The 55,867-nt window shown below is 70.4% G+C and carries 53 protein-coding genes and 3 tRNA genes (2 of these 56 only partly in view); 24 read left to right on the forward strand and 32 right to left on the reverse strand.

The window, feature by feature from the left end:
- Positions 1-219, reverse strand: the 5' end (the start) of a protein-coding gene (locus AB0I38_RS21310) for a hypothetical protein (protein ID WP_358470471.1). It extends 741 nt beyond the left edge of the window; 219 of the gene's 960 nt are visible here — the first part of the coding sequence; the start codon lies at positions 217-219; its stop codon lies off the left edge, out of view.
- Between the two features lie 688 nt (positions 220-907).
- Between AB0I38_RS21310 and AB0I38_RS21315 the strand changes: the two genes are divergently transcribed.
- A complete protein-coding gene (locus AB0I38_RS21315; RefSeq protein ID WP_358470474.1) occupies positions 908-1,234 on the forward strand; it encodes a hypothetical protein in 327 nt (108 codons plus the stop codon).
- A 216-nt stretch (positions 1,235-1,450) separates the two neighbouring features.
- Here AB0I38_RS21315 and AB0I38_RS21320 read toward each other — a convergent pair whose 3' ends face one another.
- Positions 1,451-2,518, reverse strand: a complete 1,068-nt coding sequence (locus AB0I38_RS21320) for a thiamine-phosphate kinase (protein ID WP_358470477.1) — start codon at positions 2,516-2,518, stop codon at positions 1,451-1,453.
- A 47-nt stretch (positions 2,519-2,565) separates the two neighbouring features.
- Here AB0I38_RS21320 and AB0I38_RS21325 point away from each other — a divergent pair, with 47 nt between their 5' ends.
- Positions 2,566-2,799: an Lrp/AsnC family transcriptional regulator gene (locus AB0I38_RS21325; RefSeq protein ID WP_358470480.1), complete on the forward strand. Its 234-nt coding sequence runs from the start codon at positions 2,566-2,568 to the stop codon at positions 2,797-2,799.
- Positions 2,800-2,822: 23 nt separating this feature from the next.
- Positions 2,823-3,251, forward strand: a complete 429-nt coding sequence (locus tag AB0I38_RS21330) for a DUF3515 family protein (RefSeq protein WP_358470483.1) — start codon at positions 2,823-2,825, stop codon at positions 3,249-3,251.
- Here the strand turns inward: AB0I38_RS21330 and AB0I38_RS21335 are convergent.
- From AB0I38_RS21335 to AB0I38_RS21345, 3 genes are all read right to left on the reverse strand, one after another.
- Entirely contained in the window at positions 3,234-4,331 is a 1,098-nt protein-coding gene (locus tag AB0I38_RS21335; protein WP_358470486.1) for a D-alanine--D-alanine ligase family protein, read from the reverse strand. The genes AB0I38_RS21330 and AB0I38_RS21335 overlap by 18 nt on opposite strands.
- Positions 4,332-4,392: 61 nt before the next feature.
- Complete coding sequence (locus tag AB0I38_RS21340) at positions 4,393-5,403, reverse strand: NAD(P)H-dependent glycerol-3-phosphate dehydrogenase (protein WP_358470489.1); 1,011 nt, start codon at positions 5,401-5,403, stop codon at positions 4,393-4,395.
- Between the two features lie 4 nt (positions 5,404-5,407).
- Positions 5,408-6,118, reverse strand: coding sequence for a lysophospholipid acyltransferase family protein (locus AB0I38_RS21345; protein WP_358470492.1), 711 nt, complete (start codon positions 6,116-6,118; stop codon positions 5,408-5,410).
- 79 nt (positions 6,119-6,197) lie between these two features.
- On the opposite strand from AB0I38_RS21345, the gene cofC reads away from it, so the two are divergent.
- Both cofC and AB0I38_RS21355 read left to right on the forward strand, forming a co-directional pair.
- A complete protein-coding gene (gene cofC / locus AB0I38_RS21350) occupies positions 6,198-6,833 on the forward strand; it encodes a 2-phospho-L-lactate guanylyltransferase (RefSeq protein ID WP_358470495.1) in 636 nt (211 codons plus the stop codon).
- Between the two features lie 52 nt (positions 6,834-6,885).
- Positions 6,886-7,089: a hypothetical protein gene (locus AB0I38_RS21355; protein ID WP_358470498.1), complete on the forward strand. Its 204-nt coding sequence runs from the start codon at positions 6,886-6,888 to the stop codon at positions 7,087-7,089.
- A gap of 56 nt (positions 7,090-7,145) precedes the next feature.
- Here AB0I38_RS21355 and AB0I38_RS21360 read toward each other — a convergent pair whose 3' ends face one another.
- From AB0I38_RS21360 to leuC, 4 genes are all read right to left on the reverse strand, one after another.
- A complete protein-coding gene (locus tag AB0I38_RS21360; RefSeq protein WP_189123350.1) occupies positions 7,146-7,445 on the reverse strand; it encodes an HU family DNA-binding protein in 300 nt (99 codons plus the stop codon).
- A 100-nt stretch (positions 7,446-7,545) separates the two neighbouring features.
- Positions 7,546-7,785 carry a hypothetical protein gene (locus AB0I38_RS21365; RefSeq protein ID WP_358470501.1) on the reverse strand — a complete coding sequence of 80 codons (240 nt, stop codon included), beginning with the start codon at positions 7,783-7,785 and terminating at the stop codon, positions 7,546-7,548.
- A complete protein-coding gene (leuD, locus tag AB0I38_RS21370; RefSeq protein ID WP_358470845.1) occupies positions 7,764-8,351 on the reverse strand; it encodes a 3-isopropylmalate dehydratase small subunit in 588 nt (195 codons plus the stop codon). Before leuD ends, AB0I38_RS21365 begins: the two co-directional genes overlap by 22 nt.
- Before the next feature lie 12 nt (positions 8,352-8,363).
- The gene (gene leuC / locus AB0I38_RS21375; RefSeq protein ID WP_358470848.1) at positions 8,364-9,749 is read right to left on the reverse strand and encodes a 3-isopropylmalate dehydratase large subunit; all 1,386 of its coding nucleotides are present in this window, start codon (positions 9,747-9,749) and stop codon (positions 8,364-8,366) included.
- Between the two features lie 121 nt (positions 9,750-9,870).
- On the opposite strand from leuC, the gene AB0I38_RS21380 reads away from it, so the two are divergent.
- From AB0I38_RS21380 to AB0I38_RS21395, 4 genes are all read left to right on the forward strand, one after another.
- The gene (locus tag AB0I38_RS21380; protein WP_358470504.1) at positions 9,871-10,587 is read left to right on the forward strand and encodes an IclR family transcriptional regulator; all 717 of its coding nucleotides are present in this window, start codon (positions 9,871-9,873) and stop codon (positions 10,585-10,587) included.
- Between the two features lie 58 nt (positions 10,588-10,645).
- Complete coding sequence (locus tag AB0I38_RS21385; RefSeq protein ID WP_358470507.1) at positions 10,646-12,364, forward strand: hypothetical protein; 1,719 nt, start codon at positions 10,646-10,648, stop codon at positions 12,362-12,364.
- 157 nt (positions 12,365-12,521) lie between these two features.
- Positions 12,522-13,139, forward strand: coding sequence for a hypothetical protein (locus AB0I38_RS21390; RefSeq protein WP_358470510.1), 618 nt, complete (start codon positions 12,522-12,524; stop codon positions 13,137-13,139).
- Positions 13,139-13,378, forward strand: a complete 240-nt coding sequence (locus AB0I38_RS21395; protein WP_358470513.1) for a helix-turn-helix domain-containing protein — start codon at positions 13,139-13,141, stop codon at positions 13,376-13,378. The genes AB0I38_RS21390 and AB0I38_RS21395 overlap by 1 nt, the downstream gene beginning before the upstream one ends.
- Positions 13,379-13,467: 89 nt before the next feature.
- Here the strand turns inward: AB0I38_RS21395 and AB0I38_RS21400 are convergent.
- The 3 genes from AB0I38_RS21400 to AB0I38_RS21410 all read right to left on the reverse strand — a co-directional run bounded on the left by AB0I38_RS21400 (position 13,468) and on the right by AB0I38_RS21410 (position 13,963).
- Positions 13,468-13,540: transfer RNA gene (locus tag AB0I38_RS21400), tRNA-Glu, on the reverse strand.
- Between the two features lie 19 nt (positions 13,541-13,559).
- Positions 13,560-13,635: transfer RNA gene (locus AB0I38_RS21405), tRNA-Glu, on the reverse strand.
- Between the two features lie 256 nt (positions 13,636-13,891).
- Positions 13,892-13,963, reverse strand: a tRNA-Gln gene (locus tag AB0I38_RS21410).
- A gap of 152 nt (positions 13,964-14,115) precedes the next feature.
- Between AB0I38_RS21410 and AB0I38_RS21415 the strand changes: the two genes are divergently transcribed.
- A complete protein-coding gene (locus AB0I38_RS21415) occupies positions 14,116-16,083 on the forward strand; it encodes a M3 family metallopeptidase (protein ID WP_358470516.1) in 1,968 nt (655 codons plus the stop codon).
- A 63-nt stretch (positions 16,084-16,146) separates the two neighbouring features.
- Here AB0I38_RS21415 and gltX read toward each other — a convergent pair whose 3' ends face one another.
- Positions 16,147-17,520, reverse strand: coding sequence for a glutamate--tRNA ligase (gltX, locus tag AB0I38_RS21420; RefSeq protein WP_358470519.1), 1,374 nt, complete (start codon positions 17,518-17,520; stop codon positions 16,147-16,149).
- The gene (locus AB0I38_RS21425) at positions 17,513-18,289 is read right to left on the reverse strand and encodes a fumarylacetoacetate hydrolase family protein (protein WP_358470522.1); all 777 of its coding nucleotides are present in this window, start codon (positions 18,287-18,289) and stop codon (positions 17,513-17,515) included. Before AB0I38_RS21425 ends, gltX begins: the two co-directional genes overlap by 8 nt.
- A 115-nt stretch (positions 18,290-18,404) precedes the next feature.
- Here AB0I38_RS21425 and AB0I38_RS21430 point away from each other — a divergent pair, with 115 nt between their 5' ends.
- Positions 18,405-18,743 (forward strand): antibiotic biosynthesis monooxygenase family protein, encoded by a 339-nt coding sequence (locus AB0I38_RS21430; RefSeq protein WP_358470525.1) that lies wholly within the window; start codon positions 18,405-18,407, stop codon positions 18,741-18,743.
- Here the strand turns inward: AB0I38_RS21430 and AB0I38_RS21435 are convergent.
- The gene (locus AB0I38_RS21435) at positions 18,740-19,336 is read right to left on the reverse strand and encodes an HD domain-containing protein (protein WP_358470528.1); all 597 of its coding nucleotides are present in this window, start codon (positions 19,334-19,336) and stop codon (positions 18,740-18,742) included. The genes AB0I38_RS21430 and AB0I38_RS21435 overlap by 4 nt on opposite strands.
- Before the next feature lie 97 nt (positions 19,337-19,433).
- Positions 19,434-20,852 carry a hypothetical protein gene (locus tag AB0I38_RS21440; protein ID WP_358470531.1) on the reverse strand — a complete coding sequence of 473 codons (1,419 nt, stop codon included), beginning with the start codon at positions 20,850-20,852 and terminating at the stop codon, positions 19,434-19,436.
- A 154-nt stretch (positions 20,853-21,006) separates the two neighbouring features.
- Between AB0I38_RS21440 and AB0I38_RS21445 the strand changes: the two genes are divergently transcribed.
- Entirely contained in the window at positions 21,007-22,638 is a 1,632-nt protein-coding gene (locus AB0I38_RS21445) for a heparinase II/III family protein (RefSeq protein ID WP_358470534.1), read from the forward strand.
- Here the strand turns inward: AB0I38_RS21445 and cimA are convergent.
- Both cimA and AB0I38_RS21455 read right to left on the reverse strand, forming a co-directional pair.
- Complete coding sequence (gene cimA / locus AB0I38_RS21450; protein ID WP_358470537.1) at positions 22,635-24,212, reverse strand: citramalate synthase; 1,578 nt, start codon at positions 24,210-24,212, stop codon at positions 22,635-22,637. The genes AB0I38_RS21445 and cimA overlap by 4 nt on opposite strands.
- A gap of 187 nt (positions 24,213-24,399) precedes the next feature.
- Complete coding sequence (locus tag AB0I38_RS21455; RefSeq protein ID WP_358470540.1) at positions 24,400-25,041, reverse strand: DsbA family protein; 642 nt, start codon at positions 25,039-25,041, stop codon at positions 24,400-24,402.
- A gap of 123 nt (positions 25,042-25,164) precedes the next feature.
- On the opposite strand from AB0I38_RS21455, the gene AB0I38_RS21460 reads away from it, so the two are divergent.
- The gene (locus tag AB0I38_RS21460) at positions 25,165-25,581 is read left to right on the forward strand and encodes an O-methyltransferase (protein WP_358470543.1); all 417 of its coding nucleotides are present in this window, start codon (positions 25,165-25,167) and stop codon (positions 25,579-25,581) included.
- 6 nt (positions 25,582-25,587) lie between these two features.
- Here the strand turns inward: AB0I38_RS21460 and AB0I38_RS21465 are convergent, their stop codons facing one another.
- The 3 genes from AB0I38_RS21465 to serA all read right to left on the reverse strand — a co-directional run bounded on the left by AB0I38_RS21465 (position 25,588) and on the right by serA (position 30,155).
- Positions 25,588-26,685, reverse strand: coding sequence for a branched-chain amino acid aminotransferase (locus AB0I38_RS21465; protein WP_358470546.1), 1,098 nt, complete (start codon positions 26,683-26,685; stop codon positions 25,588-25,590).
- Positions 26,686-26,885: 200 nt separating this feature from the next.
- Positions 26,886-27,932 carry a 3-isopropylmalate dehydrogenase gene (locus AB0I38_RS21470; protein ID WP_358470549.1) on the reverse strand — a complete coding sequence of 349 codons (1,047 nt, stop codon included), beginning with the start codon at positions 27,930-27,932 and terminating at the stop codon, positions 26,886-26,888.
- 633 nt (positions 27,933-28,565) lie between these two features.
- Positions 28,566-30,155 carry a phosphoglycerate dehydrogenase gene (gene serA / locus AB0I38_RS21475; protein ID WP_358470552.1) on the reverse strand — a complete coding sequence of 530 codons (1,590 nt, stop codon included), beginning with the start codon at positions 30,153-30,155 and terminating at the stop codon, positions 28,566-28,568.
- A 335-nt stretch (positions 30,156-30,490) separates the two neighbouring features.
- Here serA and AB0I38_RS21480 point away from each other — a divergent pair, with 335 nt between their 5' ends.
- The 7 genes from AB0I38_RS21480 (at position 30,491) to AB0I38_RS21510 (ending at position 36,327) form a co-directional block, all read left to right on the forward strand.
- A complete protein-coding gene (locus tag AB0I38_RS21480) occupies positions 30,491-31,252 on the forward strand; it encodes a hypothetical protein (RefSeq protein ID WP_358470555.1) in 762 nt (253 codons plus the stop codon).
- Between the two features lie 43 nt (positions 31,253-31,295).
- Positions 31,296-32,660 (forward strand): MFS transporter, encoded by a 1,365-nt coding sequence (locus tag AB0I38_RS21485; protein WP_358470558.1) that lies wholly within the window; start codon positions 31,296-31,298, stop codon positions 32,658-32,660.
- Positions 32,661-32,771: 111 nt separating this feature from the next.
- The gene (locus AB0I38_RS21490; protein ID WP_358470561.1) at positions 32,772-33,323 is read left to right on the forward strand and encodes a DUF1707 and FHA domain-containing protein; all 552 of its coding nucleotides are present in this window, start codon (positions 32,772-32,774) and stop codon (positions 33,321-33,323) included.
- 112 nt (positions 33,324-33,435) lie between these two features.
- Complete coding sequence (dacB, locus tag AB0I38_RS21495) at positions 33,436-34,980, forward strand: D-alanyl-D-alanine carboxypeptidase/D-alanyl-D-alanine endopeptidase (RefSeq protein ID WP_358470564.1); 1,545 nt, start codon at positions 33,436-33,438, stop codon at positions 34,978-34,980.
- A 158-nt stretch (positions 34,981-35,138) separates the two neighbouring features.
- A complete protein-coding gene (locus AB0I38_RS21500; protein ID WP_358470567.1) occupies positions 35,139-35,567 on the forward strand; it encodes a CAP domain-containing protein in 429 nt (142 codons plus the stop codon).
- Positions 35,568-35,707: 140 nt separating this feature from the next.
- Positions 35,708-35,851 (forward strand): hypothetical protein, encoded by a 144-nt coding sequence (locus AB0I38_RS21505; RefSeq protein ID WP_358470570.1) that lies wholly within the window; start codon positions 35,708-35,710, stop codon positions 35,849-35,851.
- Between the two features lie 272 nt (positions 35,852-36,123).
- Complete coding sequence (locus tag AB0I38_RS21510) at positions 36,124-36,327, forward strand: hypothetical protein (RefSeq protein WP_358470573.1); 204 nt, start codon at positions 36,124-36,126, stop codon at positions 36,325-36,327.
- Positions 36,328-36,414: 87 nt separating this feature from the next.
- Here the strand turns inward: AB0I38_RS21510 and ilvC are convergent, their stop codons facing one another.
- From ilvC to AB0I38_RS21535, 5 genes are all read right to left on the reverse strand, one after another.
- Positions 36,415-37,398 (reverse strand): ketol-acid reductoisomerase, encoded by a 984-nt coding sequence (ilvC, locus tag AB0I38_RS21515; protein WP_358470851.1) that lies wholly within the window; start codon positions 37,396-37,398, stop codon positions 36,415-36,417.
- A 23-nt stretch (positions 37,399-37,421) separates the two neighbouring features.
- The gene (ilvN, locus tag AB0I38_RS21520; protein WP_358470576.1) at positions 37,422-37,946 is read right to left on the reverse strand and encodes an acetolactate synthase small subunit; all 525 of its coding nucleotides are present in this window, start codon (positions 37,944-37,946) and stop codon (positions 37,422-37,424) included.
- Positions 37,939-39,678 (reverse strand): acetolactate synthase large subunit, encoded by a 1,740-nt coding sequence (locus AB0I38_RS21525; RefSeq protein WP_358470579.1) that lies wholly within the window; start codon positions 39,676-39,678, stop codon positions 37,939-37,941. Before AB0I38_RS21525 ends, ilvN begins: the two co-directional genes overlap by 8 nt.
- 205 nt (positions 39,679-39,883) lie before the next feature.
- Positions 39,884-42,520, reverse strand: coding sequence for a putative bifunctional diguanylate cyclase/phosphodiesterase (locus AB0I38_RS21530; protein WP_358470582.1), 2,637 nt, complete (start codon positions 42,518-42,520; stop codon positions 39,884-39,886).
- A gap of 218 nt (positions 42,521-42,738) precedes the next feature.
- Positions 42,739-43,644: a 2-hydroxyacid dehydrogenase gene (locus AB0I38_RS21535; RefSeq protein WP_358470585.1), complete on the reverse strand. Its 906-nt coding sequence runs from the start codon at positions 43,642-43,644 to the stop codon at positions 42,739-42,741.
- A gap of 50 nt (positions 43,645-43,694) precedes the next feature.
- On the opposite strand from AB0I38_RS21535, the gene AB0I38_RS21540 reads away from it, so the two are divergent.
- Positions 43,695-44,735, forward strand: coding sequence for a PQQ-dependent sugar dehydrogenase (locus AB0I38_RS21540; protein WP_358470588.1), 1,041 nt, complete (start codon positions 43,695-43,697; stop codon positions 44,733-44,735).
- Positions 44,736-44,741: 6 nt separating this feature from the next.
- On the opposite strand, the gene AB0I38_RS21545 is transcribed toward AB0I38_RS21540, so the two are convergent.
- The 3 genes from AB0I38_RS21545 to AB0I38_RS21555 form a co-directional block, all read right to left on the reverse strand.
- A complete protein-coding gene (locus AB0I38_RS21545) occupies positions 44,742-46,742 on the reverse strand; it encodes a VanW family protein (RefSeq protein ID WP_358470591.1) in 2,001 nt (666 codons plus the stop codon).
- Positions 46,743-46,834: 92 nt separating this feature from the next.
- Entirely contained in the window at positions 46,835-47,497 is a 663-nt protein-coding gene (locus AB0I38_RS21550) for a response regulator (protein WP_358470594.1), read from the reverse strand.
- Positions 47,494-49,095: a sensor histidine kinase gene (locus AB0I38_RS21555; RefSeq protein ID WP_358470597.1), complete on the reverse strand. Its 1,602-nt coding sequence runs from the start codon at positions 49,093-49,095 to the stop codon at positions 47,494-47,496. The genes AB0I38_RS21550 and AB0I38_RS21555 overlap by 4 nt, the downstream gene beginning before the upstream one ends.
- A gap of 134 nt (positions 49,096-49,229) precedes the next feature.
- Between AB0I38_RS21555 and AB0I38_RS21560 the strand changes: the two genes are divergently transcribed.
- The 3 genes from AB0I38_RS21560 to AB0I38_RS21570 are packed head-to-tail and all read left to right on the forward strand — an operon-like array spanning position 49,230 to position 52,255.
- On the forward strand, positions 49,230-50,201 hold the full coding sequence (locus tag AB0I38_RS21560) for a tripartite tricarboxylate transporter substrate binding protein (protein WP_358470600.1): 972 nt from the start codon (positions 49,230-49,232) through the stop codon (positions 50,199-50,201).
- The gene (locus tag AB0I38_RS21565) at positions 50,201-50,728 is read left to right on the forward strand and encodes a tripartite tricarboxylate transporter TctB family protein (RefSeq protein WP_358470603.1); all 528 of its coding nucleotides are present in this window, start codon (positions 50,201-50,203) and stop codon (positions 50,726-50,728) included. The genes AB0I38_RS21560 and AB0I38_RS21565 overlap by 1 nt, the downstream gene beginning before the upstream one ends.
- Positions 50,729-52,255 carry a tripartite tricarboxylate transporter permease gene (locus AB0I38_RS21570; protein ID WP_358470606.1) on the forward strand — a complete coding sequence of 509 codons (1,527 nt, stop codon included), beginning with the start codon at positions 50,729-50,731 and terminating at the stop codon, positions 52,253-52,255.
- A 30-nt stretch (positions 52,256-52,285) separates the two neighbouring features.
- On the opposite strand, the gene AB0I38_RS21575 is transcribed toward AB0I38_RS21570, so the two are convergent.
- From AB0I38_RS21575 to AB0I38_RS21585, 3 genes are all read right to left on the reverse strand, one after another.
- On the reverse strand, positions 52,286-53,617 hold the full coding sequence (locus tag AB0I38_RS21575; RefSeq protein WP_358470609.1) for an MFS transporter: 1,332 nt from the start codon (positions 53,615-53,617) through the stop codon (positions 52,286-52,288).
- Positions 53,618-53,783: 166 nt separating this feature from the next.
- Complete coding sequence (gatB, locus tag AB0I38_RS21580) at positions 53,784-55,289, reverse strand: Asp-tRNA(Asn)/Glu-tRNA(Gln) amidotransferase subunit GatB (RefSeq protein ID WP_358470612.1); 1,506 nt, start codon at positions 55,287-55,289, stop codon at positions 53,784-53,786.
- 50 nt (positions 55,290-55,339) lie between these two features.
- On the reverse strand, positions 55,340-55,867 hold the 3' portion of the coding sequence (locus AB0I38_RS21585) for a DUF4276 family protein (protein WP_358470614.1). The gene runs 72 nt beyond the window's last position; only the last 528 of its 600 coding nucleotides appear in the window; its start codon lies beyond the right edge, outside the window; its stop codon occupies positions 55,340-55,342.

Raw genomic sequence — 55,867 nt, forward strand, 5'->3', positions numbered from 1 at the left:
GAGCACGACGGCCACGGCGGCCACGGAGAGCAGGGCCACCCTGGCCCTGCCGCCGCTCGGCGCCTCGTCCAGCAGCGCGTCACCCGGAGGCGCCTTGCGACGACCACGACGGCGGCGGGGCTCGGAGTCGTCCGACGACCAGCCGGAGTCCATGAAGCCGTCGCCGCTGTCCGCCCAGGCCGGGGCGGGCGTGTCGGCCATGGTCGGGCTGCCGGCCACCCTCACGTCCCCGGGCTCGGGCGGCTGGAGCGCCTGAGTACGGTCCGCCTCCTGGCTGAACGCCTGTGTGGCGTCCCCGGCGGGCCCGAAGGCGCGCGGGTCCGAGTCTCCCTGAGCGGCCCCGAACGGGCCGGTGGAAGACCCGTACGCCCGCGGATCGGCATCCCTCTGGGCAACTCCGAACGGATCGCTCGCGGGCCCGAACGGATCGCTCGCGGGCCCGTACGCCCGCGGCTCCGAATCCCCCGAGGCGGCCCCGAACGGGCCGGTGGACGACCCATAGGCCTGCGTATCGGCTCCTGGCGCGCCCGTCCCGAACGGATCCGAGCTCCCGAACGCGCGCGGATCCGACGCCCCAGGAGGGGGTCCGAACGGATCCTGCCCACCATGAGGACCGGGCACCCCCGGACCGAACGGATCCCGCCCGCCCTGGGGACCAGAAACCCTCGGACCGAACGGATCCTGCCCACCATGAGGGCCTGTGGTCCCGCGAGGGGACCCGAAGGGGTCCTGTCCACCGTGGGGACCGGACAGGCGGGGTGACCCCGGATCGCCATGCCGGTCCGGCATCCCCGGGTCGCGGAAGGCTGAGGCGCCGGGCTGCCCCGGGCCGAAGGACGAACCCCCGTGAGGTGGAGAGTCGGGACGGCTCGGGGGGCCGAACTCGTCGACGACCGAGAAGGCCTGGGTGTTCTCCCCCGGGGTGTCCCAGTGCGCGGGCCGGGTGAAGGCCCCGGTGGTCTCGTACGGCTGGTCCGGCATCGGCGCGGACCCGCCCGGGTGGCGCTGGGGCGGCGGCGGCGCGAAGGCTCCGGTCGTCTCGGGCGGGCTGGACGGCGGCGGGGGCGGCACCTGTCCGGGCTCACGCCTGGGCATCGGCGCCCACTGGCCCGTCACCTCGACCTGGTCGGGCAGCGACGGCCAGCCGGGCGGCTCGGCGGGCGGCTGCTCATCGGAGTCCCAGAAAGAGCTCTTGGCGGTCGGGTCCGGCGCGGCAGCCCACTTCGCGGCATGATCGGTGAACCTCAGGTCCTCCTGTGAGTCGTCAGACCTGCCGTCCCCCCATTCATCCGCGTCTTCGGATCCACCTGTGCCGTGGCGGCCCATGGCTGCCCTTTCTTGCCGGGTACGTGGCCGCCAATCTTCATAACACCTTTACTACGCCTTTGTCACAGTAATCACGGGAGTTCCCCGTCACACCCGGAGATTTTCCGCATTTCAGGACAGGTCCTCACCGAAAGTGATCCCAGCCGCCGTGTCCTGTCTCGCGCCCGTCGACGGACACCCCCTGACCCGCGACCACGCGGCCGACGACCCGCCACGACGGCCCGAGACGTACCTCTGCCGGGAAGACGGCGGCCAGGGCGTGGTCGTCACCGCCGGTGAGCACCCAGCCGAGCGGGTCGACCCCGAGCGCCTCGGCCGCGGCGGCGACCGGCGCGTCCACCGCGAACGCGGCGGAGTCCAGCTCCACGCGCACCCCGCTGGCCGCCGCGACGTGCCCGAGGTCCTGCAGCAGCCCGTCGCTGACGTCCAGCATCGCGCTCGCCCCGAGCCGCGCCGCCTCCGGCCCGCACGCGTAGGGCGGGCACGGCCGCCGATGCGCGGCCACGGCCTCGCCCAGCAACCGCTCCACGTCATCACCGCCCGCCCGGCCGGCCCGGCCACGCGGCCGATCCTCCGCCGGACGACCGGTCCGGTCCTCCTCACCAAGCGGTCGCTCCTCCGTCGGAGTGCCGGTCCTGCCCGCTTCCAGCAGGGCCAGTCCGGCCGCGGCGTGGCCGAGGCGGCCGGCCACGGCCACCACCTGCCCGGGACGCGCTCCCGACCTGGTCACGGGCGCCCGCCCGCCCAGGTCGCCCAGCGCGGTCACGCCGAGCACCACCAGGTCGCCCCGGGTGGTGTCACCCCCGGCCACGCTCGCGCCGACGACGGCGCACTCGTCACGGAACCCGTCGGTCAGCGCGTCGAGCCAGTCGACCGGCAGATCGGCCGGCATCCCGAGGCCGACCACGATGGCCGTGGGCACCGCGCCCATGGCGGCGATGTCGGCGAGGTTCTGGGCCGCCGCCTTGCGGCCGACGTCGTAGCCGCTGGACCAATCCCGGCGAAAGTGCCTACCCTCGACTAGGAGGTCCGTTGACACCACGACGCGCCCGTCCGGCGCGCTGACCATCGCGGCGTCGTCGCCTGGACCGAGGAGCACTGCCGCTCCTTGGGGCAGACGTCCTGAAATACGAGTAACTGCTCCGAATTCGCCGAGATCTCCGACTGTGATGACGCACCTCCTGACGCACACAGGGTACGGTGGCCCTTCGGCGTGATCGAATCGCCCGGGAGGACGTAATGGTGCAGGCCTACATCCTTATTCAGACCGAGGTCGGCAAGGCCGCGAGCGTGGCCCGCGAGATCGCCGGGATTCCGGGGGTCACTCAGGCCGAGGACGTGACGGGCCCGTACGACGTGATCGTGCGCGCCGAGGCGCGCAACGTCGACGAGCTCGGCAAACTGGTCGTGGCCCAGATCCAGGCCGTGGAAGGGATCACACGTACCCTTACATGCCCGATTGTCCACATTTAGCGTTTCTAAGGTAAACAGTCCTCATGCGTGCCGCTACCGTCCTGCTGGTCTTGTTCGCGCTCGCCGGATGCGGTGCCGTGCAGGTCGAGCCGCCGACTCCGCAGGGCGAGGCGGCGGCCGCGTGCGAGCGGCTGCACGGCCTGCTGCCCCAGCGGCTCGACGGCGTGGACCGTGGCACCTCCACTCCCGAATCCCCCTATGTCACCGTCTGGGGTGAGGGGGAGATCGCCGTGCGCTGCGGGGTGCCGCGGCCGGCCAGGATGGCGCCGACCGACCAGTTGCAGGAGATCAACGGGGTGGGCTGGTTCGCCGACCCGGAACGGCCGACGCTCTTCACCGCCGTCGCCGACCCCGCCTACGTGGAGGTCACGATCGCGGGCACCCACGTCGCGGCGAGCGTGCTCGCCGACCTGTCGGGCCCGGTCGGCGAGGTGTCAGCGCAGCCCCGCTGAGCGGTGCAGCGCGAGCTGGAGCAACCGGTCGACCAGCTCCGGGTAGGACAGGCCGGAGGCGGCCCAGAGCTGCGGCGCCACCGACAGCGAGGTGAAGCCGGGCATCGTGTTGATCTCGTTGAAGATCAGCTCACCCTCGGGCGTGTAGAAGAAGTCGACCCGCGACAGCCCCTCGCACTCGAGCGCCTCGAACGCGCGCACGGCCATCGCCCGCAGCTCCTCGGCTGTCTCCTCGGGCAGGTCGGCGGGCACGGTCAGCGACATCTGGTCGGGGTAGTACTTCGCCTCGAAGTCGAAGAACTCCTGGCCGCCCTCGACCTTGACCTCGCCGGGCCGCGACGCGGCGGGCGGCTCGTCACCGAGCGACTCGAGCACCGCGCACTCGATCTCACGCCCCGCCACCGCCGCCTCGATGAGCACCTTGGGATCGTGCCGCCGGGCGAACTCGACGGCCGCCTCCAGCGACGCCCTGTCGTGCGCCTTGGAGATGCCCTGCGACGACCCGGCCCTGGCCGGCTTGACGAACACCGGCCAGCCGAGATCCTCGGCCTCCTTGAGCACCCGGTCGCGGTCGAGCCGCCAATCGCGCTCGCGCACCACCACGTAGCGCCCGATGGGCAACCCGGCGGCCGCCATGACCGTCTTCATGTGCGCTTTGTCCATGCCGACCGCGCTGGCCAGCACGCCGGAGCCGACGTAGCGCACCCCGGCCATCTCCAGCAGGCCCTGGATCGTGCCGTCCTCGGCGAACGGCCCGTGCATCACCGGGAAGACCACGTCGACCATGCCCAGCTCGACCGGGATGCTGCCCGGGTCGTACGCCACGAGTGAGCCCTCGCCGGAGGAGGGCAGCGCGAGCGCCGCGCCCGAGGTGTCGACGGCGGGCAGTTCGCCGTCCTCGATCGCGAACCGCTGGTCGGTCGCGGCGAGCACCCACCTGCCGTCCTGCGCGATCCCGACGGGGATCACTTCGTACTTGGTCCTGTCGATCGCCCCCAGCACGCTGCCCGCGCCCATGATGGACACGGCATGCTCGGAATTGCGACCTCCGAAAACGACGGCGACGCGTGGCTTGCTCATGACGTCCGAATCTACCGGCGTGTTCACACTTGCTGCGAGTCAACCCGCACGGGTGGTGATGTCAGAGCCCGTAACGCTCTGGCTTGGGTGACCGGGACATGAGCAGCATGCCCGCCTCACTCGGCGACATGCCGTCGTGCACGACTCCGACGACGACCTCGGTGATGGGCATCTCGACGTCGTGCTTCCTGGCCAGCGCCAGCACGGACTCGCAGGACTTGACTCCCTCGGCGGTCTGTTTGGTGGTCGCGATCACCTCGGCCAGCGTCATCCCGCGCCCCAGACGCTCGCCGAACGTGCGGTTGCGCGACAGCGGCGAGGTGCAGGTGGCCACCAGGTCGCCCATCCCGGCCAGCCCGGCGAAGGTGTGCGGGTCGGCTCCCAGTGCGGCCCCCAGCCGGGAGATCTCGGCCAGCCCCCGGGTCATGAGCATGGCGGCGACGTTGTCGCCCATCCCCATGCCGACCGCGACGCCCACGGCCAGCGCGATGACGTTCTTGACGGCGCCGCCGAGCTCGACCCCCACCACGTCGGGGTTGGTATAGGGGCGAAACCACGGCGGCAGGTGGCAGGCCGCCTGCAGGCGGGCCGCGACGTCCTCGTCGACGCAGGCCACGACGGTGGCGGCGGGCTGGCGCTGGGCGATCTCCTTGGCCAGGTTGGGCCCGGAGATGACGGCGACCCGTTCCTCCGGCACCCCGGCCACCTCGCGGATGACCTCGCTCATCCGTTTGGTCGTGCCGAGCTCGACGCCCTTCATCAGGCTGACCAGCACCGCGTCGCGGGGGATGTGCTCGCGCCAGACGGCAAGGTTCTGCCGCAACGACTGCGAGGGCACGGCCAGCACCACGAAGTCGGCGCCGTCGAGCGCCTCGGCCGGATCGGTCGTGGCCCCCAACGACGTGGGCAACGCCACACCCGGCAGGTAGTCGAGGTTGGTGTGGGCCCGCTGGATGCTCTCGACCAGCTCCCGCCTGCGGCCCCACAGGGTGGTCCGGTTGCCCGCCTCGGCCAGGATCATGGCGAACGTGGTGCCCCACGAACCGGTGCCGAACACCGCGGCCTTCGTCATGCGCTCACCGTCCCGCGGGATCGTAAGGAGTCTCGGGCGCCTTCTCGCCGCGCAGCTCGGCGAGCTGCGCGGTGATCGCCGCCATGATGTCGGCGGTCGCCTCGCGCAGCACCTCGGAGTGCGGTGGGCGGCCGAGGTGCCGGGACAGGTCGACCGGCGGCCCCACCGACACGTGGAACGTCTTGCGCGGGAACAGCCTCGGCCGCTTCTCCCCGTAGGGCAGCAGTTCCTGCGCCCCCCAGTGTGCCACCGGGATCACCGGGGCGCCGCTCTGCAGCGCCAGCCGGGCGACGCCCGTCTTGCCCACCATCGGCCACAGATCAGGATCACGGGTGCAGGTGCCCTCGGGATAGAAGAAGATCGCGCAACCGTCACGCAGCCGCTCCTCCGCCGTGTGCAGCGACCTGGCCGCTTCGTTGCTGCCCCGCTCGACGGGGATGACGCACAGCGAGCGCACCGCGTGCCCCAGCAACGGCACCCTGAACAGCGCGGCCTTGGCGAGGATCACCGGCCAGCGGCCGTTGTCGTAGAGGAAGTGCGACAGCAGGACCGGATCGGCCCAGGAGAGGTGGTTGGCCGCGATGATCACACCTCCGGTGCGTGGCACGCGCTCGCCGTGCCGCCAGTCACGCGTGATCAGCAGCCACGACAGCGGCTTGACGATCACGACGGCCAGAGTTTCCCAGAAACGCGACGGGCGTGTGAGGCGGCTCACGGTTCCCTCCAACCCGGACGATAGGCGCCCAAGTCTCCCGGTTGGCCGCCCGGGATGTCGAGGCGCGATGCTTAACCCTATGAGCAACCGCTGGTCACTGGTGATTCCGGTGAAGACGCTGGTCGCGGCGAAGACCCGGTTGGCCGCCGCGACGGGCCCCCACCGGGTACGGCTGGCCGTCGCGGTCGCCTGTGACACCGTCTCGGCGGCGCTGGCCTGCCCGCTGGTCGCGCGGGTCATCGTGGTGACCGCCGACCCGGCCGCCGCCGGGCCGCTGTCCGCCCTGGGCGCCGAGGTGGTGGCCGATCCCGATCAAGGCCTCAACACCGCGCTTCGCACCGGCGCCGCCCATGCCGTACGGGTCGCGCCCGGCGATCCGGTGGGCGCGTTGCAGGCGGACCTGCCCGCCCTGCGGCCCGCGGAGCTGGCCACCGCCCTGACCGCGGCGGCCGAGTTCGACCAGGCGTTCGTCCCTGACGCGCTCGACGTCGGCACCACCTTCTACGGCGTACGCGCCGGGCTGCCGTTCACGCCCCGGTTCGGCGGCGAGTCGCGGGCCAGGCACCTGGCGAGCGGCGCCAAGGAGCTGTGCGTGGAGGGCATCGAGTCGGTCAGGCGCGACGTGGACACCCCCGACGACCTGCGCGCGGCCATGGCGCTCGGTCTCGGCGGGCACACCGCGGCCGTGGTCGCGGACCTCTGGCCGTCCGGCTGATCCGGGTGGGCGCCGCATGCGCACGGGCGACCGAGCGTTTACGCTGGGCGGCGTGCAGGCAACGGTGCGCGGCTTCGATGAGGTGACCCGCTCGGGCACGGTCTTCCTCGACGACGGGACCGTGCTGCCCTTCGGCGCCCCGGCCTTCGACGCGGGGCCGCTGCGGCTGCTGCGCTCGGGGCAGCGGGTCCGGCTGGTGGTGACCGACGGCGAGATCACCTACATCACGCTGTCGACGTTCCCCGTGCCCGGCTGATCCCGGGCAGCGAAACGCCCGGCCCTCGGAGCGAGGACCGGGCGGACGCGAGGTCGTTACTTCTTCTTCGCGGCCTTCTTGCCGGCCACGTTGACCAGTTCCTTGAAGTCTGAGCCCGGTCGGAACTTCGGCCCCCAGCTCTCGTCGACCTTGATCTCCGCTCCGGTCGACGGGTTCCTGGCCGTGCGCGCCGGCTTGTGCACCATCTCGAACGCGCCGAAGCCCGTGATCGAGACCTTGTCGCCGCTCGCGACTGCCTTCTGAACGGCATCGATGATCGCGTTGACGGCCTCGGTGGCCGTCCTCCTGTCCCCCACGCGATCTACGATGGCGTCAACGAGTTCTCGCTTGTTCATGTTCGTTCTGCTCCCCCAGTTACGGCTCGGGGTTCCAGCTCACGAAGCTCGACGTAGAAACCCCTTACGCGCTCGAAAGTAGGCGGGATCGCCGGGGAACTCAAATACCGAGCGGATTTTCGGGTGCGCGTGGCGTGTCGGGGGCGCCGTCAAGGGCGGCCAGAAAGGCGTCCAGCCTGGTCGCGGCCCGTTCGCGGTCGCGTTTGGCGAGGTCGCAGATCGCCAGATATCGGCGTCCCATCCGCTCTTTCTCGGCGGCGGGGAGCATGCGGACGCGGCGGTGCGCCTCGCGCAACCGCCGCGCCAGTTCGTCGTCTTCTAGACGGTCGTCGGCAGCCATGGCTGCCGACCATTCTCGTACGCCGTCACTTCGTCGGCGTGACGCAGGGTCAGTCCGATGTCGTCGAGGCCCTCCATGAGGCGCCAGCGGGTGTAGTCGTCGATCTCGAACGCGACGACCTCGCCGGCCCAGCGCACATGGCGTTCGGCCAGGTCGACGGTCACCCGCAGGGCAGGGTCGGCCTCGACGGCGGCCTGCAGCGCCTCGACCTTGTCGGCGGGCAGGACGACCGGCAGCAGCCCCATCTTGGTGGAGTTGTTGCGGAAGATGTCGCCGAACCTGGCCGCGATCACCGCGCGGAAGCCGTACTGCTGCAGAGCCCAGACGGCGTGCTCGCGCGAGGAGCCGGTGCCGAAGTCAGGGCCCGAGACGAGGATCGAGGAGCCCTCGTAGGAGGGGTCGTTCAGGACGAACGCCGGGTCCTCGCGCCAGGCGCCGAACAGGCCCTTCTCGAAGCCGGTCCTGCTCACCTGCTTGAGCCAGACGGCCGGGATGATCTGGTCGGTGTCGACGTTGCTGCGGCGCAGCGGCATCGCCCTGCCGGTGTGGGTGGTGAAGGCTTCCATGGTCATGATCTCCTAGAGGTCGGCGGGGGCGGTCAGGCGGCCGGTCACGGCGGTCGCGGCGGCGACCTGCGGTGACACCAGATGGGTGCGGCCACCCTTGCCCTGACGGCCCTCGAAGTTGCGGTTGGAGGTGGAGGCGCTGCGCTCGCCCGGCTGGAGCGTGTCGGGGTTCATGCCGAGGCACATCGAGCACCCCGCCTCCCGCCACTCGGCGCCGGCCGCCTTGAACACCTCGTCCAGCCCCTCCTGCTCGGCCTGGAGCTTGACCAGCATCGATCCGGGGACGATCAGCGTGCGCGTCTTCACCTGACGGCCGCGCAGGATCTCGGCGGCGGCGCGCAGATCCTCCAGGCGGCCGTTGGTGCACGAGCCGACGAAGACCGTGTCGACCTCGATCTCGCGCAGCGGCGTGCCCGCGGTCAGGCCCATGTACTCGAGCGCCCGCTCGGCCGACTGCCTGGCGACCGGGTCGGCGAAGCTCTCGGGGGCGGGCACGGTGTCGCCCAGCGGCAGGCCCTGGCCGGGGTTGGTGCCCCACGTGACGTACGGCGTCAGCGTCGTGGCGTCGATCTCGACGACCTGGTCGAACACGGCGTCGTCGTCGGTGCGCAGCGACGTCCAGTAGGCGACGGCCTGGTCCCACGCCTCGTCCTGCGGCGCGTGCGGGCGGCCCTTGAGGTAGGCGAACGTGGTCTCGTCGGGGGCGATCATGCCCGCCCGCGCGCCGGCCTCGATCGACATGTTGCAGACCGTCATCCGGCCTTCCATGGAGAGCTTCCGTACGGCCTCACCGCGGTACTCGATGATGTAGCCCTGCCCGCCGCCGGTGCCGATCTTGGCGATGATGGCCAGGATCAGGTCCTTGGCCGTGACACCGGGGGGCAGCTCGCCCGAGACCTCGATGGCCATGGCCTTCGGCCGGTAGGCCGGCAGCGTCTGCGTGGCCAGCACGTGCTCGACCTCGGAGGTGCCGATGCCGAACGCGATGCCGCCGAACGCGCCGTGGGTGGAGGTGTGGGAGTCGCCGCAGACGATCGTCATGCCCGGCTGGGTCAGGCCGAACTGCGGGCCGATGATGTGCACCACGCCCTGTCCGGCGTCGCCCATCGGGTGGAGCCGGATGCCGAACTCGGCGGCGTTCTTGCGCAGCGTCTCGACCTGGGTCTTGGACACGGGGTCGGAGATGGGGCCGAGCACGGTCGGGACGTTGTGGTCCTCGGTGGCGATGGTGAGCTCGGGCCGGCGCACGGGCCGGCCGGCGAGCCGGAGCCCGTCGAACGCCTGCGGGCTGGTCACCTCGTGGATGAGGTGCAGGTCGATGTAGAGCAGGTCGGGTTCGCCGTCGGCGCGGCGCACGACGTGCTGCTCCCAGACCTTCTCCGCCAGTGTGCGGCCCATGATCTCCTCCTGCTTGTCGCGATGCTTCCGCGTCGCGGCTCGGTCGTTCAAGACCCGATCTCCCTCGCGGGAGAATCCTTTCAGCTTGCCTTCTCATATGTCGAGACGGCAGTATCGGCTTATGGACAACTCTAGCGGAGTCGGAGTACTCGACAAGGCCGTTCTGGTACTCAACGCGCTGGAAGCCGGCCCGGCTTCGCTCGCGCAGCTTGTTCAGGCCACCGGCCTGGCCCGCCCCACGGCCCATCGGCTCGCCGTCGCACTTGAGCACCACCGCATCGTGACTCGCGACACACAGGGCAGGTTCGTGCTCGGTCCGCGCCTCTCGGAGTTGTCCACGGCCGCCGGCGAGGACCGGCTGCTCGCGGTGGCCGCGCCCGTGCTGCTGCAGCTGAGGGACCTGACCGGCGAGAGCGCGCAGCTGTACCGCCGGCAGGGCGACGAGCGGGTCTGCGTGGCGGCGGCCGAGCGGTCCAGCGGGCTGCGCGACACGGTCCCCGTCGGATCGGCGCTGCCCATGACGGCGGGCTCGGCGGCGCAGATCCTGCTGGCCTGGGAGGAGCCCGACCGGCTGCACCGCGGCCTGCGCGGCGCCAAGTTCAGCGCGTCCGCGCTGGCGTCGGTACGCCGCCGGGGCTGGGCCCACAGTGTGGGAGAGCGCGAGCAGGGAGTGGCCAGCGTGTCCGCCCCCATCAGGGGAAGCGGCGGCAAGGTGATCGCCGCCGTGTCGGTCTCCGGGCCCATCGAGCGACTGACCAGAGCCCCCGGACGACTACACGCAGTGGCCGTCATGGCAGCCGCCGAACGCGTCACCGAATCCATGCGACGTACGTCATGATCAGCAAAAGCGCCTATTTGGGGAGCCGAGTGCCTCACGGGCGCACTAGCCTGAGTGGGTGACAGATCGCATCGAGGTAGCCGCCACTGAGCTGCGACCCCTGCTCGAAGAGTTCATCTTGTGGGCGAGCACCAACGCGCCCGACAGCGACCCCGAGCTCGTGGGGCCGGCAGTGCTGTGGCACCGTCTCGCCTTCTCCCAGGATTCCGGCACGTGGAAGCGTGCCGACCTGCGAAACCTGCTGCTCGATCGGATGCCCAAGGTGGTGGAGGATCCCGATACCGCCGCCGACGGCATGCTTCCGGCCGTCGACGCCTATCTGACGTTCCTCTCGGAGACCGGCAGGCTGACCAAGGGGTCCGACTCCCTCGACGATCTGCGGGCCGAGCTCGACGACGTCGAGGACCAGTTCGTCGAGCTGATGGAGGAGCTGCTCGACGACTCCGAGGAGTCGGGTGACGAGGATGACGAAGGTGGCGACCTCGGCGACTTCGAGCTGTTCGCCGACGAGCTGGCCGAGCTCGACACCATCAGGCTGCGGCCCGACACCGAGCTGGCCGCCGCTGCCCGCGAGGTGCCGCTGATCGCCAAGGCCCGCGACCTGGCCCTGTGGGTGGGCTCCGGCCGCCGGGTGGGCGAGGACACCCTGCTGTCCGACGCCGAGGTCGAGCAGGCGCTGACCATCGTCGGGCTGCCCAAGCCCGAGACCGAGGGCTCGCTCGCCGAGGCCGTCCCCCAGCTGTGGAACATCTGGAACCTCGCCGTCGACCTCGAGTTCCTGGAGCCCGGCGACGCCAACACGGTGGCCGTCCAGGACGACACCTCCGAGTGGCCGTTCGACGACGACGAGGACGTGCTCGACGCCTGGATGCTCGGCCTCCACTCGGTCGACTACGGCGACCCCGAGCTGGCCGACGACGACCTGACCATGGCGCTGGCGGGGCTCACCCGGGGCGTGCTGGTCAGGCTGCTGCTGGCCGGCGGCTCGCGTGACCTCGACGGTCTGCGGCGCGAGCTGGCCGAGGCGGCCGCCGACCTCGACGAGCTGGGCGCCGACGCGTGGGAGGCGGCCGACGACCCGCTGGTCCCGGCGGTCGACTGGCTGGCCGGCTACGGCATGGTCACGGTCGCCGACGGCACGGTCGGCCTGACGCCGCTCGGCACCGAGGGCGTCGTCCACCTGGTGGACGACTCCGACATCGAGGTCGACGCGCGGCCCGCGATCGAGTCGATGAGCGCGCACGAGTTGCTCGCGCTCAGCGCCGAGCTGCCCGAGGAGGAGGCCGACGCCGAGTTCGCCGCCTGGATGCGGCTGCGCGAGCCCGGCCGGGCGGCCGAGGAGCTGCTGGAGGCCGCCGCCGAGGACGAGAGCGACGCGCTCATCCGGGTGCAGGCCGCCAGCGTGGTGGGCACTCTCGGCGAGGCTGCCATCCCGGCCTGGCAGGAGGCGCTCAAGCAGTCGTCCCTGCGTCCCTACGCCGCGACGCACCTGAGCCACCTGCACGTGCCTGAGGCGCCCGAGCCGACACAGGACGACACCCACTGGCTGATCCTCGACATGTGGACCATCTCGGCGGGTCTTGGACGGTCCGAGTTCGTCAGCAGCGTCCGCGACATCGGCCCCGAGCTGCTCGACGGTCTGCTCGAAGTGGTCTGGAAGATCCCGCACCCCCACGTGGAGGAGTTGCTGGACCTGATCTCCCAGGTCCATCCCGACAAGCAGGTCACCAAGGCGGCTCGCCGGGCGCTCTTCCGGGCCCGCTCGACCACCTCCTAGCGACCTCCTGGCCACGCTCGTCCCGGGCGGGCGATGATGCTCACCGCCCGCCGGGGTCCTTCTCCCGTCTCCAGGGCCCCTCGCCGCTTGCCATATCGTTTTTCGATAACTACGTTTATCGATAGCATCGAAAAACGATATGGCTTGGAGCGATCTGATGACGACCCGACACAGCACCATGGGACGAGTGGCCCGCCGGCCCGCGACCTTCGCGGCCCTCGTCGCGGCGACCGGGGTGATCACCGGCATGGTGCTCTACTCCCGGGCCGGTCTCTTCGGCCTGACCCAGGGGGTCGTGGTGGCCCGGTCACCCGGCTACTACGGCGTCCCTCTCGATGACCCGGCGTTCACCCAGATGGCCAAGCCGGGCATCATGGCCTCGGCTAACGGCCTCGCATTCATCGACGGTTCGCCCGACACCGGCCAGTACCTCTGGCAGGCCCTCACCACCTTTCCGGGCTTCGTGGGGGCCGCGGGCGCGTTCTTCCTGCTGTGGAGGCTGCTGTGGCGCGCCCGCACCGGCGTCTACATTCCGCGGGTCGCACGTCAGGTGCGTTTCCTGGGCTGGTGGCTGCTGGTCGGCGGTCTCCTGGCGCCCCAGATCGAGCATGTCGCGATGATGAGGCTGCTGGACACGGTGGCCGTGGGCGAGGCCGGCCACCTACCGGGGGAGATCTCGCTGGTCGTCCCGCTCATCGGGCTGGGGCTGCTGGCCCTGGCGAGCATCCTGCGCGACGGCGTACGGATGCGTGAGGACCTGGAAGGAACCATCTGATGTCGCCCGCGGAGACGGAGTCCCATGCCATCACCGTCCATCTCGACCGGCTGCTGGCCGAGCGGGACATGACGCTCACCGAGCTGGCCGACCGGGTCGGGGTGACCGTGGTCAATCTGTCCATCCTGAAGAACGGCCGGGCCAAGGCCATCCGGTTCACCACGTTGACCAAGATCTGCGAAGTCCTCGGCTGCCAGCCGGGCGACCTGCTGGGCTATCACCCCGGAGAGGAACGATGAGCCGACGCGTCGTCCTCGGCGAACGCGAAACCCGCTGAGCACCCGGAAAACACGAAAGGCCCGATCAACGATCGGGCCTTTCGCAGAGGTAGTCCCGACCGGATTCGAACCGGCGCTACCGCCTTGAGAGGGCGGCGTCCTGGGCCACTAGACGACGGGACCTTCTTCACTTGCCTGACAGTGGTAGTCCCGACCGGATTCGAACCGGCGCTACCGCCTTGAGAGGGCGGCGTCCTGGGCCACTAGACGACGGGACCCTGTCAACAAGCGATTGTGCCGGGCCTCCCCGGCAACGGACGTAACTCTACCGCACCCCAAGGAGCACACCAAACCACTATCAGCCCAGCGGATCGGGCCTGGCGGGCCGCTGTCCCGGTCGGCGACCATGAGGAGGACGCCGGCTCGCCACCGGCCGGTCGACGGTGAGGAGGGCACCGAGCAGGAGACATTCGGCTGCGAATCTTGTCCAGAAAAGCGAAAAACGGATGTCTCTCACGAGACATCCGTCCAATGCTGGGGTACCAGGACTCGAACCTAGACTAACTGAACCAGAATCAGTCGTGCTGCCAATTACACCATACCCCACCGTTACGGACCCCTTAGGGCCCGTGTGGCGACCTCCGAAAGAATAGCCCAGCTTGGGGGACAAGACCAAAACGATTGCCCGAGGGGCCGCGACAAGGCCCCTGTCATGCCAAGCTGATGGGGACAAAACACCATGTGGAGGAGCCCCAACGTTGGCTGAGAATCCGTTGTTCGCCCCCAGCAGCCTGCCCTACCAGCTGCCGCCCTTCGCCGAGATCCGCGGGGAGCACTACCTGCCCGCCTTCGCGCGCGGGATGGCCGAGCAGCTGGCGGAGGTCGACGTGATCGCGCGCGACACCGCGCCGCCGACGTTCGACAACACGATCGCCGCGCTCGAACGGTCCGGACGGATCCTCGACCGCACGGCCACGGCCTTCTTCAGCGTCGCCGCCTCCGACTCCACCGACGCCATCCTGGAGATCGAGAAGCAGATCTCCCCCGAGCTGACCAGGCACAGCGACGCGATCCGGCTCAACCGGGCACTCTGGGCCCGGATCAAGCAGGTGACGACGGAGGACGCCGAGGAGGCGTGGCTGCTGGAGAAGTACCGCGAGGACTTCATCCGGGCCGGAGCCGACCTGTCGGAGGCCGAGCAGGAGCGGCTCAAGGAGCTCAACGAGGAGCAGTCGAGGCTGTCGACCGAGTTCGCCCAGAACCTGCTGAAGGCCTCGACCGAGTCCGCGCTGGTGGTCGACGACCCCAAGGAGCTCGACGGGTTCGACGAGGCCAAGATCAAGTCATTGGAGAGCGACGGCCGCTACGTGCTGCCGCTGCTCAACTTCACCAACCAGCCCGGGCTGGCCCAGCTCACCGACCGCGACGTCCGCCGCCGGCTCTACACGCTGAGCGTGCAGCGGGCGCCGCGGAACTTCGCGCTGGCCGTGCGGCTCGCCACGCTGCGGGCCGAGCGCGCCCGGCTGCTGGGCTACCCCGACCACGCCGCCTACAAGGTCGCCGACCAGACGGCCAAGACCGTCGAGGCGGTCGAGGCCATGCTGGGGCAGCTCGTCGGGCCGGCCGTACGCAATGCCCGCAAGGAGGCGGAGGCGCTCGCCGAGCAGGCCGGATTCGAGATCGAGCCGTGGGACTGGTCGTTCTACGCGGAGAAGGTGCGGCAGGCCCGCTACGACTTCGACGCCGACGCGATGCGGCCCTACTTCGAGCTCGACCGCGTCTACCTCGACGGCGTGTTCTACGCCGCGACCAGGCTCTACGGCGTCACGTTCAGCGAGCGGACCGACCTGGCCGGCTACCACCCGGACGTGCGGATCTTCGAGGTGTTCAACGAGGACGGCGGCGCGCTCGGCCTGTTCGCGCTCGACCCGTTCGCCAGGCCGACCAAGCGCGGCGGCGCGTGGATGAACAACCTGGTCAACCAGTCGCTCCTGTTCGGCGAGAAGCCGGTGGTGATCAACAACCTGAACATCACCAAGCCCGCGACCGGGCCGGCGCTGCTGACCTACGACGAGGTCACCACGGCGTTCCACGAGTTCGGGCACGCGCTGCACGGGCTCTTCTCCGAGGTGCGCTATCCCCGCGTCTCGGGCACCAACGTGCCGCGTGACTTCGTCGAGTATCCATCGCAGGTCAACGAGATGTGGGCGACCTGGCCCGAGGTCCTGGCCAACTACGCCAAGCACCACGAGACGGGCGAGCCGATGCCCGTGGAGCTGGTGGCGAAGATGAAGGCCGCGGAGCAGTTCAACCAGGGCTTCATGACCGTCGAGTATCTCTCCGCGACGCTGCTCGACTGGGCCTGGCACCGGCTGAGCCCCGGCGAGACCGTCGAGGACCCGGAGGCGTTCGAGCAGGCGGCCCTGGAGGCGGCTCAGATCGCCTTCCCGCCGGTCGGGCCGCGCTACCGGACCAACTACTTCGCCCACGTCTTCTCCGGCGGCTACAGCGCCGGCTACTACTCCTACATCTGGAGCGAGGTGCTCGACGCCGAGAGCGTGGAGTGGTTCAAGGAGAACGGCGGGCTGGAGCGTGCCAACGGCGATCACTTCCGCCGCGCGCTGCTGTCGAAGGGCGGCAGCCTCGACCCGCTGACCGCGTTCCGCGACTTCCGCGGCCGCGAGCCGTCCATCCAGCCGCTGCTGGAGCGCCGCGGCCTCATCTGACCCGCGTGTCCGGGGCGGCGACTCCCTGGTCGTCGCCCCGTGACGCGGGAGCCGGGGCGGCGCTCAGCCGCGCAGGCGGGCCAGGGCGGCCCGGATCCGGTCCTGGGCCCGCTCGCGGCCGAGCACCTCGATCGACTCGAACAGCGGCAGGCCCACCGTCCGGCCGGTGACCGCGACGCGTACGGGCGCCTGGGCCTTGCCCAGCTTGAGACCGTGAGCGGTGCCGACCGCCTCCAGCGCCTCCTTGAGCGACTCAGGGTCCCAGCTGACCGTGTCGAGCCGCTCCAGGTAGCCGGTCAGGATCTCCACCGGGGAGTTCTTCATCGCCTTGTCCCAGGAGGCCTGGTCGAACACCGGCTCGTCGAGGAACAGGAAGTCGACGTTCTGCCTGATCTCCGACAACACCGCGATGCGGGTCTGGGCCAGGGCGGCGACCTTGCTGAACATCTCGCGGTCCCAGTCGGCTTCGAGGTAGGGGGCGCAGCGCTCCTCGAAGATCTCCAACGGCAGCGCGCGGATGTACTCGCCGTTGAACGCGCGCAGTTTCTTCTCGTCGAAGTACGCGCTGGAGCTGTTGACGGCGTCGAGCCGGAACAGCGGCACCATCTCCGACCACGGCATGATCTCGCGGTCGTCGCCGGGACCCCAGCCCAGCAGCATGAGGTAGTTGACCATGGCCTCGGCGAGGTAGCCCTCGGCCCGGTAGTCCTCCAGGGCCACCTTGTCGCGCCGCTTGGACAGCTTCTTGCGCTGCTCGTTGACGATGACCGGCAGGTGGGCCCAGACGGGCGGGGTGGCGCCGAGCGCCGGCCAGAGCAGCTGCTGCTTGGCGGCGTTGCCCAGGTGCTCCTCGCCGCGCACCACGTGGGTGATGCCCTGCGTGATGTCATCGACGGCGTTGGCCAGCACGTAGAGGGGCGAGCCGTCGGTGCGGGCGATGACGAAGTCCTCCTGGGCGTCGTTGGGGAACTCCACCCGGCCCCTGATGACGTCGTCGACGACGGTGACGCCCTCGTCGGAGGTGCGGAAGCGCACCGCGCCCTCGGTCAGGCCACGGTCGCGGCAGTGGCCGTCGTAGCCCTTGTGCTCGGAGCCGGTGCGGGCGACGAGCAGCTCGCGGGTGCAGTCGCAGTGGTAGGCCTTGCCGTCGGCGAGCAGCTTGGCCACGGCCTCGCGGTGCTGCGGCTCGTAGGCCGACTGGAAGTAGGGGCCCTCGAACGCCGGAGCGCCGCCGTTGATGCCGATCCAGTCGAGCGCCGAGATGATGCCCTCGGTCCACTCGGGCCGGTTGCGGGTGGCATCGGTGTCTTCGATGCGCAGCACGAAACGGCCGCCCGACCGCACGGCCAGCGCCCAGTTGAACAGCGCCGTACGGGCGCCGCCGACGTGGAACATGCCAGTTGGGGAAGGGGCGAACCGCACCCTCAGATCAGTCACGAGCGACCACCTTGTTCGTCAGAGTGCCGATGCCTTCGATGCCGACGCTGACCTCGTCGCCGACGTCGATCGGACCGACGCCCTCGGGGGTGCCGGTCAGGATCACGTCGCCGGGGATCAGCGTCATGACCGCGCTGACGTAGGCGACCAGCGCGGGAATGTCGTGGATGAGCTGGCTGGTGCGGCCGCTCTGGCGGACCTCGCCGTTGACCGTCGTGGTGAGCGCAAGGTCGCTCGCGTCGAGGTCGGTGCGGATCCACGGGCCCAGCGGGCAGAACGTGTCGAAGCTCTTGGCCCGGGTGAACTGGACGTCCTTCTTCTGCAGGTCGCGCGCGGTGACGTCGTTGGCGCAGGTGTAGCCGAAGATGACGTCCTTGACCCGCTCGACCGGCACCTCGCGGCACAGCCGGCCGATCACCACCGCCAGCTCGCCCTCGAAGTCGACCCGGTCGGACAGCGACGTCGGGTAGACGATCGGCTCGCCGTGGCCGATCACCGAGGTCGACGGCTTCAGGAAGATGAGCGGCTCCTCGGGCACATCGTTGCCCATCTCGCGCGCGTGCGCGGCGTAGTTGCGGCCGATCGCGATCACTTTGCTCGGCAGCATGGGCGCGAGCAGCCGCACCTGGGCCAGCGGGAAGCGCTCACCGGTGAACTGCACGTCACCGAAGGGATGACCGGAGATCGCGGAGACGAACTCCTCGCCCGGACCGCCCTCGACCACGCCGAACGACACGCCTTCGCCTGTGGAGAACCTCGCTATACGCACCTGACAAGGCTATCGCCGCCGCCCGGGGAGTCGGTTCACGGCGACACGCCTGCCGTCGCGTTAGCCTGGAGCCCGCACCGGACGGTGCGGTGAGGTCGCCGCGAGAGGGGTCGTGTTGTCCGTCGTCAAGATCAATGTGTTGACGGTTCCCGCCGAGATGCGCCAGCAGCTGGAACACCGGTTCTCCAACCGGGCCGGGATGGTCGAGTCGGCCGACGGGTTCGAGTGGTTCGAGCTGCTCAGGCCGGTCGAGGGCACCGACCAGTACCTCGTCTACACGCGGTGGCGCAGCGAGGACGACTTCCTCAGGTGGCAGGAGAGCCAGGAGTTCCAGCGCGGCCACGCCGAGGCGGCGGGCTCCGGCCAGGGGCACGGCCACGGGCAGGGGCCGGCCGCGTCGGGGGCGACCCTGTGGTCGTTCGAGGTCGTGGACAGCGCCGGGCCGAAGGGTTAGCCGTCCAGCGGGTTGCGGGCGATGCGCTCGGCGATGCCCGACCTGACGAAGCCGGCGGCCAGGCTCGCCGGCTTGCGGGCGCCCTGGTCGGTGACGCAGGCGGCGAACTCCTTGGCGATCTCCAGGCGGGGATGCCGGGCGAGCACCTCGTCGCGGAGCCCGGCCGGGAGCTCGTCGGTGGCGCGGCCGGAGATGTCCATGGCGGTCGAAAGCTCCAGCAGGTGTCCCTCCGGGTCGTCCTCCACCGGCACCTCGTCCCACATGTGACGGATGATCACCTCTGAGGCGCGGCGCCTGCGGTCCTCGGGCCAGCCGGCTCCCGCGCAGAAGGCCCAGGCCACGTGCCCGCCGGCCTCCTCGTATCCCACCGTATGGCTGTCGAACTCGGCGGCCAGCCCGATGTCGTGCAGCATGGCCGACACGTACAGCAGCTCGGCGTCGAAGGCGATGTCGTGCAGTCCGGCGTAGGCCGCGGCCCACAGGTAGGCCCTGATCGAGTGGTTGAGGAGCGAGGGCGAGTGGTAGCGGACCGCCACCTCCAGGGCGCCGCGGCAGGCGGGGGTGTCGGGCAGCACCAGGTCGTTGAGGTTCATGTGCTCATCTTCGGGTCTCGGATCCGGCCGGGCGAGTGGCCCTGTGGTCACCTGTCGACGGGATCCGGCCAACCACTCGCCCGCCGCGTACCCGGCTTCACGGACGGGCCACCTGGCCGAGCCGCTGGGCGGCCTCGTCCGGGGGCGCGCCGCTCCGGGGCGGATCCCCGCCCGCGTCGCGGCGGCGGGCGAACGCCAGTCCCGCCGCCAGGCAGGCGAGCGGCACGGCCGGCAGCACGTACCTGTGGTCGAAGGCCGCGATGAACACCGGCAGCGTGAGCAGCGTCACGGCGCTCGCCCACGGCAGCAGCACCTCGCCGCCCAGCCGGCGCCACCGGAGCGCCACCCCGGCCGCGCCGGCGACCAGGAGCGCGGCCAGGAACGGTCCACGCAGATAGCCGTAGGTCTGGTAGTCGCGGATCCAGTCCGCGTACGGCTCCACCATGACCGTCTGGCCGGATTCGCCCTGGTAGGCGGTGGTGATCTCCTCGGCGGTGCGGTCCTTGGACGCGATCGAGTCCTTGAACGGCGCGGTCTCCTCAGGGAAGACGTAGGCGCTCTGGTCGCCCTCGACCGGATAGACCCGGCGCTCCCAGGAGAAGATGTGGGCCACGTCGACCAGGCCCGCGCGCAGGAAGTCGAACGGCTGGGCGAGGATGGCCTGCTTGGCGAAGGCCCCGGCGACCTCGTCGCGCCTGACCGCCCCGCCCTTGACGTCGTTGATCGGGGAGTCGGCCGACCAGATGTACTCGGGCGGCGCCAGGCGCTCCCCCGGCGGCTCGGCCGGGCACAGCGGCACGTCCGGCCTGATCTTCGCGCAGTCGGCGAACGTCATGGTCCGGGCCCACAGGAACGTGTTGCCGCGGCTCAGCGCGAGCGTGCCGTACTCCGACTGGAACCACAGGGCGTAGCCGGCCAGCGGAAGCGCGGCGGCCGCGGCGAGCGCGAGGACCGGCCGCCAGCCCGTACGGCGCAGCAGCACCGCGACCAGCACGACGGCGATCAGCGGCAGGCCGATGGTCCGGGTCGTGGTGGCCGCCGCCAGCAGGAGCCCGGCGCCCACGGCCGTCACCGGCGTCACGGTCGGCCGCCACATGAGCAGCACGACCGCCGCCATGACGAGGAACACGAACAGCAGGTCCGCCATGATCAGGTGCTCGAGCTGGATCTGGAACGCGTCGAGCAGGACGGGCAGCGCGAACAGCGTGGCGGCCCAGCCCGGCAGCCGGCGGCGCAGGAGCAGGTAGACGAGCGCGCCGATGCCCAGCCCGAGCAGGTGCTGCACCACGACGACCAGCTCGATGCTGCTCAGGGGCCGAAGCGCCCACAGGAACAGCGAGTAGCCCGAGGTGCGCGACTCCAGCGGTCGCGGGTCGAGCCCGGCGTTGAGGTAGGCGAAGGAGTCGGCCCAGAACCAGATGGCCGGGCGGTAGCCGAGGACCGCCACGCCGCGCAGCGCCGCTCCGGCGAGCAGGGCGAGGAGAAAGATCCAGTGCTTGCGTAGCGTGGGCATCATCCGCCTCCTCAGTCCCTATGAGCAAACCAGCCTATAAAGTACGAAAGAACATCGGGGCGGCAACGATCCGGAACCCGGCTTGACCCCATGATCGAGCCCGGCCACCATGTTCCACCTCGTCCCTCTTCGCTTCTTTTGTCTGGAAGGAACTGGCGTGCGCCGCCTCGCGATCCCCCTTGCCCTCATACTCGCCGTCTCAGGACTGACGAGCACCGCACGGGCCGAGGCGCCGGTGAAACGCACCGCACAGTGCCAGGGTGACTGGCTGCCCGGGTCACCGACGGCCGACGAGGTCATGAAGGGCGAGATCTCGCTGGTGAGCCTGCCCGCCGTCAAGATCGGCAAGAAGATCGACTGGGGCATGAGCCCGTACCGGAACCGCTCGTGGGAGTACGTCTTCCAGTCGTTGCGCTGGATGGGCACGCTGGTCGTGGCGTACGAGAACACCGGCGAGCGCGCCTATCTCGACCGCGCCGAGGAGATCACCAAGGACTGGGTGGCGAGGAACAAGCACGGCGCGCGCGGCACCAAGTCCTACGTCTGGAACGACCACCCCGTCTCGCTGCGCACCCAGGCGCTGGTGTGCCTGAGCATGCACGTCAAGGACGGCTGGCTCAAGGACAGCCTGGCCGTCCACGCCAGGCTGCTGGCCGACCCGAGGCTCTACAAGAAGGGCCACAACCACGGGATCGACCAGGACATCGCGCTCATGAGCATCGGCTGCCGCTACGGCCGCAAGGACTGGGCCGCCCTGGCCTCCAGGCGGCTCACCGGCACGGTCAAGCTCGACGTCGACGCGCAGGGCGCGCTCATGGAGCAGGCGCCGCGCTACGCCGTCTACGTCTACGGCAGGCTCCAGGTCGCCATGGCCGGCATGAAGGACTGCGGCCGCAAGGTGCCGGGCGAGATCTCCAGGCGGACCGAGGCGCTGAAGGACTTCATCGCCCACTCCACGATGCCCAACGGCTACATGGTGCCCATCGGCGACGGCAGCGCCGAGACCGAGCCGAAGATGGAGACCGGCACGCCCAAGGAGAAGGTCAAGGTCTACCGGGCCGGTTACGTGTACGGCCGGACAGAGTGGGGCAAGGCCGACTCCGCCTACTACTCGATCAGGTTCGGCCCCGGCACCAAGTTCCACGGCCACGAGGACCACCTGGGCGTGACCTACTACGCGCACAACCGCGACATCCTGGTCGACGCCGGGTTCCACTCCTACGAGAAGAACGCCTACCGCTACTGGACGATCTCCCCCGAGGCGCACAACATCCCGGCCGTCGTGGGCGAGCGGTTCCGGCCCCGTACGGCCAGCAAGCTCACCAAGTCGAGCCAGGGCAAGGACCGGCAGGCGTTCCGCCTCACCGACAAGGCCTACGGCACGGCCCGCACCCGCTCTGTGCTCGTCAACCACGGCGAGGACCTGATGGCGGTGCTGGACACGGCGTCGGGCGGCAAGAAGGTGCGCAACCAGTGGAGGTTCGCGCCGTCGTACAAGGTCGTCTCCAACAGCGGCGGCCGGGTGGTGCTGAGTGACGGCAAGTTCAACGTGACGCTGCTCCAGCTGTCCGGTTGCGAGCCGGTCGGCGGGCAGAAGGTGGAGCGCGGCGGGAAGCTCGGCTGGGTGTCGCCGACCTACCTGTCGAAGGAGCGGACCAACGTCGTGGTCTCGCCCGCCGCCACGTCGCTGCTGACCGTCATCGTGCCCGACACCGACGCGCCGAAGGTGTCGTGCTCCGGCGGGAAGGTCACCGTGCAGGGCGTGACCTTCCCGGCAGGCGTCCTCTAGGCGGCCTCGCGGCCCGCGCGCAGCAGCCCGTAGGTCACGGCCTGCTCCAGCGCCTGCCAGGAGGCGTCGATGATGTTCTCGGCGACGCCCACCGTGGCCCACTCGGAGGTTTCGTCGCTGGAGGTGATGAGCACCCGGGTGATGGCGCCGGTGCCGTGGCTGCCCTCCAGGATGCGCACCTTGTAGTCGACCAGCTCCACCCTGGCCAGCTCGGGGTAGAGCTTCTCCAGGGCCAGGCGCACCGCGCGGTCGAGGGCGTTGACGGGGCCGTTGCCCTCGCCGGTGGCGACGATGCGCTCGCCCTTGGCGTGCAGCTTGACGGTCGCCTCGCTGACCAGCTCGCCGCCCTTGGTGCGCTCGACGATCACCCGCCACGACTCGACCTCGAAGTGACGCCGCCGCTCGCCGTGGACGGTGTCGCGCAGCAGCAGCTCGAACGAGGCGTCGGCGGCCTCGAACGTGTAGCCCCGCGACTCCAGCTCCTTGACCCGGTCGACCAGCTCCTTGGTGTTGCCGGCGCTGAGCTCGTAACCCAGCTCGCGGCCCTTGAGCTCGACCGAGGCGCGACCGGCCATGTCGGAGACCAGCATCCGCATGTCGTTGCCCACCTGGGCCGGGTCGATGTGCTGGTAGAGGTTGGGGTCGACCTTGATCGCGCTGGCGTGCAGGCCCGCCTTGTGGGCGAACGCCGACATGCCGACGTAGGGGGCGTGGGAGTTGGGGGTGACGTTGGTGACCTCGGTGATCGCGTGCGCGATGCGGGTCATGTCGGCCAGGGCCTGCCGCGGCACGAGGTCGTACCCCCGCTTGAGCTGGAGGTTGGCGACCACGGTGAAGAGGTTGGCGTTGCCGGACCGCTCGCCGTAGCCGTTGGCGCAGCCCTGCACGTGGGTCGCGCCCGCCTGGACTGCGGCCAGGGTGTTGGCCACCGCGCAGCCGGTGTCGTCGTGGCAGTGGATGCCCACCCGGGCGCTGGTGGCGGCCGCGGCCTGCACGATCTCGGCCAGCTCGTCGGGGAGCATGCCGCCGTTGGTGTCGCACAGGGCGATCACGTCGGCGCCCGCCTCGGCCGCCGTGCGGATGACCTCCAGCGCGTAGGCTGGGTTGGACCTGTAGCCGTCGAAGAAGTGCTCGGCGTCGAGGAAGACTCGCTGTCCCTCCGCACGAAGGTGGGAGACCGTGTCGCGGATCATCGCGAGGTTCTCCTGGAGAGTCGTGCGCAGGGCCAGCTCCACGTGCCGGTCGTGACTCTTGGCGACAAGGGTCACGACCGGCGCGCCGGATTCGCGCAGGGCGGCAACCAGAGGGTCGTCGGCTGCCCGCACACCGGCCCGGCGGGTCGCACCGAACGCGGCGAGCTGCGCGTGCTTCAGGTCGAGCTCTGTTTGAGCCCTCCTGAAGAACTCTGTGTCCTTGGGGTTGGCGCCAGGCCAGCCCCCTTCGATGAAACCGACGCCCAGCCCGTCCAGATGACGCGCGACGGAGAGCTTGTCGGCGACGGTGAGGTTGAGCCCTTCCTGTTGCGCGCCGTCGCGCAGCGTCGTGTCGTACACGTGGAAGCGGTCGTCGGCCATGGTTTGTCGTCTCCCTGGGAAAACAAAAAGACCCCTCACGGACGTGAGAGGTCTGCGCGCTGGCGGTGTCCCTGTGTCAGCCAGCGCGCCTGTCAATAATGAGCAGACGGTAGAACATGATGCATGTGAGTCTGCCACACGAATCCACTGGTCGACACATTGATCTCGCCATGTGGGACCGGAAAGATCACACGGTGATGCCAGGGTCGCCCATGATGATCTCTTCCAGGACGGCCGGGTCGAACGCCGCGTCGCCCAGCATTCGCCCGTCCAGCAACACGGTCGGCGTGCCCTCGATCCGGATCTTGGCGCTCTCGGCCAGGTGACCCTCGGCGAAGGACTGTGAGATGACACACTCTTCCACCGACGCGCCCACCTTCGTCGCCGCGGCGGCCAGCTCCTTCACGGTGAACCCGGAGGCCACCCCGTGCGGGGCCGGCTGCATCGCGTACAGCTCGTCGCGGAAGGCCAGCCAGTTGCCCTCGGGCACGCACCGGGCGGCGGCCGCGGCCCTGACGGAGTTGGACCGCATCGGCTCGTCGCGGAAGATCGTGACGGGGTGGAAGACCACCTTGACCTTGCCCTCCCTGGCCAGCCGTTGGATCGTCGCGTCGACCCGGGAGTGCAGGTCCTTGCAGACCGGGCAGTCGTAGTCCTCGTAGATGTCGAGCACGGGGGCGCTGCCGCCCCTGTCGGCCAGCACCATGGTGCCGTCGACCTGCCGGGTCAGTCGCACGCCCTGCGCCGGCTCGCCACCGTCGAACCCGGCGACCGCGACCAGGGCCACCATCGCGAAGGCGACCACCACGGCCGCCACCCTCTTCATCATCCGCCCGCCCTCAGCTCATTGATCGCGCAGACCCTACCTGAAGAAGGTGAAAGGTGACTGATCGGGGCGGGTCAGGCGTACCGCGCCACCGCCGGCCGTCGACTCCGCGCGACAATGGACCCCATGAAGGCCTTCGCGATGGACACCGCCCTCGGCCGGTACATCCTCGACCACACCACCCAGCCCGACCCGTTGCTGCGGGAGCTGGCGGCCGGGGTGTCCGATCGCGTCACGCTCACGCTCGGCCCCGCGCTGGAGACCCTGGCCGCCTTCGACCAGCCCGTCGACCTCGCCTTCCTCGACGCCGACAAGGCGGCTTACCCGGCCTACTACGAGCTGCTCATGGACCGGCTGCGGCCGGGCGGGCTGCTCATGGTGGACAACACCCTGTGGACGGGGTACGTGGCCGACCCGTCGCGCGATGACGAGATGACGGTGCTGATGCGTGAGTTCAACGACCTGGTGGCCGAGGACCCACGGGTGACGGTCGTCATGCTGCCCATCGCCGACGGGTTGACCATGGTGCGGAAGAACGGCTGAGCCGGGTCAGCTGATCTTGTGGATCCAGTTGTGCGGGTCCGGCCGGGAGCCGTACTGGATGCCGACGAGCTCCTCGCGCACCCGCATCGTGACCGGGCCGGGGGTGCCGTCGCCGATGCTCCAGGAGCGGTCGGCGCCCTTGACGAAGCCCACCGGCGTGACGACCGCGGCGGTGCCGCAGGCGAACACCTCCGTCAGCTCGCCTGACTCGCACCCGGCCTGCCACTCATCGGTGGTGATCAGCCGCTCCTCCGGCTTCAGCCCCAGGCCGGCGGCCAGCGTGAGGATCGAGTCACGGGTGATGCCGGGCAGCAGGGTGCCGGTCAGGGCCGGGGTGACGAGCTTGTCGCCGTAGACGAAGAACAGGTTCATCCCGCCCATCTCCTCGACGTAGCGGTGCTCGTGGGAGTCGAGCCAGACGACCTGGTCGCAGCCGTTCTCGACGGCTTGGCGCTGGGCGACGAAGGCGGCGGCGTAGTTGCCGCCGCACTTGGCGAAGCCGGTGCCGCCGGGGGCGGCGCGGGTGTATTCGGTCGACAGCCACACCGAGACCGGCTTGATGCCGCCGCTGAAGTAGGAGGCGGCCGGCGAGGCGATGACCATGTAGCGGTAGGTCCGGGACGGGTAGTTGACGCCGAGTCCGACCTGGGTCGCGAAGATGAACGGCCGCAGGTAGAGGCTGTGCCCCTCGGTGGTGGGCACCCAGTCGCGGTCGGTCTGGACGAGCAGCTCCAGCGACTCGACGAACGTCTCCTCGGGCAGCTCCGGCATGGCCATCCGCTGGGCCGAGAGGTTGAACCGGGCGGCGTTGGCGTAGGGACGGAAGGTCACGATGGAGCCGTTGGACTGGCGGTAGGCCTTGAGCCCCTCGAACAGCTCCTGCGCGTAGTGCAGGACCGCCGTGGCCGGGTCGAGCGAGAGCGGCCCGTACGGTTCGAGCCGCGCGTCGTGCCAGCCCTCGCCGTCGGTGTAGTCGATCGAGATCATGTGATCGGTGAAGACCTGGCCGAAGCCGGGATTCGCCAGTACCTGCTCCCGCTCGGCCGCGGTGCGAGCGTGGTCGGAATGCTGCACGTCGAAGCTGAGCTTCTGAGCGATGGTCATGACGGAGGTTCCTTCTCTCTACGAACTCTCTACGAGTCCATGGATCTGATCGACACCGCCCGAAGGCTGTGGGTACTTCCTATTGTCTCGCTATTTGGGATGGCAAGAGGCCGATGGGGTGTTTGGCCTTTTTAGACGCGAAAAAGCGCCTGGCAGGTCCTGTTCGGGACCGCCAGGCGCCGGTGGAGCTGGGGCGGGCCCTAGCTCGATACTCGCGCGGTGATGTCGTCACCGATCTCGTGGGTGGTGCGGCTCGCCCACCCGGCCAGCCGCTCGACGATGTCGTCGGCGACCGCCTGCTCGACCTTGGCCGCCTCGGTGTGCAGGCCGAGGTGGTCGAGGAGCATGGCGACCGACAGGATCGTGGCGGTCGGGTCGGCCTTGCCCTGCCCGGCGATGTCGGGGGCGCTGCCGTGCACCGGCTCGAACATGCTGGGCGTGGTGCGCTCGGGATTGATGTTGCCGCTGGCCGCCAGGCCGATGCCGCCGGCGATCGCCGCGCCGAGGTCGGTGATGATGTCGCCGAACAGGTTGTCGGTGACGACCACGTCGAACCGCTCGGGGTGGGTGACGAAGAACATCGAGGCCGCGTCGATGTGGCTGTAGTCGGTGGTGACGTCGGGGTAGTCAGCGGCCACCTGGTCGACCGTGCGCTGCCAGAGGTCGCCGGCGAAGGTGAGCACATTGGTCTTGTGGACGAGCGTCAGCTTCTTGCGCGGCCTCGACCGGGCCTTCTCGAACGCGTAGCGCACCACGCGCTCCACACCGTGGGCGGTGTTGAGCGACTCCTGGGTGGCGATCTCGTGCGGGGTGCCGCGGCGCATGGTGCCACCGGTGCCCGCGTAGAGGCCCTCGGTGCCCTCGCGGATGACGACCATGTCGATGTCCTCGGGCCGGGTGTCGGCCAGCGGGGTCTCGATGCCCGGGAACAGCTTGACCGGTCGCAGGTTGACGTAGTGGTCGAAGGCGAAGCGGATCTTGAGCAGCAGGTCGCGCTCCAGGATGCCCGGCGGGACGCTGGGGTCGCCGACCGCTCCGAGCAGGATGGCGTCGTAGCCGCGCAGCTCGTCGAGCACGCTGTCGGGCAACGTCTCGCCGGTGCGGTGATAGCGGGCGGCGCCCAGGTCGTAGTGGGTGGCCTCGATCTTCGTGCCGACCGCTTCGAGGACCTTGAGCCCCTCGGCCACGACCTCGGTGCCGATGCCGTCTCCGGGGATGACTGCCAGGCGAATGTTGCGCGACTCCATGGATGGCACCTTACCGGCTCGTCTCGACTGACGAACACACCGTCTCAGTTTTTGGACATTCCATTCTACTCCTCGCGGAGTCCCGCAATCAGCATGTCAGCGGAGAAAGCGCACTTCACCGGCGGAGAGGGCCACCCTGCGGGGCCTGAAGAGGCGGCCGGCCCGCTAGCTCTGCGAGCTCTGCGGCTGGCCGCCGTTGTCCCGGCGGTCCAGCGCGGTCTGCACGGCCTCGGCGGCCTCGTCCTTGTGCTCCTCGGCACCGTTCCAGGCATACATCTCGTACATGGGACTCATCTCGTTTCGCGGGGCGTCGGATCTGGGAAGTCGGACTCCGGTCGCGAGCCGACCGGGCCTGAGCTCGCGGGTCCGGGTCACGGACCGGGCGAGGGGGACTGATGGCCGACACGAACGCCGCTCTCCGCGGCGGGTCGTCGACCTGCCCTAACAGGCCCCGCCGCGGCAGGTAATAAGTACGAGAACCTGGCGCATATCCCGTTCAGGCTACCTTGCGCTGCTACAGCTGTCTCGTTGGATGTCCTAGCATCTCGCATCGTGAGACAAGCCCGAGACGGCGAAGCGGCCGCCGCCGGACGGTTCCGACAGCGGCCGCACCCCCCTTGGCCCTGCGTGAGGTCAGTCCTCGAGGTCGACCGAGCGGCCGCTGTCGGCGCCGATCTCGCCACCGATCTGCTCGACCACTTCGGCCGGGATGGCCGTGTCGACGGTCAGCGCGATGAGCGCCTTGCCGCCCTTGACGTCACGGGCCACCTGCATGGAGGCGATGTTGATGCCGTGCTCGCCGAGGAGGCGGCCGACCACGCCGACGACGCCGGGGCGGTCGGTGTAGGTGAAGAACGACAGGTGCTCGGTCGGCTCGATCTCCATCTCGTAGCCGTTGACCTCGACGATCTTCGTGATCTGGCGCGGCCCGGACAGCGTGCCGGAGACCGAGACCTGGCGGCCGTCGGCGAGCACGCCGCGCACGGTCACCACGTTGCGCCAGTCAGGGCTGTCGGTGCTGGTGACCAGGTCGACGACGAGGCCGCGGTCCTTGGCGATCAGCGGCGCGTTGACGTACGTGACGGAGTCCTCGACCACGTCGCTGAAGACGCCCTTGAGGGCGGCGAGCTCCAGCACCCGCACGTCCTGGGAGGCGATCTCGCCGCGCACCTCGATGTCGAGCTTGGTGGCGACCTCGCCGGCCAGGGCGGTGAACACCCGGCCCAGCTTCTCGGCCAGCGGCAGGCCCGGCTTGACGTCCTCGGCGACCGCGCCGCCCTGGACGTTGACCGCGTCGGGCACGAACTCACCGGCCAGCGCCAGCTTCACGCTGCGCGCGACCTGGGTGCCGGCCTTCTCCTGGGCCTCGTGGGTGGAGGCGCCGAGGTGCGGCGTGACCACGACCTGGTCCAGCTCGAACAGCGGGCTGTCGGTGCAGGGCTCCTTGGAGAACACGTCGATGCCGGCGCCCGCGACCCGGCCTTCCTTGATCGCGGCGTAGAGGGCGCTCTCGTCGACGATGCCGCCGCGGGCCACGTTGACGATGCGCACCGAGGGCTTGACCTCGTGCAGTTCCTTGTCACCGATGAGCCCGATCGTCTCCTTGGACTTGGGCAGGTGCACGGTGATGAAGTCGGCCTGCCTGATGACCTCGTCGAGGCTCAGCAGCTTGACGCCCATCTGCGCGGCGCGGGCCGGCGGCAGGTAGGGGTCGTAGGCGATCAGCTCGACCCCGAACGGCTGCAGGCGCTGGGCCACGAGCTGGCCGATCTTGCCGAGGCCGAGGATGCCGACGACCTTCTCGTCGAGCTCGACACCGGTGTACTTCGACCGCTTCCACTCGCCGTTCTTGAGGGCGGCGTGGGCCTGGGCCGTGTTGCGGGCGCTGGCCAGGATGAGCGCGATGGTCTGCTCGGCGGCGCTGGTGATGTTGGAGGTCGGCGCGTTGACGACCATCACACCGGCCTTGGTGGCCGCCTCGACGTCGACGTTGTCGAGGCCGACACCGGCACGCGCGACCACGCGAAGCTTCGGGGCGGCGGCGATGGCCTCGGCGTCGACCTGAGTGGCCGAGCGGACGATCAGGGCATCGACCCCGGCGAGGGCGGGCAGCAGCTGGGAACGATCGGCGCCGTCGGTGTGGCGAACCTCGAAATCGGCGCCGAGCACGGCGAGGCCTGCCTCGGACAGCTCCTCTGCGACCAGAACGACGGGCTTGTTCACTGATGGATCCTTAGATGCAGGCGGCGGGCGGGAAGGACACCTCGACGGGGTCCCTCGGGATCGCTCCGAGTCTATCCGCGCTTGTGAACGCATTCACGAGGGACCCGCATTCTGAGACGGCGCCTGCCCGGCGTACCCCTCGGTGGGCAAAGTCATCCACATGGGAGCCGTCTTTGTCTTGATCGGGAGATTTATTGGCTATTAGCCTGATAAGCCATGGCCGACTACCTATGGTTCGTCATATGAGCATCGGGAACCCTGCGCTCGCCGACGTGCTCGCACAGCATGGTGCCCCCCACCGCCTGCTGGCAGCCCTCTCGGACGGTGGAGTCCTGGTGGCTGTGCGACCAGACCGATCCGTCGTCCTGGGCACCACCCAGGCAGGTGACCGCGTGCTGCTCGGATACACCGGAGCGGCGACCTACGCGAGGCACCGGGGCAGCCACTCGCTGTCGGCCTGCGACGCGGACACCATCCTGGACATCCAGCGTGTCACCGGCGTCCGGGAGATCGTGATCGACGCGGCCGGACCCGCCGCGGCGGCCGTGCCGATCGACGACCTCCAGCGCTACCTCACCTCGACCCGTACGGGACCGACACCGGTCCTGTCCGGCGCCGCGCCCGCCGCCTACGCGACGGGCGCGATGGCCACAGTCTCGCGGGGCGGCGTCGTCGCGCAGGTCGCGGCCCCGCCGACCGAATCGCCCCCGATGCCGTGGATCCCGGCGCCGCGGCCGCACCTGTCGGGGCCGATGCAACAGGTCGACCCCGGCTACCGCCGCTGCTCGCACCCGATCCTGCCCGCGCTCCGGCGCGCGATCGCCACCCTGCTCATGGACTTCCCGCTGGTGCACCACGTCTGGATCTCCGAGGCCCGCACCGCCTCCGGGGCTCCCGGCATCATGTTGCACGTCAAGGTGCACATGTCTGCCGCCGAGGACGTGGTCCGCGACCTGCATCGCGGGGTCCGGGCCCGGTTGCCGCAGTTCGCGGCGAGCGAGGCGCCGATCCTCATGGCCAGGGTGGCCGACGCGCGCAGCGAGCGCCGCATGATCGAGATCGGCGCGCACGTCGTCTGCGCCGACGTGCGCGACTAAATAGCCTCTACCGAACAAGGGCCCGCTCGGTTTAGATGAGGGGATGATCGCACCGGCCGTGGGCGTACCCACCGTTTCCCGGGGTGTACGCCTCGGTTACGGAGTGGGATCGTTCTGCACGGCGACATTCGGCGCCGTGCCCGGCCTGTTACTGCTCTACTACATGACCAACTTCCTGGCCGTGCCCGGGTGGCTGGCCGGGATCGTGGTCGCCGCTCCCAAGGTCTGGGACCTGGTGATCAACCCGCTGGTCGGCCGCTGGTCCGACCGCACCAAATCACGGCTCGGCCCACGGCGGCCGTGGCTGCTGGCGGGGGCGTGCACGCTGCCCGTGATGTTCTACCTGGTGTTCGCCGGTCCCCCTCTGACCGGCACCCCCGCCGCCATCTACGTGGGCCTGTGCTTCATGGCCGCCGCCACCGCGTACGCGCTGTTCGAGGTCCCGTACAAGGCGATGCCCGCCGAGATGACCGAGGACTACCACGAGCGGACCTCGCTGTTGCAGTGGCGGATCATCTTCGTCGGCCTGGCCACCATGATCAGCGGAGTCCTGGCTCCGACCATCGTCAACAGCCAGGGCGAGAACGGCACCCTCGGCAGCTACCGGCTGATGGCCGTGACGATCGCCCTCATCATGTTCGCCGCGATGCTCGGCTCCTTCTTCGGCACGGCCCGCGCCCCCATGACCGCCGCGCCGCACGCGGACACGGGCGGGCTGCTGCGGCAGTTCGCGGCGGCCCGGAGCAACCCGGCGTTCGTCTGGCTCCTGGCGCTGAGCTGCACGCAGCAGCTCGCGATCGCCACGATGCTGGCCGCCGCGCCGTACTTCGCCGCCTACACGCTCGGCGATCCGAAAACGACCACGACGCTCTTCGCCGTGCTGGTCGGGCCGATGCTGCTGACCATGCCGCTGTGGGTGCGGCTGGCCAAGCGGTTCGACAAGCGCGGCGCCATGATCCTGGCCGGACTCCTGTACGGCATCGGCACCGCGTCCGCCCTGGCCACGCCGATCTTCGGCCCCGTCTACGCGCACGCCGTGCTGCTGCTGGTCGGCACCGGGATCGCCGGGGTGACGCTACTGCAGTTCTCCATGCTGGCCGACGTGATCGCGACGGACACCGCGACCACGGGCCACCGGCGGGCCGGTGTGTTCACCGGACTGTGGACGGCGATCGAGAGCGGGGTCAGCGCGTTCGGAGCGCTGATCTTCGGCGTCATCATCTCCCTGGGCGGCTTCATCCCCTCGCAGGCGAACACCCCGGTCCAGCAGCCGGACAGCGCGGTGACCAGCGTGCTCATCGGGCAGACCGCGGTCCCGGCTCTGATCATCTTCCTGTCGGTGCTGATGACGTTGAAGTACCGCCTGACCGATCCCACGAAGGCCGCCACCCCGGTCACGACGCCCTGAGCCGCGGGCAAGGGAGGCCGTCGGCGGGCGACGAGAGGGGGGCGGCGGGATCCCGCCACGGAGATCCGCACTTTCTGGACAGGGCACGCCGTATAGGCCGATACTCGGGGCATGAGCTCGACGCATCCACCGTTCCGCGCCTCCGACGGGGAACGTGATCGTGCGATCGATGAGCTGCGCGATCGGGCCGTCGAAGGGCGGATCTCACACGACACGTTCGTCGGCCGGGTGGATCAGGCGCTCCGGGCACGCAACCAGGACGAGCTGGACAAACTGGTGGCTGACCTCCCCCGGCGCCGGTCGTTCCGCCGGCGGCTCACCGACCTGGTGTCGACTGCCTCCGACTTCACCACCGGCCTGCGGTCGGCCTGGCGCCGGCCCCGCCTGCCCCGCCTGGCGCTGCCCGACGACGACCGGGCCCGCTATGTGGTGGGCCGCGGGTCGGCGTGCGATCTCGTACTGGCCGACCTGACCGTGTCACGCGTCCACGCCGAGCTGCGGCGCGACCCCGACGGCGGATGGATGCTGGTCGACCTGGGCTCGCTCAACGGGACCCGGCTGAACGGGTGGCGGCTCGTCGGGCCCGCCCGGGTGCGGTCGGGTGACGAGATCTCCTTCGGCGACTGCGGCTTCCTGGTGAGCGCCGGCCTCCCCTCCGTCTGACCCGTGTAGCGGGTGCTGGAGGCAGCGCCGAAAAATACGGATATTTGCGGATTACAGGCTCCGTGTGCTGACCCATGATCCCAGGCGAGACCCCCAGCCCTTTGGAGATCCCATGCGGCGTACCTCAGCCTCGCTCGTCGCGGGCGCGCTCGTCGCGACCCTCGCGTGGGCGTCCAGCCCCACCTCCACAGCGGTCGCGCTCGAACCGTCCCCCGGCGTGGCTGACCTGACCCAGGACCTCAACCAGATCCTCAGCGACTCGCGTCTGACCATCGCCAGAGCCGGCGTGGTCGTCAAGAGCGCCGCCAACGGCGATGAGCTCTACGCCACCGACGGCGGCAAGCTCCTGATCCCGGCGTCCAACACGAAGCTCTTCACCTCCGCGGCCGCCGCCGAGACGCTCGGCCTCGACTACCGCTTCCCCACCACGGTCCTGACCGGCGGGCGCAAGACCGGCTCCATCCTGGGCGGTGACCTGGTGCTGCGCGGCACCGGCGACCCGACGATGCTGGCCGCGGACTACGACGCGCTGGCCGCTGAGATCGCCGGGTCGGGCATCAAGGTGGTCACGGGCAAGCTCGTCGCCGACGACACCTGGTTCGACTCCGTACGGCTCGGCAACGACTGGACCTGGGACGACGAGACGGCCTACTACGCGGCGCCCATCTCCGCGCTGACCGCCTCGCCCGACACCGACTACGACGCCGGCTCGGTGATCGTCTCGGTGGCTCCCTCGGGTGGCGAGGTCAAGGTCTCGACCACACCGGAGACCGACTACTTCAAGATCGTCAACAAGGCGACCGTCGGCACCTCCACCGACGTGCTCATCGAACGGCAGCACGGCACGCGTACGGTCGTCATCACCGGCACCGTGGCCGGCACGTACGACGAGTGGGTCGCCGTCGACGACCCCACCGCGTACGTCTCCTCGCTGTTCCGCAAGGCGCTGACCAAGCACGGCGTCCGCGTCCTCGGCCCGACGGTCACCGGAGCGGCCCCGTCCGGCGCGCAGGAGCTCGCCAAGCACGAGTCGATGCCGCTGAGCGAGCTGCTGGTGCCGTTCATGAAGCTCAGCAACAACATCCACGCCGAGATCCTCACCAAGGCGATGGGCCGCAAGGTCGCCGGTCAGGGCACCTGGGCCGCCGGGCTCAAGGTGACCACCGACTTCGCCAAGGCCAACGGTGTCCAGGTGCTCAACCTGCGCGACGGCTCCGGGCTGTCGCGCCGCGACGGGTTCACGCCCACCTCGATCGTCCAGCTCCTGACCGCCGTGCGCGGCAAGCCCTGGTATCAGACCTGGTACGACTCGCTGCCCATCGCGGGCAACGCCGACCGGTTCGTCGGCGGCACGCTGCGCAGCCGGATGCGCGGCACCCCCGCCGCGAACAACGTCCGCGCCAAGACCGGCTCGCTGACCGGCGTCACCGCCCTGTCGGGCTACGTCACCAGCGCCGACGGTGAGCCGCTGGTCTTCTCCATCATGCTCAACCAGTACCTGTCGGGCTCGCCGAAGGACATCGAGGACAAGATCGCCGTACGGCTCGCGCAGTTCTCCCGCACCGCCCCGGCCGACGCTCCCGCCCAGCTCCGCACCGAGACCGCTCCGGCCTCCGCCGACCTTGAGTGCTCCTGGCTCAAGCCCGCCCACTGCTAGCCCTCCCCCGGCTCCCCGCGGGACCGCCCCACGGTCTCGCGGGGAGCACCCTCCTCCACGGCGGCCGGGAGAAGAGAAAGAGACGCGCGAGAGGACGGAGAGGTTTACCCAGGTCGACGGAGATGTGGTTACGATTCGGACACAGCATGATCAGGGGCGTGGCGGTCAGGAGCGGCTGCGATGAGCGAACCCGGCTCCGGGTGCGGATCAAGCGGGTCGTGCCCGGCCCCGACCGTACGGTGAAGAGCGGCTCCAAGGTGCTCGCCAACGGCAGGATCGTGGCCGGCGTACGCTGCGTCAGGACTCCCGCCCGCTTCTACGTCGTCGCCCTCGACCACCAGGGCGGCACCGCCAAGTCCCGGGCCGTGACCCTGTCCTGCAAGAGGCAGACCTCGCCGACCGGCGCCGGCGCGTCGGCCGTCGAGAACGCGGTCGTCAAGCTGACCAACGAGGCCCGGGCCGCCGGCGGCTGCCGGGCCCTCGTCCACGACCCCAAGCTGCACACCGCCGCCGAGCGCCACTCCGCGGGCATGGCCGCCAGGCGGACCGCCGTCAAAAACGCCGCGCGACTCCGCGCGGTTCGGTAGTGTGTTCGACGGTGGCGATACCCAAGCCACCGGACGAATGATCGGAAGCATCCTCGCCGCAGGGTTTGCGGAGAGGTGAAACGCCTGTGGAGCCGGTGTAAGACCTCAACGAGAGTCCTCTCTCGGGCGGGCGACCGGCGGTGAAGCAGGAAGCCCGGTCGGCGACGGTCGGAATCCCGGTTCTTCAGAGCCGGGAGGATGTCAAGAACTGCGCCTTCACCCACGTCGGCGTCGGCCACGCGACCAACCGGCCGCACTGGACCCAGGTCTTCGCCACGCACTGACCACCCCCGGCCAGGGAGCGTCTGGCCCCCACCGAGCGCGCCACCGCGCCGGTTCCCACCGCCCGCCACGACGCTCCCATCCGGCGGGCCCGGCCGCGCCTCCCCCGCACATGGACCGCGGCCGGGCCCGCTCACCTCCGCACCGGCATCGGCACGGGTCAGCGGAAGGTCAGCGGCGGGTCATCACTCGCACCGGAGAGCCCGACGTGGGCGCGCATGATCCGCCGTTCTCAGGGCAGGAGCTACGCGCACCAGAGCGGACGGATGTGGACATGAAGCCGATGCCCTTCGAACTGCTGGTTACGGTCACCGGCACCTCGCCTGTCGAACTCAGGGAGGCCGCGTACCGCGAAGCGGAACGCTTCTTCGGCGGTAACGCCGAGACGGACGTCATCAGCGCCCGGGCCGAGCCGGATCCGTCGCAGGACGGAAGCTTCCGGGCGACGATCATCTTCCGGCAGATCGCGACCGGGTGAACCCTCCCGGGCGCACGAGCCCGGTGCGTGGGGAGCGCTGGACCGAGCCACGACGGCTGTGCTCGGCCCCGGCCCCCCACGGGTGAATCAGGCCTTGAGCCAGCTCATCATCGGGCGGAGCTTGGCGCCGGTCTTCTCGATCGGGTTGTCCGCCAGCTCCTCGCGGTGACGCGTGAACTCCTTCTGGCCGCCGTCGAACTCCTCGACCAGCTGCCGGGCGAAGGTGCCGTCCTGGATCTCGCCGAGGATGCGGCGCATCTCCTGACGGGTCTCGTCGGTGATGATGCGCGGGCCGCGGGTGTAGCCGCCGTACTCGGCGGTGTCGGACACCGACCAGTACATCTTCGACACGCCGCCCTCGTACATGAGGTCGACGATGAGCTTCATCTCGTGCAGGCACTCGAAGTAGGCGACCTCGGGCTGGTAGCCGGCCTCGATCAGCGTCTCGAAGCCCGCCTTGATGAGCTCGGACACGCCACCGCAGAGGACGGCCTGCTCGCCGAACAGGTCGGTCTCGGTCTCCTCGGTGAAGGTGGTCTTCAGCGCGCCGGCGCGGGTGCCGCCGATGCCCTTGGCGTAGGACAGGGCCAGGTCGAGGGCCTTGCCCGAGGCGTCCTTCTCGACGGCGACGAGACACGGCACACCGCGGCCCGCCTCGAACTGACGGCGGACGAGGTGGCCGGGGCCCTTGGGGGCCACCATGCACACGTCGACGCCCTCGGGCGCCTCGATGAGGCCGTAGCGGATGTTGAGGCCGTGGCCGAAGAACAGCGCGTCGCCCTCGACGAGGTTGGGGGCGACGTGCTCGGCGTAGAGATGGCGCTGGATGTGGTCGGGCGCCAGGATCATCGTGAGGTTGGACTCCTCCACCGCCTCCGACGGGGTGAGCACGCGCAGGCCGTCGTTCTCGGCCTTCTCGCGGCTCTTGGAGCCCTCCGGCAGGCCGACGCGCACGTCGACACCGGAGTCACGCAGGGAGAGCGCATGGGCGTGGCCCTGGCTGCCGTACCCCAGCACGGCCACGTGACGTCCCTGGATGATCGACAGATCGGCCTGGTCGTCGTAGAAAATCTCGGTCACTTCTGTAGAACCTTTCAGGCGGTACGGTCCAGTGCCCTGAGGGACCGGTCGGTAATGGAACGGGCGCCGCGGCCGATGGCCACCATGCCCGATTGGACTAGCTCCTTGATCCCGAAGGGCTCGAGGACCTTGACGAACGCCTCGAGCTTGTCGGGAGTGCCGGTGACCTCGATGGTCACGGCGTCGGAGGCCACGTCGACGCACCGGGCGCGGAAGAGCTGGACGAGCTCGAGCACGTGGGACCGGTTGTCGGCGTCGGCCTTGACCTTGATCAGCGTCAGCTCGCGCTGCACCGACTGCGCCGGATCGAGCTCCACGATCTTGAGGACGTTCACCAGCTTGTTGAGCTGCTTGGTGACCTGCTCCAACGGCAACTCCTCGACGCTGACCACGATGGTCATGCGGGAGATGTCGTCGTGCTCCGTGGGCCCGACGGCCAGCGAGTCGATGTTGAAGCCCCGCCTGCTGAACAGCGAGGACACGCGGGCCAGGACACCTGGTCTGTTCTCGACCAGCACAGAAAGCGTATGCCTACTCATCTTCGCTCTCCCACGTCGGCGCCATGTCCCGCGCGATCTTGATGTCGTCATTGCTGGTGCCCGCCGCGACCATCGGCCAGACCATGGCGTCCTGGTGGACGACGAAGTCGACCACCACGGGCACGTCGGTGATCTCCATGGCCTTCATGATGGTGGCATCCACGTCCTCGGGACGCTCGCAGCGCAGGCCCACACAACCATAGGCCTCCGCCAGCTTGACGAAATCCGGGATGCGGCGGGCGGTCTGCAGGTCGGTGTTGGAATAGCGCTTCTCGTAGAAGAGCGTCTGCCACTGGCGGACCATACCGAGGTTACCGTTGTTGATGACCGCGATCTTGATCGGCACACCCTCCAGGGCGCAGGTGGCCAGCTCCTGGTTGGTCATCTGGAAACAGCCGTCGCCGTCGATCGCCCACACCGTGGCGTCGGGCCGGCCCATCTTGGCGCCCATCGCCGCCGGCACGGCGAAGCCCATCGTGCCGAGGCCGCCGGAGTTGATGAACGTCCCGGGGTTCTCGTAGCCGATGAACTGCGAGGCCCACATCTGGTGCTGGCCGACCCCGGCGACGTAGTAGGCGTCGGGCCCGGCGATCGCGCTCAGGCGCTGCATGACGTACTGCGGGGCCAGTGAGCCGTCCTCGAACTCGTCGTAGCCGAGCGGGTAGGTCTTCTTGTAGCCGTTGAGCAGGGTCCACCAGTCGGTGTAGTCGCCCTGCCGGTCCGACGCCTCGATGATCGCGATGAGGTCGGTGATGACCTCCTTGCAGTCGCCCACGATCGGCACGTCCGCGTGGCGGTTCTTGGAGATCTCGGCCGGGTCGATGTCGGCGTGCACGACCTTGGCGTAGGGGGCGAAGGTCGACAGTTGCCCGGTGACCCGGTCGTCGAAGCGCACTCCGAGGCCGATGAGCAGGTCGGCCTGCTGCAGGGCGCCGACGGCGGAGACGCTGCCGTGCATGCCCGGCATGCCCATGTGCTGCGGGTGGCTGTCGGGGAACGTGCCGCGGGCCATCAGCGTGGTGACGACCGGGATGTTGGTCAGCTCGGCCAGCCGGATCAGCTCGGCCGAGGCGCCCGCCTTGTGCACGCCGCCGCCCACGTACAGGACGGGGCGCCGGGACTCGGCGATCAGCTTGGCGGCCTCGCGGATCTGCTTGGAGTGCGGCCTGGTCACCGGGCGGTAGCCGGGCAGGTGCATGACCGGCGGCCAGGAGAAGATGGTGTCGGCCTGCAGCGCGTCCTTGGAGATGTCGACCAGCACCGGCCCCGGCCGGCCGGTGGAGGCGATGTGGAAGGCCTCGACGATCGTGCGCGGGATGTCGAGCGGGTCGGTGACCAGGAAGTTGTGCTTGGTGATCGGCATGGTGATGCCGGAGATGTCGGCCTCCTGGAAGGCATCGGTGCCGATCGCCCCGCTGGCCACCTGGCCGGTGATCGCCACGATCGGCACGGAGTCCATGTAGGCGTCGGCGATCGGCGTGACCAGGTTGGTCGCGCCGGGTCCGCTGGTCGCCATGCACACCCCGACCTTGCCGGTCGCCTGGGCGTAACCCTCGGCCGCGTGCCCGGCGCCCTGCTCATGCCGTACGAGCACGTGCCGGACCTTGGTCGAGTCGTAGAGAGGATCGTACGCCGGGAGGATGGCGCCTCCCGGGATCCCGAACACGGTGTCGACTCCCACGTGCTCCAGCGCCCTGACCAGGGCTTGTGCACCTGTCATCCGTTCGGTCATCGGCTCGTTCCTTGTGTGGCTACTCGCTCAGGACATAAAAAATGCCCCTTCCCGGCCGAGAGGGCGGGTCTGGGGCGGCGCGCAGGTCGTAGTGCTTCGCTATCGGCCCGCGCGCCGGCGAAGTACTACGAGAATCCCACTACGAAGCATGGGCACACCATAGCCCCTCTGTAGCCCCCAATGTCAAATTGGTGGGATACACGTCTCAAACCGTGAGACTCGTCCTCATCAGGGAGTCGACGCCGCGCGCCGCCATCGGCCGGGCGACCAGGAAACCCTGACCTCGGGTGCAGCCCATCTCACGGAGCAGCTCGAGCTGCTCGGGACGCTCGATGCCCTCGGCCACCACGACCAGGCCGAGGTCGTTGCCGAGGCGCACGATCGTGCGCGTGAGCAGGGTCAGCGTGTCGTCGCGGCCGAGGCCCGACACGAACGACGGGTCGATCTTGATCATGTCGACCGGCAGCTGCCGGAGGAACGCCAGCGAGGCGTAACCGGTGCCGAAGTCGTCGATCGCCAGCCGCACGCCCAGCGCGCGCAGCTCGGACAGGCGCCTGATCGTCTCCTCGGCGTCCTCGACGAGCATCTCCTCGATCACCTCAAGGGTGAGCGCGGAGGCGGGCAGGCCGCTCTCGGCGAGTGCCTCCTCGACGGTCTCGACGAACCGGGGCGCGGTAATCTGGCGGGCCGACAGGTTGAGCGACAGCCCGATGTCCCACGACGAGGCCCGCCAGGCGGCCACCTCACGGCAGGACTCGCGCAGAATCCACTCGCTCAGCGGCACGATCAGACCGGTGTCCTCAGCGGGGCCGAGGAACTGGTCGGGCGGCACGAACACCGACCCGCGCCACCACCGCACGAGCGCCTCGACGGCGGTCACCCGCGAGGTCGCGAGGTCGACCACCGGCTGGTACTCGATCGCGAACTGCTGCTCGATCAGCGCCCGCTGCAGGTCGGCGGCCAACTCCAGCCGGCGGACCACGTCGGCGTGCATCTGGGCGGCGAACACCTCGACCCGGCGCCCGCCGAGCTCCTTGGCCCTGGCCATGGCGACGTCGGCGTTGCGGATCAGGTCGCCCGCGGGCATGTCGTCCTCGGCGAAGGCCACGCCCACGCTCGCGGTGAGCGCCACGTCGCGGTCGGCCACCCGGAACGGCTCCTGCGAGACCGTCCCCAGCAGGCGCTCGGCCAGGTCGACGGCCAGCTGGGCGTCGCCACCCGTCTCCACGAGCACCGCGAACTCGTCACCGCCCCACCGGGCGAGCGTGTCGTCGGGGCGCACGGCTCCGCGCAGCCGGCGCGCGGCCTGCCCGAGCAGGTGGTCACCACTGGCGTGCCCGACCGAGTCGTTGACCGAGGTGAACCCGTCGAGATCGAGGAAGATGACCGCGACGTGGCCGGTGCGGCCGGACAGCACCTCGCGGGTGCGCTCCTCGAAGTAGGCGCGGTTGGGCAGCCCGGTGATGCCGTCGTGGAAGGTCAGGTGGGCGACCTGGTTGCGAAGCGCCTCCTCGTCGCTCACGTCTCTGGTGGTGACGAGGACGAGGTCGTCGCCGCTGACGTGGCGGGTGGCGACCGACTCGGTGGGGCGCCAGGTGCCGTCGGAGGCGCGTACGCGGCAGGCGATCAGGCAGGTGCCGTGGTCGGCGCCCTCGTCGTCGACCATCGCACGCAGCGATCGCTGGATGCCGGGCACGTCCTCGGGGTGGATGTAGTCGAAGATCGTGCCGTCGAGCAGTTGCTCGGGACGGTAGCCGTAGGTGACCTCGACGCCGGCGCCGATCTCGCGCACCACTCCCTCGTAGTCGCAGAGCAGCACCACGTCGCCGGTGCTCTCGGCCAGCTCGCGCAGCTGCCGGTCGCCGAGCGAGACCAGCCGGCGCAGCCGGATGTTGATCGCGGCCAGCACGGACAGGCGCACCAGCAGGAGCAGCACCGCGGAGCCGGCGAGCGCCACGACGCCGGTGACCGGCTCCTCCCGCCCGCCGCCGGCCAGGTGGACGAGCAGCGTGCAGGTGGCCACGGCGACCAGCGCCAGCGGCACCATCGCGACCAGGTTGCCGGGAGTCGATCCGACGGGGGCGGAGTCGGACTCCGCCGGGCGCAGCGCCCACGGGGCGGCGGCCAGCAGCAGGAACGCCACCGGCGCGAGCATCACGCTCCACGTCGGCGGAGCGGTGTCGGACAGCCGCGCGACGGCGGTCGCCAGCCCGGCGATCGTGGTGGTGGCGAGCACGCCGGTGCCGGTCAGGGCGAGCGACCAGGACGTGGACCGGCCCTTGACCACCGGCGGGACGGTGGCGTAGGTCACCAGCAGCGAGATCATCGGCGGCAGCATGGCGAAGGCGAACGTCGCCGGGTCGACCTGGCCGTAGACGTGCCGCAGCCCGATCACCCAGGCGATCAGGAAGAGCGAGGCGGCGCACAGGTAGGAGTCGGTGACCAGCCGCAGGATGACGCCGCCGGGGAGCGTGCGGCCGGCGGCGGTCAGCGCGCCGCCCGCCATCAGCACGGTGCCCAGCATCAGGAGCAGGTCGCCGAAGCTGACCACGATGCTCGAACTCGTGGCGAGAGACTGCACGCCCGAGCCGGCCGCCCAGGCCAGAGCGCCACCGCCCATCCAGCGCGCGCCCACGGCCGCCGGGCGGTGCTCGGCCAGCTGGACGGAGGCGAGCAGCAGGGACGCCCCGGCGATCACCGCCGCCAGGAGCCCGGCGACGGCACCGGTGACCAGGGCCGGGCCGCCCACGAGGAGCGCAGCCGCGAACCCCGCCGCCCCTGTCGCCGACGCGGCGATCAGCGGTGCCCGTGGATCACGCCAGCGGATCACAGTCGTTGCCATCCCGTCTCGTTGCCCGATGATCGCCGATGCCCGGCCGACCACACCGCAAGTGTGTGCGGTCGCGGGTCTTCGGGTGGTGACAACGCCGATGTCGTCACCGATCTGATAACCACACAGACCGACAGATCCGAGAACCTACTTGACAGTGAGTCAGGAATGTTTGGTAGATGCAACGGTACGCACTGGAGGTCACGGACCAGCCACGTTCCGGATTACTCTCAGTATGCGTCCGTGATGATGTTGTTGAGTTGCTCGCCGGCGAGATGGCGCAGCAGCTGCGAGCGGACCAGCCGGAGCACGCGCCGGTCGGAGGCGGGGGTGCTGCCCGCGACGTGCGGGGTGATCAGCACGCCGGGAGCGCTCCAGAGGGGGTGGCCCTCGGGCAGCGGCTCGGGCGCGGTGACGTCGAGCGCGGCGCGCAGCCTGCCGGCCTTGAGCTCGGCGACCAGCGCGTCGGTGTCGACCACCCCGCCCCTCGCGGCGTTGACCAGCACGGCGCCGTCCTTCATCCGGGCCAGGAACGCGGCGTCGACCATGCCGGCGGTGGCCGGGGTGGCGGGTACCAGCAGCACCACCACGTCGGCGGCGGGCAGCAGCCCGGGCAGCGTCTCCATGGGGTGGACCCCGTCACGGGCGCTGCGGGCCACGCGCACGACCTCGACCTCGAAGCCGTCGAGGCGGCGTTCGAGCGCGGCGCCGATGGAGCCGTAGCCGACGATCAGCACGGTGGAGTCGGCCAGCACGCCGGTGTGGTGGTAGGTCCACTCGCCCCTGCGCTGCGCGTCCACGAAGCCGGGGAACTCCCGCAGCACCGCGATCATCGCGCCGACCGCCCACTCCGCGGTGCCCGCGTCGTGCACGCCGCGCGCGTTGCACAGCACCGCGCCCTCCGGCATGTGCGGCCGGTACGGCTCCACCCCCGCCGTGACGGTCTGCAGGAGACGCAGCGAGGTCATTCCGGCGAGGGTCCCCGGCACGTCGGGCACCGTGACGAGCGGCGGGATCCAGACCTCGACCTCTTCGGCGCCGTCCGGAGCCCGGCCGCCGGAGTAGACGTCACACTGCACGCCGGGCAGATCGGACAGGACACCGGCGACCGCGTCGGAAGGGACCCAGATCTTCATGCCGAGAACCTTACGACCACCGGGTAAGTATGGAACACATGAGAGTCCTTATGGCTTTGCTCCTCGCACTGACACTGACGGCCTGCTCGAGCGCGGGCGGGGTGACGCCGACGGCCGCCGTGTCACCCGCCGCGCCGCCGGGCGAGCCGAAGACCGTGGCGAGCGATCTGGCGGTGCCGTGGGCCATCGAGTTCCTGCCGGGCGGAGACGCGTTGGTGACCGAGCGCGACTCGGCCCGGCTGCTCCGGGTGAGCCCGGCGGGTCAGGTGACCGAGCTGGGCACGATCGAGGGGGTCACCCCCGGCGGCGAGGGCGGCCTGATGGGCGTGGCGGCCCGGGACGACCAGGTGTTCGTCTACTACACGGCCGCCGAGGACAACCGGATCGTCCGCTACCGCCTCGGCGACACCGGGGTGAGCGAGCCCCGGGTGATCGTCAAGGGCATTCCCAAGGGCGGCATCCACAACGGCGGCCGGCTGGAGTTCGGCCCCGACGGCCACCTGTACGCGAGCACCGGCGAGATCGGCGACCGTGACCTGGCCCAGCGGCGCGACTCACTCGGCGGCAAGATCCTGAGGATGACCGCCGACGGCGCGCCCGCCCCCGGCAACCCCTTCGGCACACTCGTCTACAGCCTCGGCCACCGCAACGTGCAGGGTATGGCCTGGGACGCCGCCGGCCGGATGTACGCCTCGGAGTTCGGCGCCGGCACCTACGACGAGATCAACCAGATCAAGCCGGGCGCCAACTACGGCTGGCCGGAGGTCGAGGGCCGCGGCGACGACCCCGAGTTCACGAACCCGATCCTCACCTGGCCCACCTCCGACGCCTCGCCGTCGGGCCTGGCGTACGCCGGGGGTTCGCTCTGGATGGGCGCGCTGCGCGGCGAGCGCCTGTGGCAGATCCCGCTCGGCCAGGACGGCGCGCCGGGCACGCCGGTCGCCCACTTCACCGACCGGTACGGCAGGCTGCGCGCCGTGGCGGCCTCGCCCGACGGCACGCTCTGGGTGTCGACCAGCAACAAGGACGGCAGGGGCACGGTCCGCGACGGCGACGACCGGATCCTGTCGGTCGCCCCGCGTCGCCCGTGACCGGGGTCAGTTCGTGCCGGTGGAGACCGTACAGATGACCTGGGCCTGGGGCCGGTACTTCGTGGTCAGTTTGCGGTCCCGCCTGACCTCTTCGCCGCCCTTGTAGAAGACGCGGGTGACGTCGATCGTGAAGCCCTGCTGACCGGTCGCGGGCAGGCAGCCGGGGGTGCTGCTGGTCTCGCGGCGGAACGGGGTGAAGGCCCGCTTCGGCGACTCCAGCGCCTGGATCCTGTCGTAGCGCTTCGTGCCCCAGAGCGTGACCGTGACCGAGGTCCCGGTGGTGGCCGTCTTGATCAGCACCCCGTGGTCGGAGTCGTTGCGCCACTTCAGGTCGAGATCGGGGTAGAGCAGGGCGACGTCGCGCCCGGCGGGGTAGCGGGCGGCGTAGTAGTCCATCGGGACGTGCTCGACGTCGTCGAAGCCGGCGAAGAAGGCCGCGTTGTACATCGTGGTCGCGAACTGCGAGACGCCGCCGCCGACGATGTTGACCATCCGGCCGCCGACGATCTGCCCGGCCTCGACGTACCCCTTCTCGCGGGTGCGCTCGCCCACCGCCTCGTTGAGCGAGAACGTCTCCCCCGGCTTCACCAGGCGGCCGTCGAGCTGGGCGGCCATCCGCTGGATGTTGATGGCGCGCGGCTGGCAGCAGTCGAACGTGGTGGTGAACTCGCCCACGTTGGCCGTGATGCCGAGATCCTTCACCTCGGAGGTGGCGACCTCGGGGCGGACGGCGTCGAGCTTGACCGGGATGACCCGGGGGCCGTCGCTGGTGATCACCTTGGCCACGTCCCGGGCGAGCTGCCGGTCGTCCACTCCTCTGCCCGCACGGGCGGGGACCAGCTCAGGCTTGCCGTTCACGATCTCGTACGTGGCGTCGCGCGGCGCCTGGCTCTCGTCGATCAGGCTGCTCTCGACGCCGGCGAGCGCCGCCTTGGCGTCGAACTGCGGGGCCAGGCCGCCCTTGCCGTCGGAGACGTAGGTCAGGTGGGCGGCGATGGCCGACGGCGGGAGCTCGGCCTGCTTGCCGTCGATAGCCAGCGTGAGCGGGGCGGCGATGGCCTGAAGGGCTTCCGGCTTGGCCGCGGTGACGTCGGCGACCGTGGTCTGGGGCTTGGCGGGCCTGATCGTGAGCGCCGCGGAGCCACGCGAGTGGAGGAACGCGTCGGTGATGACGCGAACGGCGTCCTCACGGTCGAGCAGCACGCCGTCCTGCGGCTCCGAGGCCACCGGTCGCAGACCCCTGAACGCGACGCGGCCCTCACGCGGAGCCTTGTCGTACGCCTCGGCCAGCCCTTCCACGGTCCTGGTGAGCTGGGAGGCGTCGACCGTGACCTTCGGTTCGAGCTCGGTCGTGCCGGTCAGCCCCCGCCATACCTCGATGGGGCTGGGAAAGCCGCTGGGCGCCTGGTTGATGGTGCCGACCACGTCGAGTTCGAGCCCGGCCTCGTCCGGCTGGATGCTCTCCCGCTTGCCGGCGATGTCGACGGCGACCGGCTTGCTCAGCCTGGCGGCCAGCTCGGTGCGGAGTTTGTCGGCCGCCTGGGTCATGGTGAGGCCGCCGATGTCGATGCCGCCGACGCGGGTGCCGCGCAGCACCGAGCCCGACATCATCACCGCGGGCACCAGGTACGCCAGCACGGCCGCCATGACGATGAGCACGAGGATGGCGGGCAGCAGCCGGCCGCGGCGGGGCGGCTCGGGGTCGAGCAGGGCGGACGGCCGGTCCTGCTGGTCCGGCAGGCCGAAGACGGGGGCGGGCGGGATGGGCGGATCGACCTTGCTCTCGTTCACCGGCCAGGGCTGGGCGGGGGTGGCGACGGGAGGCAGGGATCCGCCGTCCTGGCCCTTCGCGGTGGCCTGCGGGGCGTCCTGGACGCCGCCGAAGATGTCGCGGGAGACGCCGGGCGGCAGACCTTCGATGCGTGGCTTTCTGCTGGTGGCCGACGTGGGTAACGGCACCGAGGCGAACGGGTCCGTCGGTGACTCGATCGGTCCGGCGTTACGCACGCCTCAATCTCCTCCCGCTCCGCAGCCACATCTTCAGGCAACAGTAAGGCACGCGCATCCGGATATGTCACTGGAATGACTACGGAAGTGTGTCAACCTATCCACCGGTAGCGATGTTCCGGACGACCGGCCGTGCCGTACCTCGGACGGAGCTCGGCCCGGCCCGCCGCGCACAGGTGCTCCAGGTAACGGCGGGCGCTGACCCGGGACAGACCGGCGAGCACCGCCGTCTCGGCGGCCGACAGGTCGCCGCCCGCGTCGCGTAACGTGCCGGCCACCAGCGCGCACGTCGCGGGCGACAGCCCCTTGGGCAGCGCCGCGGCCGAGCCGGGAGTGCCGAAGAGCCGGTCGACGTCGTCCTGGCGGGCCTCGGGGCCGAGGGCGGTGAGCTGCCTGCGTGTGCCGGCGTAGTGCCGGAGCCGCTCGGCCAGTGCCGCCGACGTGAACGGCTTGATCAGGTAGTTGACCGCGCCGCCGCGCATCGCCTCCCTGACCGTGGGCACGTCGCGGGCCGCGCTGACCACGAGGACGTCCACGTCGTGCAGCGACTTGAGCACCTCCAGCCCGGACATGTCAGGCAGGTAGATGTCGAGCAGCAGGAGGTCGGGCCGGTGCTCGGCCACGGCGGCGAGCGCGCCGGCCCCGCTGTGCGCGGTCGCGACCACCTCGAAGCCGGGCACCCGGGCGACGTAGCCGCCGTGGATGCGCGCCACCATGAAGTCGTCGTCCACGACCACCACACGCACGTCACTCATCTATCCCCCACGGAGACCACCGGGAGCGCCGGGAGCGCCGGAGGCAGCAGCGCCGTGAAGACCGCGCCGTCCGCGTTGCGCGCCTTCACCCAGCCGCCCCTGCGCAGGCACGCCTGCCGGGTCAGCGCCAGGCCGAGGCCGCGCGGCCCCGAACGGGCCGCCTTGGTGGTGAAGCCCTCCCTGAACACCTCGCCGACCAGCTCGGGCGCGATGCCGGGCCCCGAGTCGCACACCCGTACGCGCAGGCCGCCGGCGTCGGCCAGCAGGGACACCTCGATCGTGCCCGGCGCGCCGTCGAGCGCGTCGATCGCGTTGGCGACCAGGTTGCCGACGACCAGCACCGCGTCCTGCGGATCTCCGATCACGCCCTCCGGCACCGCCGTGTCCTCGGCCAGCACCAGCCGGGCGCCGCGCTCGGCCGCCTCGGCCGACTTGGCCACCAGCAACGCCGCCAGCGTCGGATCCTGGACCCGCTCGCGCAGGTCGGTGGCGTACGCGCCACGGGTGAGCCGGGTGATGAAGCCGATGGCCGCCTCGTGCTCGCCCAGCTCCAGCAGGCCGACGACCGTGTGCATCCGATTGGCGAACTCGTGGGCCTGGGCGCGCAGGGCCTCGGTGGCGCTGCTGCTGTCGTTGAGCTCGCGGGCCAGCCGGACCAGCTCGGTGCGGTCGCGAAGGGTGACCACCCAGCCCCGGTGCTGGCCGCGTACGGAGACGGGAGTGCGGTTGAGCACCAGCACCCGGTCGCCGTGCAGCACCACCCGGTCCTCCCCCGGGTCGTCGCCGGCCAGCACGTCGCGCAGCCGGTCGGAGACCGGCATCCGCGTCAGGTCCTCGCCCACGTCGCCGAGCAGCTCGCGGGCCGCGTCGTTGACCAGCGTCACCCTGCCCGCGAGGTCGAGCGCGAGCACGCCCTCCTTGACGCCGTGCAGCACGCCCTCGCGCTGCTCCAGCAGCGCGGCGATCTCGCTCGGCTCCAGGCCGAACGTCTGCCGCCGGACCCGGGCGGTGATCAGCGCGGCGGCGGCGAGGCCGCAGACCAGGACGGCCAGCGCGGTCCAGAGCAGCGGGGGCAGCGCGGCGGCCAGCCGGCCGCTGACCGTGGTCCGCAGCACGCCGACCGAGACCAGGCCGATGACGTCGCCGTACTCGTCGAAGATGGGCGCCTTGCCGCGGACCGTGGTGCCGATCGTGCCGGTCTCGGTGCCGACCCAGCTCCTGCCGGTCGTGAGCACGGTGGTGCCGTCGGTGGACAGGCGCTCGCCGATCAGCTTGGCGTTGGGATGGGCGTAGCGGGTCTGCTCGCGGTTGGCGATCACCACGTAGTCGGCCCCGGTGGAGTCCTGCACGCTCAGCGCGAGCGGCTGCAGCACCTTCTCCGGGTTGCGCAGGTCGAAGGCGTCGCGCACCTGCGGGAGCGCCGCCACCGACTGGGCGATCGCCAGCGCGCGCTGCTCGTACAGCGAGTCCAGCTGGTCGCGGGTGTGGTCGGCCCACACGCTCGCGGTGCCCCCGACGGCCAGCAGCACGATCACCATCTGGAGCACGAACAGCTGGGTCCCGAGGGAGGCGTCTCGTACCCGTCTCACGAGGCTCATGCAAACAGCCCGAGGTCACGGCCCGGTCGCGACCAGAACGACCTAAACGACTCCTATCGCGGAAACCTCGACGCCACCCCGAGCACCCTTCACGATCCAGATTCCATAACGTGAAATCCCCCCTTGGAGTGATCATGCGTCTGCGCATACTCGCCGCCCTCGCGGCGATCTCCGTCGCCGCGCTGAGCGGCTGCGGCGAGACAGGCGGCAGCGGCGGCAGTGCCGCCGCGCTGCGCATCATGGCCCCCGCCGCGCCGGGCGGCGGCTGGGACCAGACCTCCCGTACGGCCGAGCAGGCGCTCAAGTCCGCCGCCCCGGACCGCAAGGTCGAGGTCTACAACGTGCCCGGCGCCGGCGGCACGATCGGCCTGGCCCAGCTGGCGGGCGAGAAGGGCAACGGCAACCTGCTGATGACCATGGGCCTGGTCATGGTGGGCGCGATCGAGCAGAACAAGTCCACGGTCACCCTGGCCGAGACGACGCCGATCGCCAAGCTGACCGAGGAATACGAGATCATCGTGGTCCCGGCCGAATCCCCGCTCAAGCAGCTGTCCGACCTGGTCGCGGCCTGGAAGGCGGACCCGGCGAAGGTCTCCGTCGCGGGCGGCTCGGCCGGCGGCACCGACCACATCGTGGCCGGGCTGATGGCCAAGGCCGCGGGCGTCGACCCCAAGCAGGTCAACTACATCGCCCACTCGGGCGGCGGCGAGGCGCTGAACGCGCTGCTCGGCAACAAGGTCACCCTGGGCATCTCGGGCGTCGGCGAGTTCGCCGAGCACGTCAAGTCCGGCAAGCTGCGCGCCCTCGGCGTGACCTCGGGCGAGCGGCTGCCCGACCTGGACGCGCCCACCCTCAAGGAGGGCGGCCTGGACGTGGAGCTGGCCAACTGGCGCGGCTTCGTGGCCCCCGGCGGGCTCAGCGACACCGACAAGCAGGCGCTCACCGACCTGGTGACCAAGATGCACGACTCGCAGGCCTGGAAGGACGCCGTGGCCAAGAACGGCTGGATCGACTCGTTCCAGACCGGGCAGCAGTTCGCCGACTACCTGACCGCCGAGCAGACCCGGGTCAAGGGCATCATCGCCGAGATGGGGCTCGTCTCCTGATGTCCGAGTCCGGCAACCCCGTCACCGGACCCGCTGACAAGCGGGCCCGGTGGTGGCGGCCCGAGCTGGGGCTGGCCCTCGTGGTGCTCGGCCTCGGCGGGTTCGTCATAGCGGGAACCCTGGAGGTGTCGGCGGCGGCCTCGCGGCTCGGCGTCGGGCCGCGCTTCTTCCCCCTGCTGGTCGGCGGCGCGATGATCCTCATCGGCCTGTGCTACGTCGCCGACGTGCTGCGCGGCGGGCGCGGCGATCCCGAGGAGAGCGAGGACGTCGACCTCGGCGCGCCGGCCGACTGGCGGAGCGTCGGCCTGGTCAGCGGGGTCTTCCTGGGCTTCACCGCGGTGCTGAACGTGCTCGGCTGGATCATCGCCGCGAGCCTGCTGTTCTTCGGGCTGTCGGTGGCGCTCGGGGCCGAGCACCGGCTGCGCGCGGCGGGGATCGGGGTGCTCCTGGGGATCACCACGTACCTGCTGTTCGTCAAGGGGCTGGGCGTCACGCTGCCCGGCGGCGTGCTGCGAGGGGTGATCTAGGTGGAGTCGTTCGAGCTCCTGCTCGGCGGGTTCGCCGAGGCGCTGACGCCGGTCAACCTGCTGTACGCGCTGATCGGCGTCACGCTCGGCACCCTCGTCGGCGTGCTGCCCGGCATCGGGCCCGCCATGACCGTGGCCCTGCTGCTGCCCATCACCTTCACCGTGCCGCCGGCCAGCGCGTTCATCATGTTCGCCGGCATCTACTACGGCGGCATGTACGGCGGCTCCACGACGTCGATCCTGCTCAACACGCCCGGCGAATCGTCCTCGATGATCACCGCGCTGGAGGGCAACAAGATGGCCAGACGCGGCCGGGCGGCGCAGGCGCTGGCCACGGCCGCCATCGGCTCGTTCGTCGCGGGCACGATCGCGACCGCGCTGCTGGTCGTGGCCGCGCCCGCGGTGGTGAGCTTCGCCATCGCGTTCGGCCCCGAGGACTACTTCGCGCTGGCGATCCTGGCGTTCACCGCCGTGTCGTCGGTGCTGTCCCGCTCGGTCGTGCGCGGCCTGGCCTCGCTCGTGCTGGGCCTGGCCATCGGGCTGATCGGCATCGACCAGCAGACGGGACAGGCCCGGCTCACGCTCGGCATCCCCCAGCTGCTCGACGGCATCGACGTGGTGATCGTCGCGGTCGGGCTGTTCGCGATGGGCGAGGCGATGTACGTGGCCTCGCGGCTGCGCCACGCGGTCCCCGAGGTGGTGCCCGTCGGACGGGCCTGGATGGGCCGTTCCGACTGGCGCCGGTCGTGGCGGCCGTGGCTGCGCGGCACCGCCCTGGGCTTCCCGTTCGGCGCGCTGCCCGGCGGCGGCGCGGAGATCCCCACCTTCCTGTCGTACGCGGCCGAGAAGCGGCTGGCGCGCGGCGTCGCCCGCGAGGAGTACGGCAAGGGCGCGATCGAGGGCGTCGCCGGGCCGGAGGCCGCCAACAACGCCTCGGCCGCCGGCACCCTGGTGCCGCTCCTCACGCTCGGGCTCCCCACCTCGGCGACGGCCGCGATCCTGCTCGCCGCCTTCCAGCAGTACGGCCTGCAGCCCGGCCCGCAGCTGTTCGACCACAACCCGGCCCTGGTGTGGGGCATGATCGCGTCGCTGTTCATCGGCAACACGATGCTGCTGGTGCTCAACCTGCCCCTGGCCCCGCTGTGGGCCCGGGTGCTGAGGATCCCGCGTCCTTACCTGTACGCCGGGATCGTGCTGTTCGCCGCGCTCGGGGTCTACGCCCTGAACGCGACCGTGGTGGACCTGGTGGTGTTGTACCTGCTCGGGCTGCTGGGGTTCGCGATGCGCCGGTTCGGGCTGCCCATCGCCCCGGCGGTGATCGGCATGATCCTGGGGCCGATGGCCGAGATCCAGCTGCGCCGGGCCCTGGCCATCGGGGCGGGGGACGTGGGCGTACTGGTGCGGAGCCCGGTGGCCGTGGTGCTGCTGGCGCTGTCGCTCCTCGCGCTGCTGACGCCGGTCTTCAGGAAGCTGCTGGCCCGGCGCGCCCCCGCGGCCGTCGCCCACGTGCCCCGGGAGGAGGACTAGCGTCCCGCCGGGCCGTACAGACCGGCCGTCTCAGGCCGCCGCCACCTTCTCGCCGGCGGGAACGCCCCGTGCGGAGCTCACGACCGCGCGGGGCGCGATCGCCACCCCCACCAGCGTGATGACGAGCGCGGTCGCGAAGACCGCCCAGTAGCCGGAGCCGGCCGCGGCGAACAGCGCGGCCGTGACCGCCACGGCCACCACCGAGAACACCGCCTCCCCCACCTGCAGCGCGGAGCTGTTCACGCCCTCCTCGCCGGGAGCGGACAGTTCGAGGGTGAGGACCGACAGCGTCGGATACACCAGCCCCATCCCGAAGCCCGTCACGATCCACGCCGGGTAGGCCAGGGCGACGGGCACGACGGCGAACGCCAGGCCGCCCATGAGCAGGATGCCCAGCGCGATGGTGGCCGAGCCGAGCCAGAGGTTCGTCTTCCGGCTCCACACCTCACGCCCCTGCAGCCAGGACGCGAACGACCAGCTGACGCCGCCTCCGGTGAGCGCCAGGCCGGCCACCAGCGGCGACAGACCCCGGTGCTCGATGAGCATGAGCGGGACCATCACCTCGGCGGCGAAGAACGCACCGGCGGTCAGCCCGCGCAGCCCGACGACCGCGGGCAGGCCTCTGACCGCCCGCAGCGTGCCCTTCGGAAGCAGCCTGGGCAGGGCCACCGCCAGCATCGCGAACCCGGCGACCAGGAGGACGACCCGCCCGCCGCTGCCGTACTGCATGAGGGCCGCGCCGGCGGCGGTGACCGCTCCCCACGCGACCTTGGCCATCAGCCCCGGAGCGGGCGCGCTCCGCCCGCCGTCGACGGGCCGTCCGGCCAGGCCGCGCAGCAGCATCAGCACCGCGAACAGGGTCAGGATCGGCACCAGCAGGAACACCCAGCGCCACCCGAGGGTGTGCAGCACCACGCCCACGATCGCCGGTCCCACCATCGACGGCACCACCCAGGCCGTCGCGAACAGGGAGAACACCCTCGGATGCAGCTCCTCGGGATAGACCCGGGCCACCACCACGTACAGCGCCACGTTGACCAGCGCCCCGCCGAACCCCTGCACCAGCCGTCCGGCGATCAGCATCTCCATGCTGGTCGCCAGCCCGGCCAGGAGCAGGCCGCCGGAGAAGCCCACCACGCCCGTCCACAGGGGGGCGCTCGGACCGCGCAGGTCCGCCCACCGGCCGCCCAGCACGGTCCCCACCACCCCGGCGGCCATCGCGCCGCTGAACGCCAGCCCGTAGAGCTCCATCCCGCCGAGCTCCGCCGCCACGACCGGCATCGCGACCGCCACCGCCATGTACTCCAAGGCGACCAGTGACACCAACGCCACCAGCCCCGCCGTCAACGCCTTCCGATTCATGCACCCAACGCTAGGCGCCGGCCACACTCCGGCGCCTCCCGCCATGGTCCTAAGCCCAGCTCAGGAGATCGTCCTAGGACCTCACGACGGCGAATGCCCCGACACGGCGGGCACGCGCGGGGGCCCCGCCACGGAAGTGACGAGGCCCCCGGCGCAACCTCCGCGGCTATTCGGAGACGCCCAGCTTCTCCAGGATCAGCTCACGCGCCCGGGCGGCGTCGGCCTTGCCACGGCTGGCCTTCATCACGCCACCGACCAGCGCGCCCGCCGCGGCGACCTTGCCGGAACGAACCTTGTCGGCGGCGTCGGCGTTGCCCGCGATGACCTGGTCGACGATCGCGGACAGCTCGCCCTCGTCGCTGACGATCTTGAGCCCGCGCTTCTCGACCACCTCGTCCGGGGTGCCCTCTCCGGCGAGCACGCCTTCGAGCACCTCGCGGGCCAGCTTGTCGTTGAGCGCCCCCGAGGCCACCAGCTCGGTGACCCGGGCGATCTGCGCCGGCGTGATCGGCAGCTCGGCGAGCGCCGAGCCGGACTCGTTGGCGCGGCGGGCCAGCTCGCCCATCCACCATTTGCGCGCGTCGGCGGCCGGCGCGCCTGCCGCGACCGTGGCCTCGACGAGGTCGATCGCGTCGGCGTTGTGCATCGCCTCCATGTCGAGCTCGGACAGGCCCCACTCGGCCCGCAGCCGCTTGCGCTTGACCGACGGCAGCTCGGGCAGCGCCGCCTTCAGCTCAGCCACCCAGGCGCGATCGGGCGCGATCGGCACCAGGTCGGGCTCGGGGAAGTAGCGGTAGTCCTGCGCCTCCTCCTTGGACCTGCCGGACGTGGTGCTGCCGGTGTCCTCGTGGAAGTGCCTGGTCTCCTGCACGATCCGGCCGCCGTCGGCGAGAACCGCGGCCTGCCGCTCGATCTCGCTGCGGACCGACCGCTCGACGCTGCGCAGCGAGTTGACGTTCTTCGTCTCGGTGCGGGTGCCCCACTCGGACGAGCCGCGCGGCATCAGCGAGACGTTGACGTCGCAGCGCAGCGACCCCTCCTCCATGCGCACGTCGGACACACCCAGCGAGCGCATGATCTCGCGCAGCTCCGTGACGTACGCCTTGGCCACCTCGGGCGCCAGCCGGTCGGTGCCGGGGATCGGCTTGGTGACGATCTCGACCAGCGGGATGCCGGCCCGGTTGTAGTCGACGATCGAGTAGTCGGCGCCGTGGATGCGGCCGGTCGCGCCGCCCACGTGCGTGGACTTGCCGGTGTCCTCCTCCAGGTGGACCCGCTCGATCTCGATCCGCACCGGCTTGCCGTCGACCTCGATGTCGAGGTAGCCGTCGAAGCAGAGCGGCTCGTCGTACTGCGAGATCTGGTAGTTCTTCGGCATGTCCGGATAGAAGTAGTTCTTCCGGGCGAACCGGCACCACTCGGCGATCGAGCAGTTGAGCGCCAGGCCAATGCGGATCGTCGACTCGATCGCGACGGCGTTGGCCGTCGGCAGCGAGCCGGGCAGCGCCAGGCACGTCGGGCAGACCTGGGTGTTGGGCGGCGCGCCGAACGTCGTCTTGCAGCCGCAGAACATCTTGGACTCGGTGCCCAGCTCGACGTGCGTCTCCAGGCCGAGCACCGGCTCGAACCGATCAAGCGCTTCGTCGTACGGCATGGCCGTCTCGACATTCATGATGAAGTCCTTACTTCAGATCGTCGCATTTCAAGCTATCAATCAGCCGTTCAGAGGAAGCCATCGTTCCTCAGGACATCCGAGGTCGCACCGACCCATGTGGCGTACGCGGGCAGTTGTGCCAGCACATCGAGATCGACATGGTCACCCGCGAAGGCGAAGTGCTCTCCGACCTTCCGGTGCGCGACCCCTGCCAGAACCGCCCTCAGCGCAGCCTTGGGGTCCGGAATCTTCTCGATCTCCCGAGGCCGTGCATGCAGGGCATTCGGATCAGCCCCCGGCACCCTGGCCCATACTCTGGGGTCGGCGAGCAACCACGCTTCGGTCTCCCTCACCGGCACGAGGGAAATGATCGGCCGCTTTAGTCCCTGATCCGCCAGGTACGTCGCGAGGCGATCGGCCTTACCTCGCTCTCGGTGATCGCTGTGCAGGAAGATCAGATGGCAGTCGCCGGCCAGTTCGCCGACTGCCTCTCCGATCGTGCTGTCATCCTTTGTCATTCGGCAACCCGCGTACTGGACGGACTGCACCTCGATGGGGCGGGGAGCGAAATCCGTCAGCGCGCGCAACTGCCGCGC

This window comes from Nonomuraea cavernae (genome assembly GCF_040655715.1).
Classification (GTDB): Bacteria; Actinomycetota; Actinomycetes; order Streptosporangiales; family Streptosporangiaceae; genus Nonomuraea; species Nonomuraea cavernae_A.

Bases quoted from the DNA above. Each gene is read 5' to 3' on its own strand.
- AB0I38_RS21535 (WP_358470585.1), bottom strand. From the start codon at position 43,644: ATGAAGATCTGGGTCCCTTCCGACGCGGTCGCCGGTGTCCTGTCCGAT.
- AB0I38_RS21555 (WP_358470597.1), bottom strand. From the start codon at position 49,095: ATGAGCCTCGTGAGACGGGTACGAGACGCCTCCCTCGGGACCCAGCTG.
- AB0I38_RS21330 (WP_358470483.1), top strand. From the start codon at position 2,823: ATGCGTGCCGCTACCGTCCTGCTGGTCTTGTTCGCGCTCGCCGGATGC.
- AB0I38_RS21540 (WP_358470588.1), top strand. From the start codon at position 43,695: ATGGCTTTGCTCCTCGCACTGACACTGACGGCCTGCTCGAGCGCGGGC.
- ilvN (WP_358470576.1), bottom strand. From the start codon at position 37,946: ATGAGTAGGCATACGCTTTCTGTGCTGGTCGAGAACAGACCAGGTGTC.
- AB0I38_RS21335 (WP_358470486.1), bottom strand. From the start codon at position 4,331: ATGAGCAAGCCACGCGTCGCCGTCGTTTTCGGAGGTCGCAATTCCGAG.
- AB0I38_RS21435 (WP_358470528.1), bottom strand. From the start codon at position 19,336: ATGAACCTCAACGACCTGGTGCTGCCCGACACCCCCGCCTGCCGCGGC.
- AB0I38_RS21440 (WP_358470531.1), bottom strand. From the start codon at position 20,852: ATGATGCCCACGCTACGCAAGCACTGGATCTTTCTCCTCGCCCTGCTC.
- AB0I38_RS21490 (WP_358470561.1), top strand. From the start codon at position 32,772: ATGAGCTCGACGCATCCACCGTTCCGCGCCTCCGACGGGGAACGTGAT.
- AB0I38_RS21390 (WP_358470510.1), top strand. From the start codon at position 12,522: ATGACGACCCGACACAGCACCATGGGACGAGTGGCCCGCCGGCCCGCG.
- AB0I38_RS21460 (WP_358470543.1), top strand. From the start codon at position 25,165: ATGAAGGCCTTCGCGATGGACACCGCCCTCGGCCGGTACATCCTCGAC.
- dacB (WP_358470564.1), top strand. From the start codon at position 33,436: ATGCGGCGTACCTCAGCCTCGCTCGTCGCGGGCGCGCTCGTCGCGACC.
- AB0I38_RS21575 (WP_358470609.1), bottom strand. From the start codon at position 53,617: ATGAATCGGAAGGCGTTGACGGCGGGGCTGGTGGCGTTGGTGTCACTG.
- AB0I38_RS21380 (WP_358470504.1), top strand. From the start codon at position 9,871: ATGGACAACTCTAGCGGAGTCGGAGTACTCGACAAGGCCGTTCTGGTA.
- AB0I38_RS21525 (WP_358470579.1), bottom strand. From the start codon at position 39,678: ATGACCGAACGGATGACAGGTGCACAAGCCCTGGTCAGGGCGCTGGAG.
- AB0I38_RS21325 (WP_358470480.1), top strand. From the start codon at position 2,566: ATGGTGCAGGCCTACATCCTTATTCAGACCGAGGTCGGCAAGGCCGCG.
- leuC (WP_358470848.1), bottom strand. From the start codon at position 9,749: ATGGGCCGCACACTGGCGGAGAAGGTCTGGGAGCAGCACGTCGTGCGC.
- gatB (WP_358470612.1), bottom strand. From the start codon at position 55,289: ATGAATGTCGAGACGGCCATGCCGTACGACGAAGCGCTTGATCGGTTC.
- AB0I38_RS21360 (WP_189123350.1), bottom strand. From the start codon at position 7,445: ATGAACAAGCGAGAACTCGTTGACGCCATCGTAGATCGCGTGGGGGAC.
- AB0I38_RS21470 (WP_358470549.1), bottom strand. From the start codon at position 27,932: ATGGAGTCGCGCAACATTCGCCTGGCAGTCATCCCCGGAGACGGCATC.
- AB0I38_RS21395 (WP_358470513.1), top strand. From the start codon at position 13,139: ATGTCGCCCGCGGAGACGGAGTCCCATGCCATCACCGTCCATCTCGAC.
- AB0I38_RS21455 (WP_358470540.1), bottom strand. From the start codon at position 25,041: ATGATGAAGAGGGTGGCGGCCGTGGTGGTCGCCTTCGCGATGGTGGCC.
- AB0I38_RS21465 (WP_358470546.1), bottom strand. From the start codon at position 26,685: ATGACCATCGCTCAGAAGCTCAGCTTCGACGTGCAGCATTCCGACCAC.
- AB0I38_RS21560 (WP_358470600.1), top strand. From the start codon at position 49,230: ATGCGTCTGCGCATACTCGCCGCCCTCGCGGCGATCTCCGTCGCCGCG.
- AB0I38_RS21365 (WP_358470501.1), bottom strand. From the start codon at position 7,785: ATGGCTGCCGACGACCGTCTAGAAGACGACGAACTGGCGCGGCGGTTG.
- leuD (WP_358470845.1), bottom strand. From the start codon at position 8,351: ATGGAAGCCTTCACCACCCACACCGGCAGGGCGATGCCGCTGCGCCGC.
- AB0I38_RS21565 (WP_358470603.1), top strand. From the start codon at position 50,201: ATGTCCGAGTCCGGCAACCCCGTCACCGGACCCGCTGACAAGCGGGCC.
- cofC (WP_358470495.1), top strand. From the start codon at position 6,198: ATGAGCAACCGCTGGTCACTGGTGATTCCGGTGAAGACGCTGGTCGCG.
- cimA (WP_358470537.1), bottom strand. From the start codon at position 24,212: ATGGCCGACGACCGCTTCCACGTGTACGACACGACGCTGCGCGACGGC.
- AB0I38_RS21340 (WP_358470489.1), bottom strand. From the start codon at position 5,403: ATGACGAAGGCCGCGGTGTTCGGCACCGGTTCGTGGGGCACCACGTTC.
- AB0I38_RS21530 (WP_358470582.1), bottom strand. From the start codon at position 42,520: ATGGCAACGACTGTGATCCGCTGGCGTGATCCACGGGCACCGCTGATC.
- AB0I38_RS21485 (WP_358470558.1), top strand. From the start codon at position 31,296: ATGATCGCACCGGCCGTGGGCGTACCCACCGTTTCCCGGGGTGTACGC.
- AB0I38_RS21510 (WP_358470573.1), top strand. From the start codon at position 36,124: ATGAAGCCGATGCCCTTCGAACTGCTGGTTACGGTCACCGGCACCTCG.
- AB0I38_RS21550 (WP_358470594.1), bottom strand. From the start codon at position 47,497: ATGAGTGACGTGCGTGTGGTGGTCGTGGACGACGACTTCATGGTGGCG.